We start from the raw sequence: 55,541 nt of genomic DNA, 5'->3' as shown, positions 1-55,541 counted from the left end.
CGTCGGTGCGTTACAACGCCGGGATGTCGCCTCTCGCCCAGCCTCCGGTGATATCGGCGCCGCGTGCCTCGAAGCTGCCCGCGTCGATCGCGGCCCGGATATCCTGCATCAGCTTCTGGTAGTAGGAAAGGTTGTTCCAGGTCAGCAGCATCGCCCCGAGCGCCTCCTGCGAGCGCACCAGATGGTGCAGATAGGCGCGCGAATAGGCGCGCGCCGCGGGGCAATCGCTCTCGTCGTCGAGCGGGCGCGGATCGTCGGCGTGGCGGGCGTTGCGCAGATTGACCTTGCCGCGCCTGGTATAGGCAAGACCATGCCGGCCGGCCCTCGTCGGCATCACGCAGTCGAACATGTCGATGCCGCGCGCCACCGATTTCAGGATATCGTCCGGCGTTCCCACGCCCATGAGATAGCGCGGCTTGTTGTCGGGCAGTTCCGGGCACGTGATGTCGAGCATGTCGAGCATCACTGCTTGCGGCTCGCCGACAGCCAGGCCGCCGACGGCATAGCCCTTCAGGTTCATCGCGCTCAGTGCCTGCGCCGAGCGCACCCTGAGCGCCGCGTTGTCACCACCCTGCACGATGCCGAACATCGCCTTGCCCGGCTGGTCGCCGAACGCCGCCTTACAGCGCTCCGCCCAGCGCAGCGACAATTCCATGGCGCGCTCGATCTCTTTCATCTCGGCGGGCAGCGCCGTGCATTCGTCGAGCTGCATCTGGATGTCGGAATCGAGCAATCCTTGAATTTCTATGGAGCGCTCCGGTGACATTTCATAAGCCGCGCCATCGATGTGCGAACGGAAGGTGACGCCTTTCTCGGTCAGCTTCCTCAGCTTCGACAGCGACATCACCTGGAATCCGCCGCTGTCGGTCAGGATCGGGTGCGGCCAGCGGGCGAATTCGTGCAGACCGCCGAGCCGCGCCACGCGCTCGGCCCCGGGCCGCAGCATTAGGTGATAGGTGTTGCCAAGGATGATGTCGGCGCCGACGCCGCGCACTTGGTCCATGTACATGGCCTTGACCGTGCCACCGGTGCCGACCGGCATGAAGGCCGGTGTGCGGATTTCGCCGCGCGGCATGTCGATCAAGCCGCGCCGCGCCTTGCCATCGGTCGCCAGCACCTTGAAGGTGAACGTCTCAGCCATTGAATTCCTTGTCGTGGACCGGCGCATCCGGCGCCTGCCTGTCGAGCGATTGGCGATATCGGATGCAGCCGCGCATGAATTTGGGCCAGGGGGGCACAGCGATCGACGGCTCGGTCTTCTCAGGCAGCAGGTCCCACAGATCGGGGTGATGCCAGCACAGATCGTGGCCTGTGGTGTCGCGGTGTGCGCGAATGCCGGCGCGCAGCTTTTTCACTTCCGCGATCAGGCTTTCGCGATCGAGGGTTTGCAGATCATCGTCCATCGCTCATCTCCGCTCGGTAAAGCAGGCTTGCGTCGCCATAGGAGTAGAACCTGTAGCGGTTCGTTATGGCATGCGCATAGGCGGCACGCATCGTGTCGAGGCCGCTGAAGGCCGAAACCAGCATGAACAGCGTCGAGCGCGGCAGATGGAAATTGGTCATCAGCATGTCGGCGGTGCGAAAGTGGTAGCCGGGCGTGATGAAGATGTCGGTCGGGCCTGACCATGGCGCCAGCGTGCCGTCTTTACGCGCCGCGCTCTCGAGCAGGCGCAGCGAAGTCGTACCCACGGCAATGATGCGCCCGCCCCTTGCCTTCGCGGCGTTGAGCGCATCGGCGGTCGCAGGGCTGACCGAGCCGATCTCGGCATGCATCTTGTGGTCGGCGGTGTCGTCCGCCTTCACAGGAAGGAACGTACCGGCGCCCACATGTAAGGTGACGAAGCGTCGCTCGACCCCCTTGGCGTCCAGCGCCGCAAAAAGCTCCGGCGTGAAATGCAGGCCAGCGGTGGGCGCGGCAACGGCACCTTCTTCCCGGGCATAGATGGTCTGGTAGTCGGCACGGTCGCGCTCGTCGTCATCGCGCTTCGAGGCGATGTAGGGCGGCAGCGGAATGTGGCCGACCGCGTGCAGCGCCTCGTCGAGGAAGGGACCGGATAGATCAAAGCCGAGCAGCGCTTCGCCGCCCTCGCCCTTCTCGATCACCGTGGCGTCGAGCTGGCCGAGGAAACAGGAATTGCCGTCATGACCGAAATGGATGCGGTCGCCGGCGGCGATGCGCTTTCCCGGCCGCATGAACGCCAGCCAACGGTCTGGAGCCATGCGCATGTGCAGCGTGGCCTCGACCTGCGCCACCGCCTCGCCGCGCCGCCTGATCCCTTTCAGCTGCGCTGGAATGACCTTGGTGTCGTTGAAGACCAGCACGTCGCCGGTGCGGAGCAAGGAGGGCAGATCGCCAACCGTGCGGTCCTCCAGCCCCTTGCCCGGATCGATGACGAGCATTTTGGCGCTGTCGCGCGGCTCCGCCGGGCGAAGCGCGATGCGCTCCTCCGGCAGGTCGAAATCAAAGAGGTCGACGCGCATCAGTACAGCCGAACGAGCAGCGCTCCGGCCAGCAGAAGCACGGCGCCGGTGATCCGGCCGAGCGAGATTTCGCGCACAGCGACGCCAAGGAAGCCGACGCGATCGATGAGCATGCCGGCGATCAACTGACCGGCCACCAGGAACGCCATCAGGGCGGCCGCACCAATGCGCGGCGTCAGGATAGTTGAAAGCGTGACGTAGAAGCCGCCGAGCATGCCGCCGGCGACGAACAACCAGGGTGCCGGCGTCTTCCAGTCGAGCGAAATCTCTTGCAGCTTCACCACCGTGACGGAGATGATGCCGAGTACGATCGCACCCGACAGGAACGAAAACGCCGCGGCCGCGACCGGGAGACCCAGGCCGCGCGCAAGCTGTGAGTTGATCGGCGCCTGAATGGCAATGAAGGCGCCGGACAGGATGCCGAGAAGCGACCAGACGACGCCCATCATTGTCGTTTCGCCTTACTTGACGTCGGCCGCGACCTTCAGCGACACGATCTTGTCGGGATCCTGCACCGGCTCGCCGCGCTTGATCTTGTCGACATTGTCCATGCCTTCGATGACCTGGCCCCAGACCGTGTACTGGCGGTTGAGGAACGCGGCATCGTCGAAGCAGATGAAGAACTGCGAGTTGGCCGAATTCGGGTTCTGCGAACGGGCCATTGAGCAGGTGCCGCGGCCGTGGTTCGCGTTGGAGAATTCAGCCTTCAGGTCAGGCTTTTCAGAGCCGCCCATGCCGGCGCGCGATGGCGCAAACGAAGGCTTGCTCGAATTGCCGAACTTGACGTCGCCGGTCTGCGCCATGAAACCTTCGATGACGCGATGGAAGACGACGCCGTCATAGGCGCCTTCGCGGGCCAGTTCCTTGATGCGGGCGACATGGCCGGGGGCCAAATCAGGAAACAGTTCGATGACGACCTTGCCCTTGGTCGTTTCCATGATGAGCGCGTTCTCGCGGTCCTTGATCTCGGCCATGTCAGATATCCTTTTGAAAAATTGAATTATTTGTCGGCGGCGATGCGCACTTTGATCATGCGGTCGGGATCGGTGACCGTGCCATTGTCCGCCTCGTCGCCCTTCTTGATCTTGTCCACCAGCTCCATGCCGCTGACGACATTGCCGATGATTGTGTACTGGCCATCGAGCGGCGGTGCCGGTGCGAACATGATGAAGAACTGCGAATTGGCGGAATTCGGATCCTGCGAACGGGCCATGCCGACCACGCCACGCTTGTAATGCTCGGTCTGCGAGAATTCGGCCGGCAAGTCGGGCAGGTCCGAGCCGCCGGTGCCGACGGCCTGGGCATTGAAACCCTTATTCATGTTGCCGAACTTGACGTCGCCGGTCTGCGCCATGAAGCCGTCGATGACACGGTGGAAAGCGACATTGTCATAGGCATGATCGCGCACCAGCTTCTTGATCTGCGCGACATGCTTGGGCGCCAGGTCGGGGCGCAGGGCGACAGTCACGTCGCCATCTTTCAGGGTGATGATCATGGTGTTTTCCGGATCGGCGGCATAGGCGGAAACGGACGCGGTCAAGAGACCGGCGAGCACAACAAAGAATGAGGCGAGCCTTTTGAGCTGCATGAGGATTTTCTCCGGGCTTATTTCGCGAATTTTGCGGTGAGCGCACCGGCCACGGCCTCCGGCACGAAGGGGCGGATGTCGCCACCCATCGAGGCTATCTGGCGCACAAGTGTGGCGGTAATGGTGCGCACCGATGGGCTGGCGGGCAGGAAAACCGTCTGCAACTCAGGCGCCATGGTTTCGTTCATGCCGGCCATCTGCATTTCGTAGTCGAGATCGGTGCCGTCGCGCAGACCGCGGATCATGATCGAGGCGCCTTCTCTTCTGGCGGCATCGATCACCAGCCCATCGAAAGCAACCACTTTGATGCGGACGCCGTCACGGCCGAATTCGGCTTTCGTGGCGGCTTCGATCAACCGCACCCGCTCTTCGAAGGAAAACAGCGGCTTCTTGCCCGGATGAATGCCGATCGCGGCATAAACGATATCGGCAACCGCCAGCGACGCTTTCAGCACATCGAGATGGCCGTTGGTCAGCGGGTCGAAGGAGCCGGCATAAAGGGCGATGCGTTCGGTCATGCGGGAGCTTCTAGCGAGCCTCTCTCACAAAGGCAAATCCGATTGGCAGGTGGCCCGTGAACCTTTTCCGGCACATGAACGACAGATGAATACGCTGATCACGCAGCCTTCACGCAGCGTTCACTAGGTTCCACCCTTAATAAGATGAAACCAAAGTCCCATATATCCGTTTGTAAGGCGCAGGAGAACACGCACATGCTGATCTACATGCTCGCCACCGCGATGACCGTCGCCATGCTGATCGCCACAGTATTCGGGCTGCACCAGGAGGCACAGCGCATCCGCGTCAAGGCAACCACCAAGCGCTTCGAAGGCTTTGGCTCGCGCAAGCCGTATCGTCACTACTAAACCAGTCTCGACTTGCTGCCACGCCGGCTATCGGCCGGCGTATGTCAAGCCTGCTCCAGGGACTATTCGGCGCTATCCGGACCGCTGTCAGTCGTCGAATCCGACTCCGCGCCACCCTCCACGGCCTCTTCCGTTTCCTCGTCCGATTGCGGCTCCGAAATCCGCTCGACCGAAACCACCTTTTCACCTTCAGCCGTGTTGAAGATGGTCACGCCCTTGGTGGCGCGGCTGGCGAAACGGATGCCGTTGACTGGCACCCGAATGACGGTGCCGCCGTCCGACACCAGCATGATCTGATCGTCGTTGCCGACCGGGAAGGTTGCCACCAACTGGCCGATTTCGGTTGTTTTCGAGACGTCGGTGGCTCGGATGCCCTTGCCGCCACGACCAGTCAGGCGGAAATCGTAGGACGACGAACGCTTGCCGTAACCATATTCGGTCACCGTCAGCACGTACTGCTCGTGCGCCTTGAGGAATTCGTAGCGATCGTCTGGAAGCTCGGTCTCCTCGCCGATCTCCTCATTGGTGAGCGCGATCTCTTCTTCCTCTCCAGCCGTCTCGGCGGCAAGCCGCCGCTCCGACGCCGCCCGCTTGAGGTAAGCGGCGCGTTCCGCCGGTGATGCATCGACATGCTCTATCACCGACATGGAGATGATGCGGTCGGTCCCGGCCATGGTTATGCCGCGCACGCCGACGGAGTTCCGGCTCTGGAAGACGCGCACGTCGCCGACCGAGAAGCGAATGCACTGACCCGAATTCGCCGTCAGAAGCACGTCGTCATTATCGGTGCAGGTCTCGACGCCGAGGATTTCGTCGCCCTCCTCCTCCAGCTTCATGGCGATCTTGCCGTTGCGGTTGACCTGTACGAAGTCGGACAGTTTGTTGCGGCGCACGGTGCCGCGCGTGGTGGCGAACATCACGTCGAGTTCGCCCCAGCTCGTCTCGTCCTCGGGCAGCGGCATGATCGTGGTGATGCGCTCGCCCTGCTCCAGCGGCAGCATATTGATCAGTGCCTTGCCGCGTGACTGCGGGTTGCCGATCGGCAGGCGCCAGACCTTTTCCTTGTAGACGATGCCGCGCGAGGAGAAGAACAGCACCGGCGTGTGCGTGTTGGCGACGAACAGCCGGGTGACGAAATCCTCTTCCTTGGTCGACATGCCGGAGCGGCCCTTGCCGCCGCGGCGCTGCGCCCGATACAGCGAAAGCGGCACGCGCTTGATGTAGCCGGAATGGCTCACCGTCACGACCATGTCCTCGCGCTGGATCAGGTCCTCGTCTTCCATGTCCGCGCCGCCGTCGGTGAGTTCGGTGCGGCGTGGCGTGCCGAACTCGTCGCGCACGGCGGCGAGTTCGTCCTTGACGATCTGCTGGATACGCGCGCGAGACGACAGGATGTCGAGGTAGTCCTTGATCTCGTCGCCGATCGTGTTCAACTCATCGGCGATTTCGTCGCGGCCGAGCGCGGTCAGGCGCTGCAGGCGCAGTTCGAGGATGGCGCGCGCCTGTTCCTCGGACAGATTGTAGGTGCCGTCCTCGTTGATGCGGTGGCGCGGATCGTCGATCAGAAGGATCAGCGATTCAACGTCACCTGAAGGCCAGCGCCGCTCCATCAACTGCTCGCGCGCCGTCTGCGGATCCGGCGCGGTACGTATAAGCTTGATCACTTCATCGATGTTGGCAACGGCGATGGCCAGACCAACCAGCACATGGGCGCGGTCGCGCGCCTTGCGGAGCAGGAACTTTGTCCGCCGGCTGATCACCTCCTCGCGAAAGGTGACGAAGGCCGTCAGCATGTCGGTCAGGTTCAGCAGCTCCGGCTTGCCGCCGTTTAGCGCCACCATGTTGGCGCCGAAGGACGTCTGCAGCGGCGTGAACCGGTAGAGCTGGTTGAGGACAACGTCGGCAACGGCGTCGCGCTTGAGCTCGATAACGACGCGATAACCCTGACGGTCGCTTTCGTCGCGGATGTCCGAAATGCCCTCGACGCGCTTGTCGCGCACCAGTTCGGCCATCTTCTCGATCATCGAGGCCTTGTTCACCTGGTAGGGAACCTCGGTGATGATGATCGATTCGCGGTCGTTGCCGCGCTGTTCGATGTTGACCTTGCCGCGCATGACGATGGAGCCGCGGCCGGTGGAATAGGCGCTATAGATGCCGGAGCGGCCAAGCACGATGCCGCCGGTCGGGAAATCGGGACCTGGAATGATCTCCATCAGCGCCGGCAGGTCGATCGCCGGATTGTCGATGACGGCAATGGCGGCGTTGCAGACTTCACCGAGATTGTGCGGTGGGATGTTGGTGGCCATGCCGACGGCAATACCGCCCGAGCCGTTGACCAGCAGATTGGGAAAGCGCGCTGGCAGAACCTTCGGCTCGGTGTCCGAAGCATCGTAAGTGTCCTGGAAATCGACGGTGTCTTTGTCGATATCCTCCAGAAGCTCGTGCGCGACCTTGGTTAGGCGCGATTCGGTATAGCGCATCGCCGCCGGCGGATCGCCATCGATCGAGCCGAAATTGCCTTGCCCGTCGATCAGCGGCACGCGCAGCGACCAATCCTGCGCCATGCGCACCAAGGCGTCATAGATCGAGGCATCGCCATGCGGATGGTATTTACCCATCACGTCGGCTACCGGACGCGCCGATTTCACATATTTGCGGTTCCAGTGGTAGCCGCTCTCATGCGCAGCATAGAGAATGCGGCGGTGCACCGGCTTCAGGCCATCGCGCACATCGGGCAACGCACGGCTGACGATCACGCTCATGGCGTAAGAGAGATAAGAACTCTGCATCTCCTCGATGATGGAGATGGGTTCGATGCCGGTGGGCCCGCCGTCGGCGCCGCGCGGTGTCTTTTGGTCGGTCAAATCGTATCACAATCTAATCAGGAATCACTGCCCGCTTATATAGGAAGCACGGCCGAAACTCCAACGTTCACGGCACTTTTCCAGTGTCATTTTCGGTGGTAATTTCAAAAGGATACCGCTAATTGCGACGATATGGCCATTATGCTTTTCGCCACCACCAAGGCAAAAGCCGGCAATGGACCAACTCCCCAAGCAAAAGCCGCGATCACCATGAATTGGAGCCTATAGCTGCCTTTCCGGGCGCTGAGCGGCTGGCAGGCCCGGGATCTCAATGGTGACCTGATCGCTGGCGTGACACTGGCCGCGATCGCTATTCCCGACAGCCAGGCTCGGCGGTTTTGCTCCAGAGCTCGGCTTTTTCGCCTTTGTCGCCGGTTCGGTGGCGTTTGCCCTGTTCGGCGCCAATCGCCACCTTTCGGCGGGCGCGGATTCGACGATCACGCCACTGTTTGCCGGCGGCCTCGCCATGCGGGCCGATTATGGACTGATGCCGCGGGTGTAACGCGACTTTTCAGCCGCGGCCCGCGCGCCTGGCGCGATAGCGGCCCGGCGTCTCGCCCATGAGACGCCGAAACCGGCGATTGAACGTCGACAGATCGTTGAAGCCTGCCTCGAAAGCAATTGCCGAGATGGCATCGTTGGACGTGCGCAATCGCACCGCCGCGCGATGCAACCGGGTCCTGAGCAGGTACTGATAGGGCGTCATGCCGGCGACCTGCCGGAAGGTGCGCAGGAAATGATAGGGACTGGTCGCGGTCTCGTCCGCCAACGCCGGAAGCGAGATCGGCCCGTCGGCATCCAGTTCGATCCGCCGAACCGCCTCGGCAACCCTTTTCTGGTCGCGGCGGCTTGGGTCGCACCCGCCATGCGTGGCGCCGGAGAGCGTTGCCACGGCGGCACCCGCGACCCGCAGGGCGAGTTCCTCGAATGCGTCCGTGTCTGCCATGTCGCGCGCGGCTTCCGCCTCGGCCAGCAGCGGCGCCAAGGCCGGCAATGGCGGCAGGCGCGGCGCCGCGAAGCTGAGCGTCCTGGCGCCCGGCACGTCGGCCACGATCCGGTCCATATAGGCCGACCCGAAATGGAAGGAGAGGCAACGGTCGCCATTGCCATGCTCGTGCCCGCATTCGTAGCATGTGCCGGAATTGCCGAGCAGGAGGCTGCCTGGCGCGAGCACTGCCGTGCCTTGCTGCGCGCGGTAGCGGAACGAGCCGCTGGTGACGGCCGCAACGCAGAAATCCCGATGCGCTTCCTCGAATGGCCGATCGCCGGCGCTGGCCGTGCAGATTACATCCGCCACGTGCCAACCGGGTCCGGATGCAAGGGTATCCGCGGTCGCCGTCATGGCCGAAATATAGCAATTTTTCCCAAGCCCAGAACCCTGCCAGCACTTATTCTTGGCGGTCTCCTGACAAGAAGAGGCCGCTGCCATGTTCGACCAATCCTCATTTGCCGAAGCCTTGCACAGTCCCGGACCGATGGAAGGTCTCGCCGAAAAACTGAACCTTTACGGCCGCTTCGTCGGTGCCTGGACGTTTGACGCCTCGCGCCATCTCGAGGACGGCACGGTGCTGACCGGACGCGGCGAGGTGCATTTCGGCTGGGTGCTGGAAGGCCGGGCGATCCAGGATGTCTGGATCCTGCCCGCGCGTGACGCCGGTTCCTCGCCGTCGCTCGGCAAATGGACTTTTTATGGCACGACGCTGCGGGTCTATGACCCCGGCGTCGACGCCTGGCACATTTTCTGGAGCGACCCGCGCAACCAGTATTTCAGCCGCCAGCTCGGCCGCGCCGAAGGCGACACCATCGTGCAGGTCGGCGCCGACGGCACCGGCTCCTCCGTGCGCTGGAGCTTTTCGCGGATCACGAAGAATTCCTTCCGATGGCTTGGCGAGCGCTCGCACGACAAGGGTGCGACATGGCGGCTGGAAGTCGAGTTCCTGGCACGGCGGACGGCGACAAGATGAGGCTGTAATACATTGTAAGAATGGAGGAAAACATGTCCGATCATGTCTCGATCGGTATCCGCGACACCCAATGTGCCAGATGCGAAAGGGCCTCGTGACTATGGCGATTTCTTCGTTTCTCACTGCTCTCGTATCCGAAGCTCCCACAGCCGACCGAGCGAAAGACATGGACCTCTATGGATGGCTGATCGGAAGCTGGGAAATGGACACGGTCTGCCACCTTGACGACGGCACGATCCAGAAATGGACCGGAGAATGCCATTTCGGCTGGGTGCTCGAAGGCCGCGCGATTCAGGACATCTGGATCAGGCCCAGGCGCCCTGCGCGGCCCACCATGTATGGCACGACTTTGCGCATCTTCGATCCTGGGATCGGTGGCTGGCACATCATCTGGAATGATCCGCTCAACCAAGATTACTCGCGCCAGATCGGGCGGGCCGAGGGTAAGGACATTGTCCAGATCGGCGATGACTCGCGCGGTCTGCAAACTCGATGGCGTTTCACCGGGATCACTGCCAACAGCTTCCATTGGATCGGCGAGGAAAGACCTTCCGAGAGCGACCCTTGGCAAATCACCTATGAACATTTAGCCCACCGGGCAAAGCGCGTCGCCTGAATCCGTTTCGACGTGCGCCATACCGCGTCGAAATCTCCGGCCCTCCGACAGTTCCCACCGACCGGGCTTTGCTCTACCAATGCGGGTACGGGCCTGGCCCGGTGGGAGGGTCAGCGATGCCGAGTTTCGACAGCCTGTTCAATGCCTTCGTCACCATTCTGGTGACCATCGATCCGCCCGGCCTGGCGCCTCTGTTCCTGGCCGTCACACGCGGCATGAATCGCGAGGAGCGCAGCCAAGTTTCCGTCCGCGCCTCGATCATCGGTTTTCTGGTGATGGCGTTGTTTGCGCTGGCCGGCGCCTCTATCCTGTCGGTGTTCGGCATCACCCTGCCGGCGTTCCGCGTCGCCGGCGGGTTCCTGCTGTTCTTCATCGCCTTCGAAATGGTTTTCGAGCGCCGGCAGGACCGCAAGGAGAAGATCGGCGACGTCGCCATCACCAAGGACATGATCCACAACATCGCCGCCTTCCCGCTGGCGATCCCACTGATCGCCGGGCCCGGCGCGATGTCAGCGACGGTGCTGCTCTCCGGCTCGTTTCAGGGCTTTGCCGCGCAGGCGGCCCTGGTCGGCATCATTTTCGTCTGCCTCGTCATAACCTATCTGGTGTTCGTGCTGTCGGAACGCATCGACCGCATCCTCGGCCAGACCGGCCGCTCGATCCTGACCCGCCTGCTCGGCGTCATCCTGGCGGCCCTGGCGGTACAGTTCGTGGCCGATGGCATCAAGGCGCTGATGGCCGGCTGAGCGGTATAACGCTCATCCTACTTCGCCGCCGTATCGACGATCTCGAAATCATGCGTAAGCGCGGCCGTCTTGGCCATCATGGCGGAAGCCGAGCAATATTTGTCGATGGAAAGATCGATCGCGCGCTTGACCTTGTCGCGCGACAGTGCCCGGCCCTTGACGATGAAATGCATATGGACGCGAGTGAACACCTTCGGGTCGGTCTCGGCCCGGTCGGCGTCGAGTTCGACCACGCAGTCCTCGACCGCCTCGCGGCCTTTTTCGAGGATATGGACGACATCATAGGCCGAGCAGCCGCCGGTGCCGATCAGCACCAGCTCCATCGGGCTCGGTCCCGGCGTCTTGCCTTCCGGGCTGGACGCCGTGCCCAGCACGACCTTGTGGCCGCTGCCGGATTCGCCGACAAAGGTGCGTTCCTCGACCCATTTGACCCGTGCTTTCATCGCTCCGTCCTTTCAGTCGTTGATCGTGCCGACTGTCGGCTCAAAATCAACAATGCAAAACCCCGAAAGTCCGTGCAGGACCCTCGGGGCATCTCAAGCAACAAGCATTCGCCGTTTGGTACGGCTTCGATCAGAACGGGATCTCGTCGTCCAGCTCGCGCGACGAGCCACCGCCACCGCCCCCTTTGGAGCCGCCACCGCCGCCACGGCTAAAACCTTCGTTCGGGCTCGACTGGCCGAAATCCGAGCCACGGCTGCTGCCGCCACCGCTGTAGCCGCCGACCTGGCCGCCCTCACCCTGGCCGCGCGCGTCGAGCATCTGCAGTTCGCCACGGAATTTCTGCAGCACGACTTCGGTCGTGTATTTGTCGGCACCGGTCTGGTCCTGCCATTTGCGCGTCTGCAACTGGCCCTCGACATAAACCTTCATGCCCTTCTTCAGATATTGCTCGGCCACCTTGGCAATGCCCTCATTGAAGATCACGACATTGTGCCACTCGGTCTTTTCCTTGCGCTCGCCGGAATTCTTGTCGCGCCAGCTTTCCGAGGTGGCGATGCGGATGTTGACGACCGGCTCGCCCGAATTCAGGCGGCGGATTTCAGGGTCCGCGCCGAGATTGCCGACCAGAATGACCTTATTGACGCTACCCGCCATGATATTTCTCCGCGCTCATCCGAAACAAATTTTTGTCGCAGCACCTTACAGGCTACCGACGTCGGTCGCCTGCCAAGGCTGGCTTTTCCCACAAGGTTTTTGTTCCCTTTTCGTTCCTATATGCACCGCCGCTGATTGTCAAGGAATGGCAGCAATGCCCGAACGAAGCATATGGGTCTCAAAACACCGCTTGCCAAATCGATAAGTATCGACTTATGCTTTCGTCATGATCGAAGCAGAGATTTTCCGCGCCCTGGCCGACCCGACGCGCCGCGCCGTCTTCGAGCGTCTCGCCACCAGCGAGATGAGCGTGTCGGAACTGCGCAGCGGCCTCACGGTATCGCAGCCGGCCGTCTCCCAGCATCTGGCGGTGTTGCGCGGCGCTGGCCTGGTGGTGGAGCGGCGGGCCGGCCGCAACGCTTACTATCGCGCCGATCCGCAGGGGCTTGCCCCGCTGCTCTCCTGGATTGAACGCTATCGGACGTTCTGGCCGGAACGCATCGAAAAACTGAAGGCCGTTTTGAAGGACATGGACCAATGAAAAACGGCGGATCAATGAAAGACGCAAATCACCTCGAAATCGCTCCAGATGCGCTCGAATTCGAATACGACCTTGCCGAGCCGCCGGAAAAGGTTTGGCGGGCGCTGACCGTGCCGGAATTGCTCGCCGCCTGGATGATGCCGAACGACATCAGGCCGCGGCCCGGCAGCCGCTTCGCCTTCGCCGGGCCTGACGCGCCGATCGAATGCGAGATCCTCGACGCCGAGCCCGAGCGCCTGCTGCGCTATTCCTGGCGGGAGCAGTCCGACGATGCGGCGCACCCGCTCGACAGCACCGTCACCTTCACGCTCGCCCGTACCGTTTCCGGCGGCACGCATCTGCGCATCGTCCATGACGGCTTTGCTCGCAAGGCAATGCCCGCTGTTGCGATGGCGGGGGCCGGCTGCCGGCTTTCGCTGCTCGGGGCCGGAACGCCTATCGCCGCGAACACACCACGCCTTCTGCTGCCACGCGCGGCCTGAACACGGAAAATCGGAGAACTGAAATGAGTGGTGTTGCCAGCCTTGTGCCGATGGTGATCGAGCAATCGAGCCGCGGCGAACGTGCCTTCGACATTTTTTCGCGACTGCTGCGCGAGCGCATCGTCTTCATCAACGGCGAGATCAACGACGACGTCTCGGCGCTGGTCTGCGCGCAGCTTTTGTCGCTGGAATCGGACAATCCCGAGAAGGAGATCTCGCTCTACATCAACTCGCCTGGTGGCATGGTGACCAGCGGCTTCGCCATCTACGACACGATGCAATATATCAGCTGCCCGGTCTCGACCGTGTGCATGGGCTTTGCCGCATCGATGGGATCGTTCCTGCTGATGGCAGGCACGGCCGGGCGCCGCATCGCGCTGCCAAACGCCACCATCCTGCTGCATCAGCCGCTGGGCGGCTTCCAGGGCCAGGCTTCCGACATCCAGCGGCACGCCGAACGCATCGGCCAGACCAAACGCAATATGACCGAACTCTACGCCCAGCATTGCGGCCGCAGCTATGAAGAGGTCGAACGCACGCTCGACCGCGACCATTTCATGACGGCCCGCGAGGCCCAGGCATGGGGCATTGTCGACCATGTTTTCGACACCCGCAAAAAGGCGGCGTGAGGCAGAGCCCAGATCAAATCCTGCTAGGTGTCGAAGATTTGACGATATCGGTCTGGTTCCGGTGGCGGCAGGTCCCTATAAAAGGGGATGGACACTCATCGATCCAGAACATCGCACCGTGTCACCGGCGCCATGGTGCTCGCAATCGTCGGTCTTGCGTCCAGTTCGGCACTTGCCGACGACGCTTCATCGTCAGCGCAAAGAAGCGCCCTGCCCGGCGTGGCCGGCGACTATCGCATCGCCAAGCCGGCCCCGGTGCCCGAACCCGACGACGCGTTCCCCAGCAGCGGCAATGGGCAGTTCAAGATCGGCAATACGGATGTCAGGATTTCCGGCAGCATCACGGTCGATGTCGGAGTTGGCGGGATCAAGCCGCCCAGGTAGGCCGAGGTCGGAGGCCTGCGAACTCAAGCCCAGGCCCAAAATAAGCCCCGCCGTGCCTTGGGCAAACGGACGGGGCTTTTTTTGGATTTTTAATCCATGCTTGCCGGGAGCGTACTGCCGGCGTTGATTTCGGATGCTTCGCGGCATTCAGCCGACGATCCGACCAATAGTCTCTGATTTTGACGGATACGGCAGGTCACGGTTTGTCGGGTGGCGCAAACGCCCGCCTCTGGCACTTATGCCTGCCGCGGCTCCAGTGACGACTGAAGCCCTGGGGGACTATCCGGTGGCGTCATGCTCCGCTCCTGTGTCCGTTGCGACATCGTCGTGGCGAAGCGCAAATCGCAGATGCCTGCGGCGTCTCGCAGGCCGCCTTGGGGCGGCGAGGCCATCGAAAGACGGCCGGCTTCGCTGACTTCCGAAGACTGCTCCCGTGAGTTGGCCGCGTCAACCATCAATAGCCGGTTACGGAAAAATGTGATCACCGGGAGCTTACGTTCAGGTCAGTTTCCGCACAGCTTTGTCAGGAGCGTGTTCGGCCTTTGTTCTTTCCGCTTGCCCCTTCGCGCGAAAGACGGTTAAACGACTTCTGTCGGGAGTTGTGGCGTCTCTCGACGTGGCGGCAAAAAGACCTACATAGGGGATGGCTGGGAAAACCCGCCAATCCCACGAATTCCAGATCTGAGGCGGCGACCGGCGATGGCCGACCATAAATTCCTATCCATTCGCGGGGCGCGCGAACACAATCTGAAGAACGTCGATCTCGACCTGCCGCGTGACAGCCTGATCGTCATGACCGGCCTGTCGGGCTCCGGCAAATCGTCGCTGGCCTTCGACACCATCTATGCCGAAGGCCAGCGCCGCTATGTCGAGAGCCTCTCGGCCTATGCACGGCAATTCCTCGAAATGATGCAGAAGCCCGACGTCGACCAGATCGACGGCCTGTCGCCGGCCATTTCCATCGAGCAGAAGACCACGTCGAAGAACCCGCGTTCGACGGTCGGCACCGTCACCGAAATCTACGACTATATGCGGCTTCTCTTTGCCCGTGTCGGCGTGCCCTATTCGCCGGCCACCGGCCTGCCGATCGAGAGCCAGACGGTCAGCCAGATGGTCGACCGGGTACTGGCGGTCGAGGAAGGCACGCGCCTGTTCCTGCTGGCGCCCATCGTGCGCGGCCGCAAGGGCGAGTACCGCAAGGAACTGCTGGAGCTGCAGAAGAAAGGGTTCCAGCGCGTCAAGGTCGACGGCGTCTTCTACGAAATCGCCGATGTGCCGGCGCTGGACAAGAAATACAAGCACGACATCGACGTTGTCGTCGACCGCATCGTCGTGCGCGGCGACCTTGCCACGCGTCTCGCCGACTCCATCGAGACGGCGCTGAAGCTGGCCGAAGGGCTGGCGGTGGCCGAGTTCGCCGACAAGCCGCTCGACGCCAGCCAGACCGGCGAGGATTCGGTCAACAAGTCGAAGAACGAGACGCATGAGCGCATCCTGTTCTCGGAAAAGTTCGCTTGCCCGGTGTCCGGCTTCACCATTCCGGAAATCGAGCCCAGGCTGTTCTCCTTCAACAACCCGTTCGGCGCCTGCCCGACCTGTGACGGTCTCGGCAGCCAGCGCGCCATCGACCCCAACCTCGTGGTGCCCGACGAGAACGTGTCGCTGCGCGACGGCGCCGTCAGCCCATGGGCGAAATCGACCTCGCCCTATTACTCGCAGACGCTCGAGGCGTTGGGCAAGGCGTACGACTTCAAGCTCGGCGACAAGTTCAAGGATCTTTCCGCGCAAGCGCAGGAGGCGATCCTGCGCGGCACCGGCGAGCGAGAGATCACCTTCCAGTATGATGACGGCCTGCGTTCCTACAAGACGACCAAGACTTTTGAAGGCGTCATCCCCAATCTCGAACGGCGTTGGAAAGAGACCGAGTCCGCCTGGATGCGCGAAGAAATCGAGCGCTTCATGTCGGCGACGCCCTGCCCGGTCTGCAAGGGCTACCGGCTGAAGCCGGAAGCGTTGGCGGTGAAGATTGCCGGCAAGCATATTGGCGAGGTGACGGAACAGTCGATCCGCAACGCCGACAAATGGTTCACCGACCTGCCGGCGCAGCTCAACGACAAGCAGAACGAGATCGCTGTCCGCGTCTTGAAGGAAATCCGCGAACGCCTGCGTTTCCTCAACGATGTCGGGCTCGATTATCTCACTTTGTCGCGCAATTCCGGCACGCTGTCGGGCGGCGAAAGCCAACGCATCCGGCTGGCCTCGCAGATCGGCTCTGGGCTGACCGGCGTGCTCTATGTGCTGGACGAGCCGTCGATCGGCCTGCACCAGCGCGACAACACGCGCCTGCTCGACACGCTCAAGCATCTGCGCGACATCGGCAACACGGTGATCGTCGTCGAGCATGACGAGGACGCCATCCTGCATGCCGACTATGTCGTCGATATGGGCCCCGCCGCCGGCATCCATGGCGGCGAGATCATCGCCCAAGGCACGCCGCAGCAGGTGATGGCCAACCCCAATTCGATCACCGGCAAATATCTGTCGGGCGCACTTGAAGTGGCAACGCCTGGCATGCGCCGCGAAGCCAAGAAGAACCGGCGGCTGAAGATCGTCGGCGCGCGCGGCAACAATCTGAAGAACGTCACCGCCGAAATCCCGCTCGGCACGTTCACCGCCGTCACCGGCGTGTCCGGCGGCGGCAAGTCGACCTTCCTGATCGAGACACTGTTCAAGGCGGCCTCGCGCCGCATCATGGGCTCGCGCGAGCATCCGGCCGAGCATGACCGCATCGAGGGGCTGGAATTCCTCGACAAGGTCATCGACATAGACCAGTCGCCGATTGGGCGGACCCCGCGTTCGAACCCCGCCACCTACACCGGCGCCTTCACGCCGATCCGTGACTGGTTCGCGGGTCTTCCCGAAGCGAAGGCGCGCGGCTATCAGCCGGGCCGTTTCTCCTTCAACGTCAAGGGCGGCCGCTGCGAGGCCTGCCAGGGCGACGGCGTCATCAAGATCGAGATGCATTTTTTGCCCGACGTCTACGTCACCTGCGACGTCTGCCACGGCAAGCGCTACAACAGAGAGACGCTCGACGTCCTGTTCAAGGGCAAGTCGATCGCCGACGTGCTCGACATGACGGTCGAGGAAGGCGTCGACTTCTTCGCCGCCGTGCCTGGCGTGCGCGACAAGCTGGAGACGCTGAAGCAGGTCGGGCTGGGCTACATCCACATCGGCCAGCAGGCGACGACGCTGTCCGGCGGCGAGGCGCAGCGCATCAAGCTGGCCAAGGAACTGTCGCGCAAGGCAACCGGCAAGACGCTCTACATCCTCGATGAGCCGACCACCGGCCTGCACTTCCACGACGTCGCCAAATTGTTGGAAGTGCTGCACGAACTGGTCGACCAGGGTAACACCGTGGTCGTCATTGAGCACAATCTCGAAGTGATAAAAACCGCCGACTGGGTGCTCGACCTCGGGCCCGAAGGCGGTGATGGCGGCGGCGAACTGGTCGCCTCCGGCACTCCGGAAGCCATCGTGCGCGAGAAGCGCAGCTACACCGGCCAGTTCCTCAAGGAGCTTCTGGAGCGGCGCCCTGGAGGCAAGCGCGAAGCGGCGGAGTGATGACAGAGGATGGTCTCATCACGGTCCAGAGCCGCTTTGGCGTGACCGAAACCATCGACCGCCTGGCTGAGGTGGTCAAGCGCGCGGAACTGCTTGTGTTCGCGCGCATCGATCACCAGGCCGGCGCGCGCGATGTCGGCACCGCGCTGCGGCCGACGGAGCTTCTGATTTTCGGCAACCCGAAGGGCGGCACACCGCTGATGCAGGACCAACAGCTTGCCGGCATCGACCTGCCGGTGAAGGCGCTGGCCTGGGAGGACGAGCACGGCAAGGTCTGGCTTTCCTACAATGACGCCCATTGGATCGCCGAACGCCACGATCTCCGTGACGCCAGCCGCGATGCCGTCGCCGCAATTGCCGCTGGCATGGAAAAGGTGATAACGGCCGCTGCCGGAATGGATCAATCATGAGGCTCGCTGGCCCAGAAGATCTCGCCGCGATCGTGGCGCTGACGCAAGCGGCCTATGCTTCCTACAACGCCATACTCGACGCGCCACCGATCCCCGTTACCGAGGATTATGCGCCGCGTATCCAGCGCGGCGAGGTCTGGCTACTTGAGAGCGGCAATGATCCCGCCGGGCTTATTGTCCTTGAACGACACGAAGACCACGCCATGATCTTCAGCGTCGCCGTCTCCCCTGCTTTTCAGGGCAAAAAACTCGGCATAGCACTGCTCAATCACGCGGATGAACAGGCGCGTCTGTGGGGTTTGCTGGAGGTACGGCTCTACACCAACGCCAAGATGGAACGGAACATCGCGCTCTACGCCGCCTATGGCTACCGTGAAACGGGTCGCCGGCCCAATCCCTATCGGCCAGGGTGGATACTGGTCGAGATGGCCAAACCTATCGACAGGCCTACCGCGGTCTGATCGCTTTTAGAAATCGGGGAGGACGACAATGAGCACATCGGGAACAATCCGCGCCGGCATGGGCGGCTGGACCTTCGAGCCCTGGGACACGTCCTTCTATCCCGAAAAACTGTCGAAGGCGAAGCAACTGCAATATGCCACCCGGCAGGTGCCGAGCATCGAGGTCAACGGCACCTATTATTCGAGCTTCAAGGAGCCGACCTTCGTCAAATGGGCCAACGAGGCGCCGGACGGTTTCGTCTACTCGCTGAAAGGCAACCGCTTCGTCACCAACAGGCGCGTGCTCGGCGAAGCCGGTGAATCGATGATGCGTTTCCTGGGTTCCGGCGTTGCCGCGCTCGGCGACAAGCTCGGGCCGATCCTGTGGCAGTTCGCGCCGACCAAGAAGTTCGATCAGGACGATTTTGAAACATTTCTGAAGCTGCTGCCGGAAAAGCAGGACGGCGTCGCGCTGCGCCACGCGCTCGAAGTCCGCAACGACAGCTTCATCGTGCCGGAATTCGCCGCGCTCGCGCGCAAATACAAGGCAGCGATCGTCTATGCCGACCATGCCAAATATCCTGACATCGCCGATATCACCGGCGATTTCGTCTATGCGCGGCTGCAGACCGGCAGCGACGACAATCCCGATTGCTACACGCCAAAGGGCCTCGACGAATGGGCAGCGCGGGCAAAGATTTGGGCGGAAGGCAAGCAGCCGGCCGATCTGCGGCGCGCCGACCCCGCCACCGACGCCCCGGTTCAGCCGCGCGACGTGTTCGTCTACTTTATCACCGAAGGCAAGGTGCGTGCGCCGTTCGGGGCGATGGCGCTGATGAGGCGTGTGGCCGACTAAATAGCAAGCTTGCATCGCGGCCATGTCTTTTGTCGAGGCTTCGAGGTGGGGTGTTGCTGCGTGTTCGGAACCCGCGGGGCATCTTGACCGTTTTGGCTATCTAGCCGAGAGCCTGCTTCCATGGCGCCCGGGCGTTGGGCAAAAGCGAGGAGAGATGGCTATCATCCTCATCGGAGCGTTGCTGACCATAGCCGGCCTTGTGTACATGGCGGGCGCAGCCATCAAGCGCGGCCAGTTGAGCGGCGGCTCGGCGCCTGCGGGCTCGACAGGTCCGACGCTTGAGCCACCCCGGCGTGGCCTTCGTTTCCTAGGCCTCTCGCAAGATTGGCCGGGCTTGCTGATGATGGGGGTCGGCATCCTCATGCTGTTGTCGGTGGCAATTCTCTGACACGGAGAAATCCTGGCATTCTCGGCCCGTCGTAACCTTATTGACACTTCCTTGCCGCATGAATGCGCCGACGCCAGGCCGCAGAGCTGGAACCGCCGCCGGCAGGGAAAGAGGGGCATGTCGCTCGACTACACTTCGCTTCTGCTGGCCGTCGGGTTCTCCGCCGCCTGCCTCAGCCTGACATTGTTCGGCATGTGGCTGACCGCCCGCTCGGAAAAATTCCTGCTGACATGGGCGATCAGCCTGGTGTTCGTGGTCGGCGATATTTTCATCTATGACGCCTATATCGACATGCCCGGGCGTCTGCTCGGCATCGCCACTTCAGCGTTCCTGCTGATCGGCTTTTCGGCCATGCTGGGTGCTGCCTATCAGTTCCGAACCGGCGGCTCGCCGTTGCCGCGGGCGTTGTGGGGTTGCGTTTCGTTGGCGATTGCGTTGCCTCCCATGGCTTTGGGCTATGATGGCCTCGGCTTCATGTTCGAGAACATGTTCGCCGCCTTGCTGCTGTTCGCCACGGCATTCGAATATTGGCGAGGCCGCGATGAGGCACCCGCCCTGACGATCGGCATCACCGCACTCTATTCGGCCACGGCCACATCCTTCGCGCTCTGCGCCATGGTTCTTGCCTGGGATGGCAAACTGGTTCTGGGACACGCACCAAGCAACTGGGCCGAGGAGCTGAGCCTCATCGTGGTTATCGCCAGCATGACAGGTATCGGCGCGCTTTCGCTTGCCCTTAACCAGGGGCGCCTGGCGAGGTACCACCACCGCAACGCCCTGACGGATCCCTTGACCGGCCTGCTCAACCGGCGCGCTCTGTTCGACATGCACGGCGACGTCCCGGTCGGTGCCTTTACCGCGGTGGTCGTCTTCGACCTCGACAACTTCAAGGCCATCAACGACGAATTCGGTCACGCGGCAGGCGATGAGGTGCTGAGGGTGTTCGCCAGGGAACTCGCCGGCAATCTTCGCCGGACCGACGTCGCCGCGCGCATGGGCGGCGAAGAATTCGCACTGGTGCTGAAACGCACTCTGCCGGAAACGGTCGAGCAATCGGCAGAGCGAATCAGGGCCGTATTCGCGACGCGGCTGATAGAAACCGAAAGCGGTTCGCTCACCTGCACGGTCAGCGCCGGGTTTGCCTTTGGCAGCAAGGAAGGGCTCAGCTTCGACAAGGTGCTCAACGCCGCCGACAAGGCGCTCTACGATGCCAAGCGCGGAGGCCGCAACCGCGTGACCGCCTCTCCCTTCCGACGCGTGAGCTGATCACGCGTATCATGGCGAAGCTGTGATTGTTGGATAGCGAAGGCTGCCCTTAGGCCGCCATGACGATTTCATTGAAGGCATCGAGGTCGACATAGAAGACCTTGGTGATCTCCTCGATCAGATCGTCGTAATCGCAGCCTTGTGACCTCAAGATGTTGATGGCGGCGATGATGTCGACGCGTTCGGTAAGCCGCCGCTTCTGGTAGTCCTCGACGTAACGTTCCATGGCTGTCCCTTAGCCTGTGTGCCCAAACGCGTTTGAACGACAATCAGATCGGGAAGCTAGGAAGTCTTGCTTGCGTGGAACTTGCAGAACCTTCGCCGCGCCTCGATCTGCGATAACCAGACTGATACGGAAGCGGCCGACTCACAAAGCCTAGAAAAGACTAGCATGCGATATTGCGTGTGCCAGAGACGCAGATGATGGACGGAAGAAATATTGGACTTGCCAAGGACTTCAAATCTTCAAATGAAGTTCAGCGCCGATTCTAGACCGTAAGGAATTTGCGAACATCAGCCCGGTCCAAATCTTCCGCTGGGCCGGTGTGGACGATCTGGCCGCGGTCCATGATGTTGACCTCGTCGGCGAGTTCTCGGCAGAAGTCCAGATACTGTTCGACCAGAAGCACCGCGATGCCGGCCTGGTCGCGCAGGTAGCGTATGGCGCGGCCGATATCCTTGATAACAGAGGGCTGGATGCCTTCGGTCGGCTCGTCGAGCACCAGCAGCTTCGGCCGCATTACCAGCGCCCTGCCGATGGCCAACTGCTGCTGTTGACCGCCGGAAAGATCGCCACCACGACGGCCAAGCATCTGCTTCAGCACCGGAAACAGTTCGAAGACGTGCGCCGGCACGTTGCGGTCGGCGCGCCTCAAGGGCGCGAAACCGGATTCGAGATTTTCCCGCACGCTGAGCAGCGGAAAGATCTCCCTGCCCTGCGGCACGAATGCGATGCCCGACCGGGCGCGGTCATACGCCGCGCTCCGGTCGAGCGCCTTCCCCTCGAAGGCAACACTTCCGCTCGTCAGCCGGTGATGGCCGACGATCGATCTCATCAAACTTGTCTTGCCGACGCCGTTGCGGCCGAGCACGCAGGTGATCTTACCCGCACCCGCCTTCAGCGACACGCCGCGCAGCGCCTGGGCGGCGCCGTAATGGAGCGTGGCATTGGAAACTTCGAGCATGTCAGCGCCTTCTCCAGAAGCGAAGAAACGACATGTCGAAGTGATGGAATTGCACCCGCCAGACCATATTCATCTCCCCAGATAGACTTCGACGACGCGCTCGTCGGCCGAGACGAAATCGAGCGTCCCTTCCGAGAGCACCGAGCCTTCATGCAGGCAGGTGACCTTCACGCCGAGCTCGCGGACGAAATGCATGTCGTGCTCGACGACAATGACCGAGTGGTCGCGGGCGATATCCCTGAGCAGCCGTGCGGTTTCCTCGGTTTCGGCATCGGTCATGCCGGCGACCGGCTCGTCGACCAGAAGCAGTTTCGGGTCTTGCGCCAGCAGCATGCCGATCTCGAGCCACTGCTTCTGGCCGTGGCTGAGATTGGCGGCGAGCTCGCGGCGCTTGTCGCCTAACCGAATAATGCCAAGGATGTCATCGATCTGCCGCGCCTCGGCGGCCGATTGGCGGTGGAACAGCGCCGGGAAGATCGAACGCGGCCCCTTTAGCGCCAGCATCAGGTTTTCTTCGATCGTGTGGCTTTCGAAGACGGTCGGCTTCTGGAATTTGCGGCCGATGCCCATCATGGCGATCTCGGCTTCGTCATGCCTGGTGAGGTCCACCTGGCCGTCGAAGAACACTTCGCCTTCATCCGGCCTCGTCTTGCCGGTGACGATGTCCATCATCGTCGTCTTTCCGGCGCCGTTGGGGCCGATGATGGCGCGCATCTCGCCCTTGTCGAGCACCAGCGACAGATTGTTGATGGCGCGAAAGCCGTCGAAGGAGACCGAGACGCCGTCGAGATAGAGGATGGTGTTGGATTTGCTCATGGTCGCTTACTCCGCCGCCTGCGGTTCGGGGTCGGACCAGGACCATTCGCCCGGATTTCGCGCCGGCGAGCGAGCGGGCTTCGACGTCGCGGACGCGATCCCAACCTCGGTGCCGGCTTCTTCAGCGAGGGAAGCCGCGCGCAACGCCCTGGCATTGCCGCGCCAACTGTCCCACATGCCGATGATGCCCTTGGGCAAGAGCAAGGTGACGGCGACGAACAGGCCGCCGAGCGCGAACAACCAGAATTCCGGCAGCACGCCGGTGAACCAGGATTTCCCGGCATTGACCAGCAGCGCGCCGATGATCGGCCCGACAATTGTGCCGCGCCCGCCGACGGCCGCCCAGATTACGACCTCGATCGAATTGGACGGCTCGAACTCGCCGGGATTGATGATGCCTACCTGCGGCACATAGAGCGCGCCGGCAATGCCGGCCATGACGGCCGAGACGGTGAAGGCAAACAGTTTTACGTTCTCCGCCCGCCAGCCGAGGAAGCGCGTGCGGCTTTCAGCGTCGCGCACGGCCATCAGGAGCTTGCCATATTTGGAGCCGACGATCGCCCAGGTGATGAAGACGGCGAGTGCGAGCATGATGGCGCTGGCCGCGAACAGTGCCGAACGGGTCGCATCGGCTTGCACGTTGAAGCCGAGAATATCCTTGAAATCGGTCAGGCCGTTGTTGCCGCCGAAACCCATATCATTGCGGAAGAAGGCGAGCAGGAGCGCATAGGTCATCGCCTGAGTGATGATCGAGAGATAGACGCCGGTGACACGGCTTCGGAAGGCGAACCAGCCGAAGATGAAGGCAAGCAGACCGGGCACTGCCAGGACCATGAGGCCGGCGAACCAGAAATGGTCGAAGCCGGTCCAGAACCAGGGCAGCTCCTTGTAGTTCAGGAACACCATGAAATCGGGCAGGATCGGATTGCCGTAGACGCCGCGCGAGCCGATTTGACGCATCAGATACATCCCCATCGCATAGCCGCCGAGCGCGAAGAAGGCGCCGTGGCCGAGCGAAAGGATGCCGCAATAGCCCCAGACCAGGTCGAGCGAGAGCGCTAGCAGCGCGTAGCAGAGATATTTGCCGGTCAGCGCCACGATGTAGGACGGCACGTAGAAAGCGCTGGTCGGCGAAACAGCCAGATTGAGCAGCGGCACGATGGCGGCCACCGCCAGCAGGACGAAAATGGTGATGGCAATGCGGCGGTCGGCACCCGGGGCGAAGAAGCGTCCTGACATCATGCTTCCACCGCCCTGCCCTTGAGCGCGAACAGGCCGCGCGGGCGCTTCTGGATGAACAGGATGATCAGCACCAGCACGACAATCTTTCCGAGGACGGCGCCGGCATAAGGCTCGAGAACCTTGTTGACGATGCCGAGCGAAAAGGCGCCGACCAGCGTGCCCCAAAGATTGCCGACACCGCCGAAGACGACGACCATGAAGCTGTCGATGATGTAGCCGCGGCCGAGATTGGGCGAGACATTGTCGATCTGGCTGAGCGCGACGCCGGCAATGCCGGCAATTCCCGATCCTAGCGCGAAAGTCAAAGCGTCGACCCACGGCGTCCTGATTCCCATCGAGGCGGCCATGCGCCGGTTGGCGGTGACGGCGCGCATCTGCAGGCCCCAGGGCGTGCGCTTCATCACGTAGAGCAACATGCCGAACACCGTGAGCGCGAACACTAGAATCCACAGACGGTTCCAGGTGATGGCCAGTTGCCCGATGTCGAAGGAGCCGGACATCCAGGACGGATTGCCGACCTCCTGGTTGGTCGGCCCGAAGATCGAGCGCACCGCCTGCTGCAGGATAAGCGAGACGCCCCAGGTCGCCAGCAGCGTCTCCAGCGGCCGCCCGTAGAGGAAGCGGATCACACCGCGCTCGATGATGAGACCGACGAACGCCGCGACCAGAAAGGCAAGCGGCAGCGCGATCACCAGCGACCAGTCGAACAATCCGGGAAAGGATGTCCGGATCACCTGCTGGACGACGAAGGTCGTGTAGGCGCCAAGCATCACCATCTCGCCATGCGCCATGTTGATGACACCCATGACACCGAAGGTGATGGCAAGCCCGATCGCCGCCAGCAGCAGGACCGAACCCAGCGAAATCCCGTACCAGATGTTCTGGCCGGCATCCCATAAGGCCAGCGTCGAATTGATGCTGGCGATCGCCGCCGTCGCCGCGTCCTTGACCGCGCCCGACGCACTGGCTTCGATCGAGGTGAGCAGCGAAACCGCATCGCGGTCACCACGCGTACCGATCAAGGCGACTGCGGCGAGTTTGTCGGCCTCAGGCCTATCGGAAACAAGCACCGAGGCCGCACGAGCCTGTCCGAGCAGGGCCTTGACGCCAGCCACGGTCTCTTTGGCGATCGCCGCGTCGAGTGGCTCTATGTTCGAGGCATCGGGTGTTTTGAACATCGTGTCGGCCGCAGCCAGTCGTGCGGCCGAATCCTTGGCGCCAAGCGTCAACGTGCCCAGCGCGTCGCGGATGACGCGACGCAGCGTGTTGTTGACCTTGATCTTGGTGACGTCGTCCTTGGCAGCCTCGCCTGATGCTTCGCTGCCGAGCGGGTCGAAAAGCTGGACGCTTTCGCCGGCTTCCTTGCCGACGAAAAGCAGGGAATCGGCCTTGCGGATATAGAGGTTGCCGTCGGCGAGTGCCGAGAGCGGCCTTTCGACCGTTGGATCGCCTGTGGCGGTTAGTTCATGCACCACTGCTCCGATATCCGAAAAACCCTTGGCGGTAGCGAACTTGGCGATGGTGGCGCGCAGATCGGCTTCGCCTGCCCCCGACGACGACAGCATCGCCAGCAGGAACAACAGCGTCAGGCCAATCGTGCGGATCAAGGTCATCGGCTTTTGTGGACCCTTGGAGGCTTGGAATTAGGCGTCCGGACTGTGGAGGAAACCGCCCGGACGCGCGCGGTCCTGGGGATGGGCCTGAAGGCCCAGCCCGGCAGACCTGGGAGGATCAGTTCGTCCCCTTGCCGCCGCACTTGCCCGTGGCAACGTTGAAGTTGCCGCAGGACAGAGGCTTGCGCCAATCGGAAATCAGGTCCTTGGAGTCCGGCAGATAGTCGGACCATTCGTCGCCCATCACCAGGCCCGGTGTGCGCGAAACCGTTTCGAACTGGCCGTCGGCCTGGATTTCGCCGATCAGCACCGGCTTGGTGATGTGGTGGTTCGGCATCATCGTCGCATAGCCGCCGGTCAGGTTGGGCACCGAAACGCCGACCATGGCGTCGATGACCTTGTCCGGATCGGTGGTGCCGGCCTTCTCGACCGCCTTCACCCACATGTTGAAGCCGATATAATGGGCTTCCATCGGGTCGTTGGTGGTGCGCTTGTCGTTCTTGATGAACTTGTGCCAGTCGGCGATGAACTTCTTGTTCTCGGGCGTATCGATGCTCTCGAAATAGTTCCAGGCGGCGAGATGGCCGACCAAGGGTGCGGTGTCGAGACCGGCCAGCTCTTCCTCGCCGACCGAGAAGGCCATGACCGGAATGTCCTCGGCCTTGATGCCCTGGTTACCGAGTTCCTTGTAGAATGGCACGTTGGCGTCGCCATTGACGGTCGAGACAACGGCCGTCTTCTTGCCGGCCGAGCCGAACTTCTTGATCGCCGAAACCTCGGTCTGCCAGTCGGCGAAGCCGAACGGCGTATAGTTGACCATGATGTCTTCGGCAGCGACGCCCTTCGACTTCAGGTAGGCTTCGAGGATCTTGTTGGTGGTGCGTGGATAGACGTAGTCGGTTCCTTCGAGCACCCAGCGCTTCACCGAGCCGCCATCCTCGCTCATCAGGTAGTCGACAGCTGGAATCGCCTGCTGGTTCGGCGCGGCACCCGTGTAGAACACGTTGCGCTCGCTCTCCTCACCCTCATACTGGACGGGATAGAACAGGATGTTGTCCAGTTCCGAAAACACTGGCAGCACCGATTTGCGCGACACCGAGGTCCAGCAGCCAAACACCGCCGCGACCTTGTCCTTCGAGATGAGCTCGCGCGCCTTTTCGGCGAACAGGGGCCAGTTGGATGCCGGATCGACGACGACAGCTTCGAGCTTCTTGCCGAGCAGGCCGCCCTTGGCGTTCTGCTCGTCGATGAGCATCAGCATGGCGTCCTTCAGCGTCGTTTCCGAGATCGCCATCGTGCCCGACAGCGAATGGAGAATGCCGACCTTGATCGTGTCGTCGGCAGCCCTGGCCGGAGCGGTCATCAGACCGGCGGCAACCACGCTCGCCGAGAACATTTTTGCTATTGTCGAGAAATTACCCCTCATTACGGAAGACTCCCAAGCTGGTTGATTGCACCGCCACAATGCAATGCAACCCCCATGCCAACCGCTGACGGTATGCCGAAAATAGGGAAATATCACAACATTATCAGATGGTTGTTATATTAGAATGAACAAATAGAAGAGAGCCGGTTAAAAATTGATTGAGGGAAAATTGCGCAGTGTAGAGCGCGTTTGCCTAATTTTAGCCCATTTTTTCCAAATGCCTATATTTTGGCCGTAGCACACGCGTCGTGGGCAACAAATGTTGCGGCGCGGCGCAAAAAATAGGACAAGCTTGTCGTTCAAGCGGACGGCATCATGACATCAGGCATCGCACGCATATTTATCGGCATCTTGTCTCTGGCGGCGGCAACCGGAGCGGCGCGGGCCGACTTCAGCGACGGCAAGATGCCCGATGGCACCTATCACTGCGAAGTCTACCTGCTCGGCCTGTTCCTCAATCTCGGCGACATCACCATCAAGGGAAATGTCTACACGGGGCCCGTCACCTTCGGTACCGCCAAACAGGCTTACAATTACCAGATGGACGCAAACGGTGTGATCTCGTGGCTGGGCCCGCTGGGCGGCTACACCACTGGCGGCAACGCGCTCTCGATGACCCAGGCAACGCTCGACGGCCAGAGCCCGCCCTCCTTCGACATCATCATGAAGCAGCCCGATGGCGCCTTCACCGCCTCGACCTGCACCCGGGGAGGCAACCAGTAGGCCCTCGCCGCCATTGGGGGCCCCGGCGGTCTGCACCTCTTCGCGGCCACCGGTCATCCATGGCGGAGGTGCTGAAGCGCGAGGCCGCCTAGCGCCCTTGCGTGGCAATTTCGAGCGCCAGGCGGCTCATGTCGGTGAAAAGCTCCTGGCGTTCGGAATAGTCGGCCTGTTCGCCTGTGATAAGATTGTCGACGACGGTCAGCAGCGACAATGCCCTCGCACCGAAATGCGCCGAGATGCGATAGAGAGCGCTGGTTTCCATGTCTACGGCCAGCGCTCCGAGCGCCTTTGCATCGGCATAGCGGGCGGGCGCTTCAGGATGGTAGAATATGTCGGTGCAGGCTGTCAGGCCGGCGTGGTGGTCGATGCCGAGTTCGGTTGCCTTGGCCAATGCGCAAGCGAGCAGCGCTGGATCCGGGCCGACATCAGCTTCGTAAAGACCAAAGACCCCACCGCTCTCGGTGTCTTCAGGCCGTGCCGATTGCGAGATCACAAGGCTGCGCAGCTTTGCCTCGGCGCTCAGGGTACCGCAGGTACCGGTACGGATCAGTGTTCGGGCACCATAATAGTCAAGCAATTCATGCGCATAGATCAGGAACGACGAAACACCAATACCCGTCGCCTGAATGCTGACAGGCTTGCCGCGAAACAGGCCGGTAAAACCAAGCGCGCCGCGTCGACGATTGACGCAGCGCGGCGCGTCCAGGAAAGTCTGCGCCATCCACTCCGCGCGCTGCGGGTCGCCCGGCAACAAAACCGTGTCGGCGTAGTCGCCCTTGCCTGCCTCGATGTGTGGCGTCAACAGCTGCTCCCCCAAGCCCGCCTGCCATATTGTCAATAATCATGGCGTTGTTACGGCGTTGCGCAAGGGCGCGGCATCAGGAATACCTAGGATTCAAGCACATCCTTCACGATCGTGGCCAGTTGCTTGAGCGAGAACGGCTTTGGCAGGAAGCCGAAATGCGCCTCCGCCGGCAGGTTCCTGGCGAATGCGTCCTCGGCATAGCCAGAGACGAAGACGAACTTGATGTCCGGCTGGCGTTTGCGCAATTCACCGAGCAGCGTCGGCCCGTCCATTTCCGGCATCACCACGTCGGAAACGACGATGTCGACCTTGCCGCCGAGCGCTTCGAACACTTCCAGCGCCTCGACGCCCGAGGACGCCTCGTGAACGGTGTAGCCGCGCGAGGTCAGTGCCCGCATGCCGCCCATGCGCACCGCGTCCTCGTCCTCGACCAGCAGCACCGTGGCCGACCCGGACAGGTCCTTGGCATTGTCGACCGGTTTGGCCGGTGCCGTGGCCGGCGCTTCGCCGGGTTCAGCTGCGTTTTTCGCTTCAGCGATGTGACGTGGCAGGAAGATGCGGAAAGTCGACCCCTTGCCGAGTTCGGAATCACAGAAAATGAAGCCGCCGGTCTGCTTGATGATGCCGTAGACCATAGACAGGCCAAGGCCCGTGCCCTTGCCGACCTCCTTGGTGGTGAAGAACGGCTCGAAGATCTTCTTCAGCACGTCGGGGGCGATGCCGCTGCCGGTATCCTCGACTTCGACCACCACATAGTCGGCCACGGTGAGTTCGCGATAGGCAAAGGTCTTGCACTCCTCGGCGGTCACGTTGCGGGTGCGCACCGTGAGATCGCCGCCGGCCGGCATCGCGTCGCGCGCGTTGACCGCCAGGTTAACCACTACTTGCTCGAACTGGCCGATATCGACCTTGACCGGCCACAGGTCGCGGCCGTGGTCGACCTTGAGCTTGATGTCGTTGCCGACCAGCCGGGCAAGCAGCATCCTGAGATCAGCGAGTACGTCGGTGAGGTTCAGCACTTCCGGCCGCAGCGTCTGCTTGCGCGAGAAGGCCAGCAACTGTCTCACCAGGGAGGCCGCGCGATTGGCGTTCTGCTTGATGTTCATGATGTCCGGGAAGGACGGATCCGACGGCCGGTGATTGGTCAACAGCAGGTCCGATGCCATGATGATGGCGGTCAGCACATTGTTGAAGTCGTGTGCGATGCCACCGGCGAGCTGGCCGACGGCCTGCATCTTCTGGCTTTGCGCCATCTGCCCTTCGAGCGCCTTCTGCTCGGTCGTCTCGACGGCGTAGACGATGGCCGATTCCTCGGCTCCTTCGCCGCCGGTGCCGTCGGCGACGGCGTTGACGTAGAAACGGATGTGCCGCTCTTCATTGCCGGGCAGCACGGTGTCGATCGGCTCGATGTCGGCCTGCCGCTGCCGGGCTTTCTCGAACGCGGCAGCGAAGGCCGGCCGGTCGCGGTCATGGATCACCGTGTCGAGCCGCACGCGGCGATCCACGGCATCGCGGTCGACGACCGAGGAAAACAGCGAAAGAAAAGGTGCGTTGGTGCGCAGGATGCGCCCGCTGGCATCGACACCGGCGATGGCCATCGGTGTCGAATTGAAGAAGCGGGTGAAGCGCACTTCCGAAGCGCGCAGATCGGCCGAGGCATCCTCGCCTTGCGTGCGGTTGAGCACGATGGTGCGTGTCGGGCCGCCGACGCCCTCCCGGCTGGCCGAAACGCGATGCATGAAGCGTACCGGCAACGCCTCGCCGGTCATCGTCGTCAAGTCGAGATCGATGACCGCATTGCGCGTCGTGCCGGGATCCGCCTTGACGGAGCGCACCAGCGCCATGCCGTCGCCGGCAACGATATCTGGCAAGGTGACGGCGCCGGGCGTGAAGCTGGCAAGGTCGATGCCCAGCCATCCGGCGAGCGTGGCGTTGATGTAGGTGACGCGGCCGTCCTGGTCGGCCGAAAAGAAACCGGCCGGTGCGTGGTCGAGGTGATCTATGGCCTTCTGCAGATCGAGGAAGAAACGCTCCTGCTCGGCCCGCTCCTGCGAAATATCGGCGAGCTGCCAGGCCAGCATCGGCAGCCGCTGGCCCGGAACGCTGAACGTGCGGGCGCGTGCCCGGTACCAGCGGGCGCCCGGTTCAGCGCCGGGCCGGATCGATTGCGCGAGCCGGAACTCGCCGTCGCCCGGCTGCCCGTCACGCAGGCCGGACGCCAGCCGGTAGATGGTCACCGAGGCTTCGGGGATATCGGAGAGCAATCCTTCGACCGTCTTCAGGTCTGCGGCCGAGGAAGCCCCGGTCATATCGGCATAGGCCCGGTTGGCGTAGACGACGCGGCCCTTGGTGTCCGTGACCAGCAGGCCCTGTGACATCGAGTCGACGAAAGCCTTGGACAGTTCGTCGCCCGTCGAGCGCGGTGTGATCTGCACGAAGCCGATCGCGGTCGCGAACAGGAAGCCGACGCCGATCATCGCCAGCACGCCGAGCATGCCGAGCAGGAAGGGATCGCCGAGGCGCTCCCGGAAAAGGCCGAAGACGATTGCCGCTCCCGTCAAAACGACGATGAAGATGATAAGCCGGGTGACCGCGCCCGGTCGCGTATTCTGGTCGACGATCGGTACCGGATAGAAATCGCCGCGCGCTTCCTTGGCCATATGCCCCCTGCTCGTGAAATCCGAGTTTCCGACACCCGCCCCTAATGCATGTCGCCCAAAAGTGACTTCGGTTTCGCGAAAACGACATGCATGAAAAACAAGGACCTAAAGCGCGTCGCATGAATCTGCTTCAGCGCGACGCGCTTTAGCCGGTTGAATCACATTCTCCTAGTCCGGAAAAGGCCCGGGCGGCAAATGTCAGATAAAAATGATGTCGGCCGGCCTTCCCTGTGTTTCAAGCTGTTCACGATGCGTGAAAGGCAACTTGCGGTGGCCAGTCGCAACGGTCTAGTGTCGCGTCACTTTCCAAAACCGATCAGGGGAAACCAATGCAGTGGCTGGATAGCGTGGCGGGTCCCGGTTATGCGGCGGCACTCCTGTGGACCTTCGCGGCGCTGATCCTGCTGGTCATCGTTCTCATCATCGTCAGGCTCGTGCGCAACCTGACCTTCGGCACGTTTGTCGCGGGGGGCCGCAACCGCAAGACGCGGCTCGCTGTCATGGACGCCACCGCCGTCGACAGCCATCGCCGACTGGTGCTGGTGCGACGCGACGACATCGAACATCTGCTCCTGATCGGCGGCCCGACCGACGTTGTTGTCGAACGCGACATCCGCCTCGCCGCGCCGCGTCGTCCTGCGTTGACCGGAGATGGCGGCCTGCAGCCTGTCCCGGCGGCCGCGAAGCCGCGGCCGCCGCAGCCCGCTCCCGCGCCTCCCAGACAAGCACCCGCTCCGCAGCCGATGGCAGGACCCGCCCGCCAGCGCCCGGCAGCGCCGCCACCGGCCCCGGCTCCCACACCGAAACCAGCGGCGCAACCCTATCAGTCGACCAATGTCACGCCGCTGCCTGCCTATGGCTCCGCCAACGCCAATGCCGTCAGGCAGGCGCCACCGCCCCCGCCGAGGCAGGACAGCATCGACGACACGCTGATGAAGGAACTCGAAGTTTCGCTGGACCAGCCCCAGTCCGGCGGGCCGGCCGACAAACCGGCAGCCAAGGCACCGCCGTCGCTCGACGACGAAATGACCAGGCTTTTGGGCGAACTCTCGAGCCAGAAGAGATGATTTGCGCCCGGGCCGCCTGCCAGTGAACTGAACCAGTCGACGTTCAAGCGCGCTTGGCCAGTTGAAGTGCGCGCCGACATCGAACAAAAATGGCCGGAGAACCGGCCATTTGGCAATCAATGCAGAGGCGATCTATCAGTCGTCGCGATAGACTTTTTCACGGCGCTCATGCCGCTCCTGCGCTTCGATCGACAAGGTAGCGATCGGGCGCGCGTCGAGCCGCTTCAACGCGATCGGCTCACCGGTCTCCTCGCAATAGCCATAAGTGCCTTCGTCGATGCGCTGCAGCGCCGAATCGATCTTTGAGATGAGCTTCCGCTGACGGTCGCGGGCCCTGAGCTCGATGGCGCGATCAGTTTCCGAAGAGGCGCGGTCGGCGAGGTCGGGATGGTTGGCGTTTTCCTGCTGCAGGATTTCGAGGGTTTCGCGCGCTTCGCGCAAGATGTCATTTTTCCAAGTGACGAGCTTCGAGCGGAAGTAGGATTTCTGCCGTTCGTTCATGAACGGCTCGTCTTCGGAGGGTACGTAATCGGCGGTAACGATGTCGTTCATTCGACTCACCCAACAGCCCCAAATTTGGCGCTTATATATTCGCCGCCAGACGCCTGCACAAGCGCAATCAACCGCCGACTCACGCAATTGTTAAAGTGTGTCTCCGGCCTTCGCCGGAGCGGGATAAATCTGTTTTGATGGCGAAAGTACGACGGTCCTCGCCGATCGCCCTGCAAGTGATTCGCCGTGCCGAAGAACGCGCACCATTGTGCGCGAAGCTTTTCTCGTGGCTAATCGCGGCAGGACTTCGGCTTTTCGGGCGTCATTGGAGGTTGTGTGAGCAGGCTTTATCTGTTGCGACACGCCAAGGCCGGCTGGGCCTTGCCAGGCATGCGTGATTTCGATCGCCCACTTGACGCATCCGGCCGCGCCGATGCCGAAAAGATGGGGACCGCGATGCGATCCCGCTCCTATGTTCCGGACCTGACGCTGTGCTCCAACGCCAAACGCGCCAGGGAAACGCTCGAGGGACTGGCTGGCCAGACAGACACAGGCAAGGTGCTGTTTTTCGACACGCTCTACAGCGAAGACGCGGCCGGCTATCTCCGGCTCGTACGGGATCATGGCGGACCCGGTTCATTGCTGGTCATAGGCCACAACCCGATGACTGAGGATCTCGCCATGGCGGTCTCGGGCGATGGAGGCGAGACGGAGCGGGCAATGCTCAATCATGGCTTTCCGACCTCGGGTCTCGCCGTCGTCCGTTTCCCCGGCAATCTGGCGAAAGCGGCCCAGGGAGCGGGTTATCTCGAAGCGTTCCTGACACCTGCCGATCTCTGATGCCGATTTCCAGCACCATTTCAAAGCCTGGTTCCAGCGCCTATATCGGACGGACGCAAGTCCAAGAGAGCACATTTTGGGATCATCGCTGACCACCTTCACCGACGAGGCAAGAATTGCCCTCGACACTTTGTCGGGACGTGCCACCGGACTTTTTTCTCCATCGCTGCGTCTGGGTGTCACGGGTCTCTCCCGCGCGGGCAAGACCGTCTTCATCTCGGCCTTCGTGCACAATCTGATCCACGGCGGACGCCTGCCGCTCTTCGAGGCGCAAAAATCGGGGCGGATTGCGCGCGCCTTCCTCGAACAGCAGCCCGACGATGCCGTGCCGCGTTTTCAGTACGAGGACCACATCGCCGCTCTGGTCAACGATCGCGTCTGGCCGGACTCGACCCGCGCCATTTCGGAACTGCGGCTGACGATCGAATATGAATCGGCCTCCGGCTGGAACCGCATGTTTTCGTCAGGCAAACTGTCGGTCGACATTGTCGATTACCCCGGCGAATGGCTGCTCGACCTGCCGCTGCTCGGCAAATCCTTCGCCGATTTTTCGCGCGAAGCCCTCGAAATGGCCACGCTGCCGGTGCGCGAGGACCTTTCGCGGGCCTGGCGAGCGATCTCGGCGGAAATCGACCCGAATGCCGACGCCGACGAAATGACGGCACGCCGGCTGGCTGAAAGCTTCGCCGCCTATCTCAAGGCATGCAAGCTCGACGAGCGGGCGCTTTCCACCCTGCCGCCCGGTCGTTTCCTGATGCCCGGCGACCTCGAAGGCTCACCCGCGCTGACCTTCGCGCCGCAGGCAGGCCTCGGCGACAGGCGCGCGCGCAACGGCTCGCTGCACGCCATGATGGAACGCCGCTACGAGGCCTACAAGACGCATGTCGTCAAACCGTTCTTCCGCGAGCATATCACGCGTCTGGACCGCCAGATCGTGCTCATCGACGCCATGCAGGCGCTGAACGCCGGGCCTGGTGCCATGGCCGACCTGGAGCGCGCCGTCACCGAGATCCTGAGCTGTTTCCGTCCTGGCCGGGGCAGCTTCCTCACCGACCTTTTCTCCCGGCGTATCGACCGCATCCTGGTCGCAGCGACCAAGGCCGATCATCTGCACCACGAAAGTCATGAGCGGCTGCAGGCCATCGTGCGGCGCCTGGCTGACCGCGCCGTGGCGCGGGCGAATTTCACCGGCGCCGATGTCGACGTGGTCGCCATGGCGGCGGTGCGCGCAACCCGCGAGGGCACCGTAAAACAAGGCCGCGAGACATTGCCTGTTATTATCGGCACGCCGATCGCCGGCGAGAAGATCAATGGCGAAACATTCGATGGAAAGACGGAAACAGCTATATTTCCTGGTGATTTACCGGAAAACATTGATGCTGTTTTCGACCTTTCGGGGTCGGACCACAGGCAGGACTCCTCGGACCCGGCAATCCGCTTCGTCCGGTTCCGTCCGCCGAAACTCGAACGCACGGCCGAAGGTGTCACGCTGTCGCTGCCGCATATCAGGCTCGACCGCGCCTTGCAGTTCCTGATCGGAGACCATCTGGCATGACCGCGCCCCGCAAACCGGCGGCATTCCGCATCGAGCCGGAAGCAGCGCCGAAACAAGACGCGCCGCAAGCGCGCCAGGCCGAACCGCCGCGCAAACCGCGCCCGATGAAGGCCGATGTGGCGCTGGTCATCCCGGCGGAGGTCGACGTTTTCGACGAACCGGACATTATTGCCGCCGAGCCACCGCCGGCGGTCGCCCCCAGAAAGCGCTCGGTTCTCGGCAGCATCTTTTTCGGCGCCTTCGGCGTGCTGGTTTCGCTGGCTGTCGGCCTGTGGACCGACCAGTTGATACACGATCTCTTTGCCCGCGCCGAATGGCTGGGCTGGCTGGCCGCCGGCATGGCGGCGATTGCGCTGCTGGCGCTTCTTATGATTCTGATTCGCGAATTCCTGGCGATCGCCCGCCTCGCCGAGGTCGAAAAGCTGCAGAAGCGCGCGCTCGATGCCATCGCGCGCGACGATCCGAAGACGGCACGCGCGGTGGTCGATGAACTGTCGGCCTTTGTCGCGGCCAAACCCGAGACCGCGGCCGGCCGGCGCGCGCTGGCCGAATTACGCGGCGAGATCATCGACGGCGCCAATCTGGTGCGCCTGGCGGAAGCGGAAATCCTCGGTCCCCTCGATGTCAGGGCAAAGGTGATGATTCTCGAGGCCGCCAAGCGGGTCTCATTGGTGACGGCGGTGAGCCCGCGCGCGCTCGTCGACGTCGCCTATGTCGTCTTCGAGGCCGGGCGCCTCATCCGCCGGCTGTCGGAACTCTATGGCGGACGGCCCGGAACGCTGGGTTTCTTCCACCTGGCGCGCAGCGTGCTGGCGCATCTGGCGGTCACCGGCTCGATTGCCATCGGCGACAGCTTTGTCCAGCAGATCGTCGGCCACGGCCTGGCGGCGCGCCTCTCGGCAAAGCTCGGCGAGGGCGTCGTCAACGGCATGATGACGGCGCGCATCGGCATCGCGGCGATGGAGACGGTGCGCCCCCTGCCCTTCAGCGCCGCCAAGCGTCCGGGACTGGGCGATTTTCTCGCCGCCTTGACATCGTTCGCGACCAAGAAAGACGCCGAAACAGCCGGCTCCGCCAAATAGCGTCCAGCTCTTTGGGACAGTGCTCGGATTGCGGTTTCGAAGGCTCCCGGTGACGAAGCATTAACCAATCTTCTTCATGGTCAAACCGGTTTCAAACAGTCTCGTTGTTGCCGGGTGTCGTCGATGAAAAGCGTAATTCTGTCCAGCATCCTGCCCCTGGCGGCGGCGATCACAGCGGTCGCCGGTATTGCCTCCGGGGCCTGCGCCGGAGAGCCGGACAAGCAGTTTTTCCAGTCGGCCGAAGGCAAATGGATCGGCCCCGGCGAAATCGTCGCCGGCAAGTACAAGGGCACGAAATTCAACTGCAGCTTCACCGGCGCCACCCCCGACGGCAAGATGGGCATGACGCTTGACGGCGGTTGCCGGGTCGGCATGTTCACCCAGCCGATGTCGGCCAAGATCGAGCGCAAGGGCCGCGACTACAAGGGTTCCTTCATGGGTGGCGCGGCCGGTGCCGGCCTCGATATCATCGGCGGCAATGTCGTCGACGCCCGCAAGGTCGTCTTCACCATCAACCGCAACCAACTGCGCGGCGTCATGCAGGCACGCATTCCCGACGACAATTCGATGACGGTGACGATCGCCGTGCGCGTTCAGGACCAGCTGGTGCCGGTCATCGGCATGAGTCTTAAGCGGGTCGATGCCGTCGAAGTCGGCTCCATCGCGCCGAACTGAGCGACGAAAATCGCTTCACACTTTCCTGGAATTGCTCGAATACACCCCAAAAAACCAAAGAGGCGGCAGCCCATCGCCACCGCCTCCTTTGAAACAGTCGGGCGTCAGCCCTTGATCGCGGCGGTCACCTCGTCATACGCCTTGCAGGCGTCGGCCAGGGTCGTGGAGCCCTGATATTTGGTCGTCACCGCCTGGACCTTGGCGGTCAGGTCAGCCGCCTTGGAGGGGTCCTTGGTGATCGCCTCCTGCAGCGCGGCGGCCATGTCCTGCGCCTTCTTGGTCGCCATCTCGGTCGTGCATTCCGGCGCCTTCGAACAGGCGGAACCGGCAAGCACCGCCAGCCCGACGGCAACGAGCAAAAACTTCTTCATGTCAGTCATCTCCTCAAAAGGGTGGGACATGATCGCCGCGCACCCCCAATGGCCGAAGCCGAGCGTGCTTAGCCTTCGATTGCGGCAACAAGCAACGCGTTACCGACGTCAACTTGTGTAACGCGCCTGCAACATTGCCAACGGCCGGATTCAGGCTGCTGTGTCGGTGGCGGCAAAGTTCAGCTGCGCGGTTGTAGCAGCGCCAAGACGGCCGTCGATGCGGCAAGGATGGCAGTCGCAGTCAAAGGCGCTGTCGGGCCATAAGTGTCCACAACATAACCGCCGACAACCGCGCCGATGGTGATGGCGACTTGAAAGGACGCGACCATCAGGCTGCCCGCTGCTTCCAGCGCGTCCGGCGCCGCGCGAGACAGATTTGTCGGCAGCACCACCGGCGCCATGCCGAAGGCGAAGCCCCATAGCGTGGCGAAGCCAAAGGCAACGCCGATGTGCACGCCCCAAAGCACCAATGCCAGCGCCGCGAACGCCATCAATGCGGCCGTAACCACGAGAGCCACGTGGATATTGGCGTCGGCCATGCGGCCACCGGCAATATTGCCGATCACAGCCGCGATGCCAAATCCGAGCAACGCCAGGGCAATAGGCCCGGTCGCAAGGAGCGTCACGTGTTCGAGAAACGGACGTACATAGACCGAGCCGGCAAAATGCCCCGTCATCAGCAAAAGGATAGCAAGCATACCGAGTTGAATGCCACGCCGCCGTGTCAGCCGAAGGACGTCTGCAAGACTATTGCTTGCCGTTGCAGGCAAGGTCGGCAGGCTGAGTAACTGCAGCAGCATGGCGATCAAGGCCAACCCCGCCGTCATGGCCATGGCGCTGCGCCAACCCAGCCAGTCGCTGATCAACGCGCCCATCGACGGTGCGGCAATTGTTGCGAGCGAGACGCCGAGGGTGACGATAGCCATGCCCCGCCCCGTCGCATTGGCACCCACCAGCCTCGCCACGACGGCTACCGAAAGGGCCCAGAAAGCGCTGAGAGCGATCCCCAGCCCGGCCCGGCCCAACAATAACAGCCAGAAATTGGGCGCCAGCGCCGCAAGAATGTTGGAACCGACCGCCAAGGCCATGAGGCCGACAAGCACCGTCTTGCGGTTCAATCGGCCGATGAGGACATTGCTCAACATGGCCGTCACGGCGCCGACGGAAGCGGTGGCGGTGACCACCTGCCCGGCCGTCCCCTCGCTGATGCCGAGATCGCGCGCCATCGGCGTCAGCAGACCTGCCGGGAGGAATTCGGCGGATACCAGCGCAAAGCTGGTGGCCGCCAAGGAAAGGACCGCGAACCATGTGGTTGCGCTCCACGTGGTCGGCGCGACGGCATCAAGGTCAATCGCCGCGTCTTCAAGCTGTAATGTTGTGTCAGTCACGGAAGGATCTCCAAAGTTTGGAGATCTTCATAAACAAGTCTTTTCGGATGATATGTATCTTAAAATCCGAAATTCACGTCTATTCGTCCGGGAATTGTGCGGCGCACAACGCCCGGCGAGACATTGGTGATGCGCTTGAAGGCGCGAGCGAAGGATGCCTCGGAATCATAGCCCAAGCGGGTAGCAACCTCGGCCACCGACAAGCCGTTTTGCCCCAACAACTCGCGGGCAAGCTGCATGCGCAGACGGGCGAGATAGCGTGCCGCGCCTTCTCCCAATACGGCACTGAAGCGCTCAGCGAAAATCGAGCGCGATTGGCCTGCCAGGCCGGCGAGGCTTTCGAGCGTCCAGTTGTGACCGGGGTCCCTGTGCATGGCTGCCAGAGCGCGGCCAATATGGGGATCGCGGATGGCCGCGAGCCATCCGGTGGTCGAAGCCCCCGTGCAATTGACCCAGCAGCGAATGAGCCGGGCTGTCAGCAAGTCCGCCATACGAGACAAGATGGTGGCGCTGCCCGTCTGCGGTTGCGCGGCTTCCGCGGTCATAGCCGCCAGCAAAGGACCAACGATCGGGTCATTGCCGGCCACGTCGCAACCCTTGATGATAGGCGGCATCAATGTAATCAGTGGGTTCAGCGCACAGGCACCCAAGGCCATGGAGCCGCAGAAAAGGGTGCTTGCCGCGCCCGTGCCTTCCCGCACCACTTCGCAGACGTTGCCCCCCAACTTGGTCACCTGGCAATCCTCGAGCGAGTCGCCCACGACGTCCGGCGCACTCGCCAGCCGATGGGCGATACCTTGCGGCAGCAGCACCAGATCGCCATCGCGCAACTCCTGCCAGCCTTGCGCTTCGGTATGAATCCAGCATGGACCCTGACCAACAAAGTGAAAACGAAGCAGCGATTGTTGCGGAAATTCTATGCTCCAAGGATGTCGGAGCTCGCAGCGGCCATAATTGACTCCACTCAAGCGAAAGTCCTGTAGAACTTCGCTGAGCGCATCCATCGGGATGTGAGGCGGGGGACCCGGCCGGGACGAATAGTCAAGCATCGGGCCCATATTGACACCAATCGTCCGACAGGCAAGCGGAGACCGTTGTTCCACCAGGGGAATCGCTTCAACGGCACCCTACCCGTCCTGGCAGGCTCCCCGCCCTTGCCTCCCGCTCCAACTGCATGCAAGGAGTGATGTCGGACACAGGGACAAGAGGCATGGCAGCGGAAGCATCAGGCAGCGATCTCATTCAGGTGGTGGCACTGCTGGCGGCGGGTGTGGTGGCCGTCCCGATCTTCAAGCGCATGGGTCTCGGTTCGATTCTCGGTTACCTGGCCGCCGGCGTGGTGATCGGCCCATTCGGCATCGGTGTCTTTTCTGAATCGGGAGCCATCCTCCATGTCGCCGAACTCGGCGTCGTCATGTTCCTGTTCATCATCGGCCTGGAAATGCAGCCGTCGCGGCTCTGGGGCCTGCGCCGCGAGATCTTTGGGCTTGGCGCGCTTCAAGTCGGGGTATGCGCCGTGCTGCTGACCGGTGTCGGCATGGCCGGAGGGTTTCCGATCGCGCAATCCTTCGTCGCCGGCGCCGGTTTCGTGCTGACCTCGACGGCCATCGTCATGCAGCTTCTTGAGGAACGCGGCGAAATCGCCTCGCCCAAGGGCCAACGCATCGTTTCCATCCTGCTGCTGGAGGATCTGGCGATCGTGCCTCTGCTCGCCCTGATCGCTTTCCTGGCGCCCGGCGGCGCCGATACCAGCCTGTCGGAGCGGCTGACCGAGGTCGGCATCGGCCTCGCCGCGATCGTGGGACTGGTGGTGGCGGGACGCTACCTGCTCAACCCCTTCTTCCGCATCCTGGCGGATGCCCGTGCGCGCGAAGTGATGACGGCCGCGGCTCTTCTGGTCGTACTCGGGTCGGCGCTCGCCATGCAGCTCAGCGGCCTGTCGATGGCGATGGGCGCGTTCCTGGCCGGCGTGCTGCTCTCGGAATCGACCTTCCGCCATCAACTCGAAGCCGACATCGAGCCGTTCCGCGGCATCCTGCTCGGCCTGTTCTTCCTTGCGGTCGGCATGTCGCTCGATCTTCATGTAGTGGCCGCGAACTGGAAGCTGATCGCCATCTATGTCGTCGCCTACATGGTGATGAAGGCTTTCGGCATCTACATCGTCGCCCGCATCCTGAAATCAGGCCACCGCGAGGCACTGGAACGCGCGGTTTTCATGGCGCAAGGCGGTGAGTTCGCTTTCGTGCTCTATTCCGCGGCCGCCGCCGTCGGCATCATCGATGGCCAGGCAAACGCGACGCTGACGGCGATCGTCATCATCTCCATGGTGCTGACGCCGCTGGCGATCATTGCCTTGCGCTATTTCACGCCGCGCGACGAGCAGTCGCTGGACGGCGTCGAAGTCGCCGATGGCCTGACCGGCAGCGTGCTGGTCATCGGCTTCGGCCGCTTCGGCCAGATCGCGAGCCAACCCCTGCTCTTGCGCGGCATCGACGTCTCGATCATCGACAACGATGTCGAGATGATCCAGGCGGCCGCCGATTTCGGCTTCAAGGTCTATTATGGCGACGGCACGCGGCTGGACATCCTGCACGCGGCCGGGGCCGGCCGCGCGCGAGCCGTGCTCATCTGTGTCGACAAGCCCGACGCCGCCATCCGGATCGCCGAACTCGTCAAGGCGGAGTTCCCTTTGCTTACGGTGCTGGCACGTGCGTTCGACCGCGGCACGGCACTGCAGCTCATCCGCGCCGGCGTCGACTATCAGCTGCGCGAAACCTTCGAATCGGCGCTCGTCTTTGGTGGCTCGACCCTCGAGGCGCTGGGCGTCGATCCCGAAGACGTCGCCGAAACGATCGAGGACGTCAGGCGCCGCGACACGGCCCGGTTCGAGACCCAGCTCGCCGAAGGCATCCGCTCGGGACAGCGTTTCCTGAAAGGCAATATCGGCACGCCGATCCCGGCCCCGCTTTCCACGCCCCGCCGTCCCGGTCAGGCGCTCAACGAGGAAACGGCCGGCGTCCTGCATAAATCCGAACCGGCGAATTGAATTGGGGAATCAGGCAATGGAACTGGACAGCAGAGCCCTGTCGGTCACCAAATTCTGGCGCGACGCCGGCGAGGATGCGTGGTTCGAGAAGAACAACGCTTTCGATGCCGATTTCCGCGACGGCTTCCTCGACCTCCATTACGCCGCCGCGCGCCGTGAATACGACGACTGGTCAGGATATGCCGAAGGCTCGCTGGCGCTGATGATCCTGCTTGATCAGTTTCCGCGCAATTGCTTTCGCGGCACCGGCCATATGTTTGCCACCGACCCGTTGGCGAAGCATTTTGCGCAAAAGGCGGTCGCTGGCGGCCATGATATCGTGCTGGAACCGGAAGTCCGCGTGTTCCTTTATTTGCCGTTCGAACATTCGGAAAACCTTGCCGACCAGGATCTGTCCGTCGAACTTCACACCGCCAGGGCCGAGTTCAATCTGAAATACGCGCTGGAACATCGTGACATCATCCAGCGCTTCGGCCGTTTCCCGCACCGCAACAGAATGCTCGGCCGCGAGACCACGGCTGAGGAAAAAGCGTTCCTGGATGACGGCGGTTTCTCCGGCTGATACCGCCGGTCTAGCGCAGCCACCAGTCGCGGCCGGACGGCAGCCGCTCGATGCCGGCCGCGTCGACCGCGCCCAGGCGATCGACAACGCGTTTGCCGTCTACGGTAAGGTCCGGCGCGATCTCGGCCAGCGGCGCCAGCACGAAGGCGCGCTCCAGCATGCGCGGATGCGGCACTTCGAGGCCCGTTTCATGGATGATGCGGTCGCCGAACACCAGGATGTCGATGTCGATGAGGCGCGGCCCCCACCTCTCCTCGCGCACACGTTTGAGCTTTCGCTCGGCATCGAGGCAGAGGTCGAGCAATGTCCGCGGCGACAGCCGTGTCGACAATTCGGCGGCCGCGTTGAGGAAGTCCGGCTGGTCGAGCTTGCCCCAGGGCGGCGTCCGGTAGAGCGAAGAAACGGCGGCCACGTCAGTATCGGTATCGGCATCGAGCAGGCGCAACGCGGCCCCCATCGACTTGGCCGGATCACCGAGATTGCCGCCGAGGCTCAGATAGACGGTGTTACTCGGGCCAGACAACGGTCACCTCGACGTAATCGAGCACGCCAGGCACTGGGGCATTCGGCTTGCGAACGGTAACCTCGGCTTTGCGGATCTGGGGAAAGCGCCCGGTGAGAGCCTTTGCGACTTCCAGGGCCAAGGCCTCGATCAGGAAACGCCTGTGTCCAGTGATGATTTCCTCAATGACGGTGAAGGCGACGCCGTAATTGACGGTTTCCCCGATGGCGTCATCGACGAGCGCGCGGCCGGGCTCGACAGTGAGCGAGGCATCGACATAGAAGCGCTGACCGAGCGCTTCTTCCTCATCCAGCACGCCGTGCCGGGCAAAGAAGGCGCAATTCTTCATGCGGATGACATACATGGCTCAGCGTTCCGATCCGGTTTCCCGCGCCAGCATAGCATCCGCCACGGCCAGCGCGTCCACGTTGATTGCGACATCATGGACGCGAAACAGATGCGCGCCCTTGAGCCGGAGAATGACGCTGGTCGCCGCCGTCCCGGCTGCCCGGTCGGCTGCATCGCGACCGGTGACGGTGCCGATGAAGCGCTTCCGCGACGTACCGGCCATCAGTGGGAAGCCGAGTGCATCAAGCTCGGAAAACCGTGCCATCAGGTCGAGGTTTTCCTCCGCCGTCTCCTTGGCGAAACCAAAGCCGGGGTCGAGCACGATCTGGTCGTCGGCGACACCTTGCCCGCGCCCGATCTCCAGCGATTTCCCCAGGAACGCCAGCTGGTCCGCGATCACGTCGGGAAGCTTCTCGCGATCCCGGCCGGTATGCATGATGACGAGCCCGGCGCCGGTTTCGGCCGCCACTCGCGCAATGTCGGGCTCGCGCTGCAGACCCCAGACATCATTGACGATGTGCGCGCCGGCAGCCACGGCGAGCCGCGCGGTGTCCGCACGATAGGTGTCGACCGAGATCAGCACCTCGCCCGCACGCGCCAGCGCCTCGATCACCGGCAGGATACGGGCCTGCTCCTCGGTGGCCGAAATCGCGGCGGCGCCCGGCCGGGTGGATTCTCCGCCGACATCGATGATTGCGGCGCCTTCCCCGATCATGCGGCGCGCCTGGACCAGCGCGGTTTCGGGAGCATCAAACAGGCCGCCATCGGAGAAGCTGTCGGGCGTGACATTGAGGATGCCGACCACCACGGCCTTGCCGCCAAGCCCGAGATGGCGCCCATGCGCCAGCTGCCATCGCCCCGCCGTCATTGCGCATCAACCATGGGCTCATCAACCAAGAGGTCATCAACGATGTGTGATCCGCATCGGATCAGTTCCGTTGCGCCGGCAAAGGCCGTAAAGCAAGGTGACAGAAGAGGCAACATGATGACACGATCCCTGCTCTGCGCACTGCTGCTTACCGCCGCCGTTCCGGCGGATGCGGCCAATCTGGTGAAGACATACAGCTATTTCGCCATCGGCGGCAGAACGCTGGAGGATATCGAGCAGCAACTCGCCAAACACGGGCCGCAAGTCAAAAGCACGGGATCGCGCCACCCTGGCGCCACCCAGATGGCTTTCACGACACGCATCAGCTACGCCAGCCAGTCCGGCTCCTGCCGGATCGCCGACGCGGTCGTGACCGTCAAGGTCAAGGTGATCCTCCCCGAATGGCGCCGGCCGCGCAAAGCCGATGCCGACGTGCGGCTGTTCTGGGATACATTGTCGGCCGACATCAAGCGCCATGAAGACCGCCATGTCGAGATCGCCAAGAACCACGGCCGTGCACTCGAAGACGCGTTGAAGGCAAGCTATCCGCAGAAGGATTGCGATGCGGCAAAGGCCAAGGCCGCCGAGATCACGGCGGTCCAGCTAGCCAGACACGATAAGGATCAGGTGCGGTTTGACCTTGTCGAAGGCGCCAATTTCGAAAGCCGCATCCTGCGGCTGATGCGCTACAGGATGGAGCGCATCGGAAGTGGCCGATTGCCGCCGCCGACCTGAATTTCCTCACCGCTTCCGTTGGCCTGGATGCAAGCCAACCGGGCGGAAGCGTAGTGCCAGTTTCGATTTTTTTTCGAGCACTAGTCGAAATAGGCCTATACGGAACGACATATCCAGGGTTGCTACGCGCACAAGCTGGAAACACGAGCATCACGATCGATCGCACCGCGGATGCACCAGACAGACCCGATGCGGCAGCGCAAAGCGCATGGACGAGAATTATGGACCAGGCTGTCGACAAGCAGGCCGTGGCGGCGGCGAGCGCGCCGCTGACCGAAAGCGAAAAGAACGCCATCATCGGCGGCGTCCTCCTGTCGATGCTGCTGGCAGCCCTCGACCAGACCATCGTCGCACCCGCCATGCCGACCATCGGGCGCTCTCTCGGCCATGCCGAATATCTGCCATGGATCGTCACCGGCTATCTCCTGACCGCAACCGCCGTGGCACCGCTCTACGGCAAGATTTCCGACGTCCATGGACGGCGGCCGACCGTCTATGCGGCAATCCTCATCTTTCTCGCCGGATCGCTGGTCAGCGCACTGGCCCCCAACATGTTCGTCCTTATCCTGGGGCGCGCGATCCAGGGGGCCGGTGGCGGCGGCCTTTTCGCGCTGACGCAGACCGTGGTCGGAGACCTTGTCCCGCCGCGCGAACGGGCGCGCTATGCGGCGTGGTTTTCGGGCACGTGGGCCGTTGCCAGCGTCGCCGGGCCGCTGCTGGGCGGCACTTTTGCTGAACATCTGCACTGGTCCCTCATCTTCTGGATCAACATCCCGCTGGGCTTTGTTGCGATGGCGATCATCAACAAGCCGCTCAAGAAGCTGCCGATCGCGGCCAAGAATCACAGCATCGATGGTCTCGGCGCATTGCTGCTCATCGTCGCCACGGCGCTGTTGCTGCTGGCGCTGAACTGGGGCGGCAGCGCCTATCCCTGGTTATCGCCGGAAGTCATTGGCGTCCTGGCGTGCTCCGCGCTTTTCTGGGGCGCCTTTGCCCTGCGGCTGACGCGGGCGGGCGAACCGCTCATTTCGCTTGAGGTACTGGGCAACCCGATCGTCCTGGCCGGCACTCTGTCGATGTTCCTGCTCCAGGCCGCGAGCGTCGGCCTTGCCGTCTATCTGCCTGTCTATCTGCAATCGATACTTGGCCTGACGGCGAGCGAGTCGGGCATTGCAATGCTTGGCCTACTGCTTGGAACCGTGGGCGGCGCCGCGTCCAGCGGCCGCCTGATACCGCGCTTCACCCACTACAAGCGCATCGCCATGGTCGGCGTCATCTTCGCAATCCTGTGCATGGGCCTGCTGGCCTTTGTCGCCGGCCATTCATCGCTGCTTGTCGTCGAAGTCCTGACCATCTGTATCGGGCTGGGAACCGGTACGACGTTTCCGGTAACCACCGTATCCGTGCAGAACGCCGTCGACCGAATGCATCTTGGCGTAGCGACTGGGGTGCTTACCTTTCTGCGTTCGCTGGGCAGTGCATTGGGGGTCGCGATGCTCGGCGCCGTCGCTCTGGGCTTCGGATTGCCGCTGGCCGGTGAAGGCGTTGAGATGGCCGGACATGTCGTATCGGCCGAACCCTTCGCGATGATCTTCCTCGTCGCGGCCGGCACTCTGGGACTGGGCCTCATCGCGCTGACCCTGATGCCCGAGAAAGAACTTCGAGGCCACGTCGACGATCCGGCGCCGATCCTGGCGGAATAATTAGCCCGAGACGCCGAGCTTCTTCTGCAGGCTGGTCGACGAAGTCGTGTACTGGAACACGATCCGTTCGCCGGGGCTGATGACGCGCTTGGCGGCCTGCGCCATAAGCGCCACCTCGTGGAAACCCGATAGGATCAGCTTCAGCTTGCCCGGGTACCAGTTGATGTCGCCCACCGCGAAGATGCCGGGCACCGATGTCTGGAATTTCTCGGTATCGACCGGAATCAGGTTCTCGTGGAGATTGAGCCCCCATTCCGCGATCGGGCCGAGCTTCATGGTCAGCCCGAAGAACGGCAGCATGCGCGTACAAGACACCTCGATGTCGCCATCCGGACCGCCCTTGATCGTGGCCGATGCCAGTTGGCCATCGGCCCCGGTAAGTCCGGCCACCTGGCCGACCCTGAATTCCAGCTGCTTCATCTCCTGCATGGCGTACATCTTGTTGACGCTGTCGGGCGCCGCGCGAAACTCCGGCCGCCGATGAACGAGCGTCACACTCCTTGCCACCGGCTGCAGGTTCAGCGTCCAGTCCAGCGCCGAGTCGCCGCCGCCCACGATGACCAGGTCATGGCCGCGAAAATCCTCCATCCGGCGGACCGAATAGAAGACGCTCGTGCCTTCAAAGGCTTCGATGCCGGGAATTGGCGGGCGCTTCGGCTGGAATGAGCCGCCGCCGGCGGCAATCACCAGCACCTTGGCCTCGAACACCTCGTTCTCGTCCGTGGTCACGCGAAAGCCGCCGTCGTCCAACTTTTCGAGACTGGAGACCATGCGGTTGTAGGTGAAGTCGGGCTTGAACGGCGCAACCTGCTCGAGCAGCTTGTCAACGAGCCCTTGCGCCGAGATTGAGGGCCAGCCGGGAATGTCGTAGATCGGCTTTTCCGGATAGAGTTCCGCGCATTGGCCGCCGGGCTTGTCGAGAATGTCGATCAGATGGCACTTCAGGTCCAACAGGCCGAGCTCGAATACGGCGAACAGGCCGACCGGCCCTGCCCCGACAATGAGGACGTCTGTGCTGATGATGCCGGTCATGATGCGCCTCGCTGCGAAAGTCCAGGCGAGACTGCATGACCGTTGGCCCGCTGCCAAGCGTCAGCGGGAAAAATCGCCGATGTTGGATTTCAGCCCTGACGTTCGGGAACCCGCACGATCAGGCCGTCGAGAGCGTCGCGCACCTTGATCTGGCACGACAGGCGCGAGTTCGGCTGGACCTCATAGGCGAAGTCCAGCATGTCTTCTTCCATCGCCTCGGGCTCGCCGACTTCGGCCGTCCATGCCTCGTCGACATAGACATGGCAGGTCGCGCAGGCGCAGGCGCCGCCGCACTCCGCCTCGATGCCCGGCACGGCGTTGCGGATGGCGTTTTCCATGACCGTCGAACCGTTTTCGGCATCCACGTCGAAATGTGTGCCGTCATGGGCGATGAAGGTCAGTTTGGTCATTTGTCACCTGAAGGGAGTTTCGCCCGGGACGAAGGGGAGGTTCGCCCGGGACGAAAGGGAATTTCGCCCGAGATAATCACTCCGGCAAACAAGTCAACTGCCGCGCGAAAGCGGCGCTCCGTGACGTTTTTGTCGCAAACCGGAATCAGCGACTGATGGCGGCGATGAAGTCGCGCACTTCGTCGATCAGCCCGCCGAGCCGCTTGAGGGTCTGGACATCCTCCGGCCGGTGCTCGATATCGGTGGCGCAATCGGCGATGGCGAAGGCGCCCACCCCGCGGGCCGACCCTTTCAAGCCGTGAGCCAGCAGAAGCCGGTCCTTGATGTCGGCATCGACTATTTTGTCGCGCACCGATAATGCCTGCTGTACAAATAGCGCCAGCACCTCTTGCTCGAGGGCGCGGTCGCCCATCGTTTGCCGGGCAAGGTGTGCCAAATCGACCGGCCGGGACTGCCTCGTTCCCGATACGTCGCCCCCGGGCATTGAGAAGGCAATGCCGCTTTCGCCACGCATGAACTCGAACTCCATTTTCTTCGGCCGCCCTGAAAAACTAGGCGATTCCAGTGGACAACGGGTTAATGAATGGCCGGGAAAAATGTTGCGAAAGCGGCGCCCCAATCACGGTTGCGTTAACCTTATATTTAAAGTTTTACGTATCCCGCGGAATGCATGTTTTCTTTACCCCCCTGTGTCATTACGATACGAGGGTCCATTTTCAGCCTCCTGCGCGGGGGTAAGACAAACAGAATTATAAGCCCCCGCGGCAGCTAGTACAGGGTAGCGAAGGCATGGCGAAGAAACCAACGACGACCAGAAATCTCGACAGCGACGTAGCCAGGGAACTCGAAAAAGCACTCGATCTCGACTTGAGCGGCGATGCCGACGGCGGCGACCTCGATATCGCCGCTTCGATGGAAGATCTGGAAGCGCAGATATCCCAGGCCGCCGACGAGCTGGCACGCGAGGGACGCAATCAGCAGCCGGCGGCGCCCGTCGTCAATCAGGCTCAAGGCGCCAAGCCCGCGCCAATGGCTCAGGGCGCCAGGCCCGCGCCAATGGCCAAGCCAGCCGAACTTCGCCCGGTGGAGACGCGCAATGGTGGCCAGCCCGCCGGCTTCGCCCCAGCCAACGATGATCGCCAGAAAGATTACAAGACCCTTCTGCACAGCCTGAACAGGCGCGCCTCCAACACCATCTACTGGGTCATCGCCTTTGTCTCGCTCGCCTGGATCGCCGGCGCCGGCGGATTGGCCAACCTGCTTTTTGGACCGAGCATCTGGCGGATACGCACGCTGGACCAGTTCTTTGCCCGCCCCGAACTGATCGGCCTCGCCGTCGCGGCAATCGTGCCCGTCATCCTGTTCTGGGCCTTCGCGGCGATGATTCGCCGCGCCCAGGACATGCGCATCGCCGCGCAATCGATGACGGAAGTGGCTTTCCGCCTGACCGAGCCGGAAAACATGGCTCAGGATCGGGTCATGATGATCGGCCAGGCCGTCCGCCGCGAGGTGGCCGCAATGGGCGAAGGCATCGAACGCACCCTTGCCCGTGCCGTCGAACTGGAAACGCTGGTCCACAGCGAGGTCAACCAGATCGAGCGCTCCTATTCGGAAAACGAAACCCGGATCAGGTCGCTGGTCGACGGACTGGGCAGCGAACGCGAAGCGGTGGTCACCCATGCCGAACGCGTCCGCGCCTCGATCTCCGGCGCCCACGAGACGTTGCGCGATGAAATCGGCGCGGCAAGCGACATCATCCGCGACAGCATCCTCAATGCGTCGACCAAACTGTCGATGACGATCACCAATTCCGGCGACACGCTGATCGACCGCATCAACGAAAGCTCGATGTCGATCTTCGACTCCGTGGAGGGCCGCCTCGACAACATCACCGACCGGCTTTCAACCTCCGGCGAGGCTTTCGCCAGCCTGCTCGACACCCGTATCGCCAAGCTGACGGACACCACGGACGGCTTGACCCGTTCCTTGACCGACCTGCTCGACGACCGCACCACCGGCATGGTGTCGCTGCTCGGCGGCGCCGCACGCACCCTCAATTCCGAGTTCGAAGCCAGTCTCAACGGCATCGAGCGCACCTTGGCCGAACGGGGCCAGGCGCTGATCAGCGAGTTCCAGACCCGCGCAGAAGCGCTGGATACCGGCACCCAGAAGCTCAATGCCGCGCTTGAGGCCCGTGCCCGCCAGATCAACGAAACGCTGGTCGAGCGTGCGCGTGAAATCGCCCACACCTTCGCCGAGAGCAAGGACACGCTGTCGGCCATGATCGATCAGGGCAAGACCCAGATCGGCGCCGACATGGCCGACATCGTCACCTCGACCTCATCCATGCTCGAAGCGCGCGCCAGCGATTTCGCCGGCCGCATGGAGGCAGCCCGCCACGTCGTGTCGCGCTCCTTCGACGCCGACATTCAGCGGCTTGCCGATGCGCGCGTCGGTATCGAGGAAGCCGTCGAAAACCACAGCCGCAAGCTCTCCGAGAGCCGCGAGCGCATGGCGGCCGCCATGCAGGCGGACCTGGAGAAATTCGCCGAGGGCCGCGCCGGCATCGATGCCGCCGTGACCAACCAGGTGCAGAAGCTGGCCGAAGGCCGCGGCCTGATAGCGCGTGCGCTCGAAGAAGACCTGCGCAAGGTCAACGAATCGCGCGCCGCTATCGATGCGTCGCTCGGCAGTCATCTCGAACGATTGGAAGAAGGCCGCAACCGGCTCTCTCTGGCTCTCAACGAAGACTCTGGTAAATTGGTGCAAGCTCGTACGATCATTGATGAAATGGTCGCCGGACATGTCGGAAAGCTGGCTGAAGGCCGCAACATCCTGTCGCGCGCCCTGGAAGCTGATCTTGGCAAACTGTCCGACAGCCGCGCCGACATAGACGGCCTTGTCGCCGGCCAGGTCGAGAAGATCGCCGAGGGCCGCGCGGTGCTCGCCAAGGCGCTGGAAAACGATATTGCCGGCATCAAGAACCTCATCGAGGCGCATTCGGCAAAACTGGCCGAAGACCGCTCGCAGCTCGGCCGTTCGCTCGAAAACGACCTGTCGGGCATACGCGGCCTGATCGACAGCCATTCCGGGCGCCTGGCAGAAGACCGCAGCCTGCTGTCGCAGACGCTTGAAGCCGACCTCGCCAAGCTGGCCGAAAGCCGTTCCAGCATCGACGGGCTGGTCGCCGGCCAGGTCGAGAAGCTGGCCGAGGGCCGCGACATCCTCAAGCGTGCGCTGGAATCCGACCTCAACACGATCAAGAGCGTCATATCGAGCCAGTCGGACAAACTGGCCGAGGATCGCGGACAGCTCTCGCGCGTTCTGGAAGCCGATCTGCAGAATGTGAACAGCGTCATCGCCGATCACATGAACAGGCTGGTTCAGGATCGCTCGACCTTGTCGAAAGCGCTGGAGGACGATCTCGCCAAGCTGGCCGAAAGCCGCTCCAGCATCGACGGGCTGGTCGCCGGCCAGGTCGAGAAGCTGGCCGAAGGTCGCGACATCCTGCGCCGCGCATTGGAGGCCGACCTCAACACGGTCAGAAACACCGTTGCCGACCAGTCCCAGAAACTGGTCGACGATCGCTCCCAGTTCGCCCGTGCACTGGAGGCCGATCTCGAAACCGTCAACAGCCTTGTCAACAGCCATTCGGACCGGCTTGTCCAGGAGCGTTCGACACTGTCGAAGGCGCTTGAGGCCGACCTGCTGACCGTTAGCGGGCACGTCAACAATCACGCGGAACGGCTTGTCGAGGAGCGTTCGACCTTGTCGAAGGCGCTGGAGGACGATCTCGCCAAGCTGGCCGAGAGCCGATCCAGCATCGACGGTCTGGTCGCCGGCCAGGTCGAGAAGCTCGCTGAAGGCCGCGATGTCCTCAAGCGCGCGCTGGAGGCCGACCTTGCCAAGCTGGCCGAGAGCCGCTCCAGCATCGACGGTCTGGTCGCCGGCCAGGTCGAGAAGCTCGCCGAGGGCCGCGACATTCTCAAGCGCGCTCTCGAAGCCGACCTGCAGAGGCTGGCCGAAAGCCGCGGCGATATCGATGAGATCATCGCTGGACATGTCGGCAAGTTGTCCGAAGGCCGCAATATGCTCAGCCGCGCGCTGGAAGACGATCTCGGCAAGCTCGCCGAGACCCGCAAGGACGTCGATCGCTCGCTGTCCGGCCACATCGACCAGATCGCGGCCAGGAGCACGGACATTTCCGCCGCGATTGCTGCCGATGTCGACAAGATCGAGCAGGCGTTCAGCCGCCAGACCGGCATCATCGAGGAACGCGCCGGCACCATGGAGCGCGCGCTCTCGACTGGCGTCGATAACGTCCGCAGCGTGCTCGAGAAGAGCGCGGTCTTCGTCGCCGGCGCCTTGCGCGAAAAGGTCCTGGAAGTCACCAGCACGCTGCACGAGCAGGCGGGTGCCGCCTTCAGTGACGCCGATCGCAAGATCGCCGAGCGTGCCGAACAGACGTCCGCCGCCCTGCTGGCACGGGCCGAAGACATCGCCCGCACCTTCGAGGAGGCCGATCGGCGCCTCCACGCCCGTGCGGAAGATACGTCGAACGCCTTGCTCGCCCGCGCCGACGACACCTCCAGCTCGCTGCTGGCCCGCGCCCATGAAACCGCCGATCAGCTTGCCGCTCGCGCTGGCGAGATCGCCGGGACCTTCGACATGGCGGACCAGAAGCTCGCCGCCCGGGCCCAGGAGACCGCCGATCAGCTGGCCGCCCGCGCAAGCGAGATTGCCGGCACGTTCGACGCGGCCGACCAGAAGCTCGTCGCCCGGGCCGTGGAGACGGCGCAGTCGCTGGCCGCCCGCGCCGGCGACATCCTGCGCAACTTCGAAAGCGCCGACCAGCGGCTCGGCATGCGCATCGGCGAATCCGCCGAGGCGCTCGCCGCCCGTGCGTCGGACCTCGGCCGCATCTTCGACGCCGCCGACCAGCATTTGGTCTCGCGCATCGCAGAGGGTTCAGGCGCGCTGTCCAGCCGGGCGTCCGAAATCGCCCGCATCTTCGACGACGCCGACCAGCGCCTGGTTTCGCGCATCGCCGACAGCACCTCGACGATCGGCGAGCATGCGCAGACCATCGTCGGCGCCTTCGCAAGCACCGAGCAGAGGGTTGCCGATCGCGCGCGCCAGACCGGCCAGGAACTGGCCGTGCATGCCCGCGAAATCGAGCAGGCGCTCGCCGGCGCCGACGAGCGTCTCGCGTCGAGCGCGGCGGCCGCCGCCGCCCGAGTCGAAGAGCAGATCGCCGGCGTCGAAAACCGGCTCGCCAACACTGCCGAGACGATGGGCCAGAGGCTCAACGAGCAGGTGTCGACCGCCGAGGCGCAACTCGTATCGCGTGCCAACGTGATCGCGGAAACCTTCACCGCGGTCGGCCAGCATATCGGCCAGAGCACCAATGATGCCGCCAAGACGATCGGTGCCAACACCCGCGAACTCAACACCATGCTCGCGGCGCGGTCCGCCGAGATGTCGAAGATCCTCGACGAAACCGCGCGGCCATTGGTCGAGCGCTTCGCCCAGGGCGGCTCGGAACTGCAAAAGAGCATGGAAGAAGTCACCGAACGCGCGACCGAGAAGCTGCGTAGCGAGAATGCGACCCTGGTCAACGCGCTCGCCAGCCGTACCGCCGAAACCTTGTCGGCGGTCGAAGGCGCCCGTTCTTCGCTGTCCGACAGCGTCGCCGATCTCATCGGCCGCATGACCAAATCCAGCTCGCAGCTCGGTCAGTTGATCGAGCAGGCCGCGGTCAACCTCGGCGAGGTCGACCAACGTCTGACCGGCAGTACGCAAAGCTTCGCTGCGACCACCGAAAAGGCGGCACAGACCTTTGCCAGCTCGGCGCGTCTGGTCGATTCGAACACGACAAGGCTGACGGAACTGTCGTCGTCGACCTTGCGCGAAGTCGCCTCGATCGCCACCAAGTTCGACGAACACAGCCGTCTGCTCGCCGGCGCTTCCGACCTCCTGAGCTCGGCCCAGAGCAACCTCGAACACACGCTGGAAAGACAGTCGTCGCTCGAGGATCTCGCCGTCGGCCTCGTCAAGAAGTCGGAAGATCTCGAAAGGGTCATGCGTTCTTTCGAAAGCCTCGTGGGCCAGACGCTGCAGAACGCCGAAGGCAAGACGCTGGAATCGGCCGACAAGATCCGCAACGCCATCACCGATGTCGTCGAGTCGGCAACCAAGCGCTTCGCCGATGCGACCGAGGAAATGCGGCGCACGGCGGGCTCGATCAAGAGCGAACTCGACCTCACCCGCGCCGAGCTCAAGAAAGGCGTCATCGAGATGCCGGAAGAGGCCAAGGAATCGACCTCGGCTATCCGCCGCGCCGTTTCCGAGCAGATCAACGCCTTGAAGGAGCTTTCGGATATCGTTGCGAAATCCGGTCGTGGTGGCGACTCCTCGGAACCGCGCCCCTTGCGCCCGGCGCCGCAGGCACCGGCCGCACGCGCCGCCGAGCCGCCCCGTCGTGCCCCGGCACAGCCGCAGGCGGATCTGCGCCCGCCACAGGCACCGCTGGGCGGCGCGGGACTGCGTGGCACGCTCGATCTGGAGCGTCCTGCGGAGGCGGCACCGCGCCAGCGTGCCGCCGACGCCACTGCCCGCGCGCCGCAAGGCGGTTGGGTGCGCGATCTGCTGACCGCCGCGTCGAACGATGCCGAGCTCAGGCCGGCGGCCCCCCAGGCGCCCGCGGAAGCACCGCGCCCGGCCCCTGCCCAGCGTTCGCCGCTGCATGTCGTGGAATCGCTGAACTCGCTGTCCGTCGATATCGCCCGGGCCATCGACCACGATGCCTCGATCGAACTGTGGAACCGCTATCGGCGTGGCGAGCGTGACGTGTTCACGCGCAGGCTCTACACGCTGAAAGGCCAGCAGACGTTCGACGAAATCCGCCGCAAATACCAGGCGGAGGCCGAATTCCGCGCTGCCGTCGACCGCTATTGCGACGATTTCGAGAAGCTGCTCAAGGATGTCTCGCGCAATGACCGCGACAACATCATGGCGCAGACCTATCTCACGTCGGATACCGGCAAGGTCTACACCATGCTGGCCCATGCCAGCGGCCGCCTGCACTAGGGCGTAGTGACGATTTAACTACCTGAGCCAGATAGCGATAGCGGCAAGTTTGACAAAGCCCATGAAG

At 62.9% G+C, this 55,541-nt stretch carries 54 protein-coding genes and 1 pseudogene; 26 read left to right on the top strand and 29 right to left on the bottom strand.

Features of this window, described 5'->3' with window-relative positions; genetic code table 11:
* Positions 1-10: 10 nt before the first annotated feature.
* From tgt to coaD, 7 genes are read right to left on the bottom strand one after another with little or no spacing between them, the layout of a single operon-like run.
* Complete coding sequence (tgt, locus tag O7A60_RS13945) at positions 11-1,141, bottom strand: tRNA guanosine(34) transglycosylase Tgt (RefSeq protein ID WP_337106806.1); 1,131 nt, start codon at positions 1,139-1,141, stop codon at positions 11-13.
* Entirely contained in the window at positions 1,134-1,403 is a 270-nt protein-coding gene (locus tag O7A60_RS13940) for a hypothetical protein (RefSeq protein WP_027144957.1), read from the bottom strand. The genes tgt and O7A60_RS13940 overlap by 8 nt, the downstream gene beginning before the upstream one ends.
* On the bottom strand, positions 1,393-2,481 hold the full coding sequence (gene queA, locus O7A60_RS13935) for a tRNA preQ1(34) S-adenosylmethionine ribosyltransferase-isomerase QueA (RefSeq protein WP_337106805.1): 1,089 nt from the start codon (positions 2,479-2,481) through the stop codon (positions 1,393-1,395). The genes O7A60_RS13940 and queA overlap by 11 nt, the downstream gene beginning before the upstream one ends.
* Entirely contained in the window at positions 2,481-2,930 is a 450-nt protein-coding gene (locus O7A60_RS13930) for a DMT family transporter (RefSeq protein WP_337106804.1), read from the bottom strand. Before O7A60_RS13930 ends, queA begins: the two co-directional genes overlap by 1 nt.
* A gap of 12 nt (positions 2,931-2,942) precedes the next feature.
* Complete coding sequence (locus O7A60_RS13925; RefSeq protein WP_015317720.1) at positions 2,943-3,455, bottom strand: peptidylprolyl isomerase; 513 nt, start codon at positions 3,453-3,455, stop codon at positions 2,943-2,945.
* A gap of 26 nt (positions 3,456-3,481) precedes the next feature.
* On the bottom strand, positions 3,482-4,069 hold the full coding sequence (locus O7A60_RS13920; protein ID WP_337106803.1) for a peptidylprolyl isomerase: 588 nt from the start codon (positions 4,067-4,069) through the stop codon (positions 3,482-3,484).
* 17 nt (positions 4,070-4,086) lie between these two features.
* The gene (gene coaD / locus O7A60_RS13915) at positions 4,087-4,587 is read right to left on the bottom strand and encodes a pantetheine-phosphate adenylyltransferase (protein ID WP_337106802.1); all 501 of its coding nucleotides are present in this window, start codon (positions 4,585-4,587) and stop codon (positions 4,087-4,089) included.
* A 195-nt stretch (positions 4,588-4,782) separates the two neighbouring features.
* Between coaD and O7A60_RS13910 the strand changes: the two genes are divergently transcribed.
* Positions 4,783-4,935, top strand: coding sequence for a hypothetical protein (locus O7A60_RS13910; RefSeq protein ID WP_084636784.1), 153 nt, complete (start codon positions 4,783-4,785; stop codon positions 4,933-4,935).
* A 62-nt stretch (positions 4,936-4,997) separates the two neighbouring features.
* Here the strand turns inward: O7A60_RS13910 and gyrA are convergent, their stop codons facing one another.
* Positions 4,998-7,799: a DNA gyrase subunit A gene (gene gyrA, locus O7A60_RS13905; RefSeq protein WP_337106801.1), complete on the bottom strand. Its 2,802-nt coding sequence runs from the start codon at positions 7,797-7,799 to the stop codon at positions 4,998-5,000.
* Positions 7,800-7,931: 132 nt separating this feature from the next.
* Between gyrA and O7A60_RS13900 the strand changes: the two are divergent.
* Positions 7,932-8,283 (top strand): annotated as a pseudogene (locus tag O7A60_RS13900) (SulP family inorganic anion transporter); the annotation flags it as partial.
* A 27-nt stretch (positions 8,284-8,310) separates the two neighbouring features.
* On the opposite strand, the gene O7A60_RS13895 reads toward O7A60_RS13900, so the two are convergent.
* Positions 8,311-9,141, bottom strand: a complete 831-nt coding sequence (locus O7A60_RS13895) for a helix-turn-helix transcriptional regulator (RefSeq protein WP_337106800.1) — start codon at positions 9,139-9,141, stop codon at positions 8,311-8,313.
* 85 nt (positions 9,142-9,226) lie between these two features.
* On the opposite strand from O7A60_RS13895, the gene O7A60_RS13890 reads away from it, so the two are divergent.
* From O7A60_RS13890 to O7A60_RS13880, 3 genes are all read left to right on the top strand, one after another.
* The gene (locus O7A60_RS13890; protein ID WP_337106799.1) at positions 9,227-9,763 is read left to right on the top strand and encodes a hypothetical protein; all 537 of its coding nucleotides are present in this window, start codon (positions 9,227-9,229) and stop codon (positions 9,761-9,763) included.
* A gap of 166 nt (positions 9,764-9,929) precedes the next feature.
* Positions 9,930-10,379: a hypothetical protein gene (locus tag O7A60_RS13885; protein WP_337106798.1), complete on the top strand. Its 450-nt coding sequence runs from the start codon at positions 9,930-9,932 to the stop codon at positions 10,377-10,379.
* A 116-nt stretch (positions 10,380-10,495) separates the two neighbouring features.
* A complete protein-coding gene (locus O7A60_RS13880; RefSeq protein WP_337106797.1) occupies positions 10,496-11,125 on the top strand; it encodes a MarC family protein in 630 nt (209 codons plus the stop codon).
* A 17-nt stretch (positions 11,126-11,142) separates the two neighbouring features.
* Here the strand turns inward: O7A60_RS13880 and O7A60_RS13875 are convergent, their stop codons facing one another.
* Both O7A60_RS13875 and O7A60_RS13870 read right to left on the bottom strand, forming a co-directional pair.
* On the bottom strand, positions 11,143-11,568 hold the full coding sequence (locus tag O7A60_RS13875) for an OsmC family protein (protein ID WP_337106796.1): 426 nt from the start codon (positions 11,566-11,568) through the stop codon (positions 11,143-11,145).
* A 130-nt stretch (positions 11,569-11,698) separates the two neighbouring features.
* A complete protein-coding gene (locus O7A60_RS13870; RefSeq protein WP_027144945.1) occupies positions 11,699-12,223 on the bottom strand; it encodes a single-stranded DNA-binding protein in 525 nt (174 codons plus the stop codon).
* 226 nt (positions 12,224-12,449) lie between these two features.
* On the opposite strand from O7A60_RS13870, the gene O7A60_RS13865 reads away from it, so the two are divergent.
* From O7A60_RS13865 to O7A60_RS13820, 10 genes are all read left to right on the top strand, one after another.
* The gene (locus tag O7A60_RS13865) at positions 12,450-12,764 is read left to right on the top strand and encodes an ArsR/SmtB family transcription factor (RefSeq protein ID WP_337106795.1); all 315 of its coding nucleotides are present in this window, start codon (positions 12,450-12,452) and stop codon (positions 12,762-12,764) included.
* On the top strand, positions 12,761-13,246 hold the full coding sequence (locus O7A60_RS13860; RefSeq protein WP_415926824.1) for an SRPBCC family protein: 486 nt from the start codon (positions 12,761-12,763) through the stop codon (positions 13,244-13,246). Before O7A60_RS13865 ends, O7A60_RS13860 begins: the two co-directional genes overlap by 4 nt.
* 23 nt (positions 13,247-13,269) lie before the next feature.
* Positions 13,270-13,875, top strand: coding sequence for an ATP-dependent Clp protease proteolytic subunit (locus O7A60_RS13855; protein WP_337106793.1), 606 nt, complete (start codon positions 13,270-13,272; stop codon positions 13,873-13,875).
* An 87-nt stretch (positions 13,876-13,962) separates the two neighbouring features.
* Complete coding sequence (locus tag O7A60_RS13850) at positions 13,963-14,259, top strand: hypothetical protein (protein ID WP_415926823.1); 297 nt, start codon at positions 13,963-13,965, stop codon at positions 14,257-14,259.
* Between the two features lie 699 nt (positions 14,260-14,958).
* On the top strand, positions 14,959-17,880 hold the full coding sequence (uvrA, locus tag O7A60_RS13845; protein ID WP_337106792.1) for an excinuclease ABC subunit UvrA: 2,922 nt from the start codon (positions 14,959-14,961) through the stop codon (positions 17,878-17,880).
* On the top strand, positions 17,880-18,290 hold the full coding sequence (locus O7A60_RS13840) for a DUF302 domain-containing protein (RefSeq protein WP_337106791.1): 411 nt from the start codon (positions 17,880-17,882) through the stop codon (positions 18,288-18,290). Before uvrA ends, O7A60_RS13840 begins: the two co-directional genes overlap by 1 nt.
* Positions 18,287-18,751, top strand: coding sequence for a GNAT family N-acetyltransferase (locus tag O7A60_RS13835; RefSeq protein WP_337106790.1), 465 nt, complete (start codon positions 18,287-18,289; stop codon positions 18,749-18,751). Before O7A60_RS13840 ends, O7A60_RS13835 begins: the two co-directional genes overlap by 4 nt.
* Before the next feature lie 28 nt (positions 18,752-18,779).
* On the top strand, positions 18,780-19,586 hold the full coding sequence (locus O7A60_RS13830; RefSeq protein WP_337106789.1) for a DUF72 domain-containing protein: 807 nt from the start codon (positions 18,780-18,782) through the stop codon (positions 19,584-19,586).
* 154 nt (positions 19,587-19,740) lie between these two features.
* Entirely contained in the window at positions 19,741-19,974 is a 234-nt protein-coding gene (locus tag O7A60_RS13825; protein WP_337106788.1) for a hypothetical protein, read from the top strand.
* Between the two features lie 117 nt (positions 19,975-20,091).
* Positions 20,092-21,240, top strand: a complete 1,149-nt coding sequence (locus O7A60_RS13820) for a GGDEF domain-containing protein (RefSeq protein WP_337106787.1) — start codon at positions 20,092-20,094, stop codon at positions 21,238-21,240.
* A gap of 49 nt (positions 21,241-21,289) precedes the next feature.
* Here the strand turns inward: O7A60_RS13820 and O7A60_RS13815 are convergent, their stop codons facing one another.
* The 6 genes from O7A60_RS13815 to urtA all read right to left on the bottom strand — a co-directional run bounded on the left by O7A60_RS13815 (position 21,290) and on the right by urtA (position 27,491).
* On the bottom strand, positions 21,290-21,466 hold the full coding sequence (locus O7A60_RS13815; protein WP_084636783.1) for a hypothetical protein: 177 nt from the start codon (positions 21,464-21,466) through the stop codon (positions 21,290-21,292).
* Positions 21,467-21,728: 262 nt separating this feature from the next.
* A complete protein-coding gene (gene urtE, locus O7A60_RS13810) occupies positions 21,729-22,424 on the bottom strand; it encodes an urea ABC transporter ATP-binding subunit UrtE (RefSeq protein WP_140750158.1) in 696 nt (231 codons plus the stop codon).
* Positions 22,425-22,493: 69 nt separating this feature from the next.
* Positions 22,494-23,240 (bottom strand): urea ABC transporter ATP-binding protein UrtD, encoded by a 747-nt coding sequence (gene urtD / locus O7A60_RS13805; RefSeq protein WP_027144934.1) that lies wholly within the window; start codon positions 23,238-23,240, stop codon positions 22,494-22,496.
* A gap of 6 nt (positions 23,241-23,246) precedes the next feature.
* Positions 23,247-24,482: an urea ABC transporter permease subunit UrtC gene (urtC, locus tag O7A60_RS13800; protein ID WP_337106786.1), complete on the bottom strand. Its 1,236-nt coding sequence runs from the start codon at positions 24,480-24,482 to the stop codon at positions 23,247-23,249.
* The gene (gene urtB / locus O7A60_RS13795) at positions 24,479-26,095 is read right to left on the bottom strand and encodes an urea ABC transporter permease subunit UrtB (RefSeq protein WP_337106785.1); all 1,617 of its coding nucleotides are present in this window, start codon (positions 26,093-26,095) and stop codon (positions 24,479-24,481) included. Before urtB ends, urtC begins: the two co-directional genes overlap by 4 nt.
* A gap of 118 nt (positions 26,096-26,213) precedes the next feature.
* Positions 26,214-27,491 carry an urea ABC transporter substrate-binding protein gene (gene urtA / locus O7A60_RS13790; protein WP_337106948.1) on the bottom strand — a complete coding sequence of 426 codons (1,278 nt, stop codon included), beginning with the start codon at positions 27,489-27,491 and terminating at the stop codon, positions 26,214-26,216.
* Between the two features lie 345 nt (positions 27,492-27,836).
* On the opposite strand from urtA, the gene O7A60_RS13785 reads away from it, so the two are divergent.
* A complete protein-coding gene (locus O7A60_RS13785; RefSeq protein WP_337106784.1) occupies positions 27,837-28,244 on the top strand; it encodes a hypothetical protein in 408 nt (135 codons plus the stop codon).
* A gap of 88 nt (positions 28,245-28,332) precedes the next feature.
* Here the strand turns inward: O7A60_RS13785 and O7A60_RS13780 are convergent, their stop codons facing one another.
* On the bottom strand, positions 28,333-29,046 hold the full coding sequence (locus O7A60_RS13780) for a purine-nucleoside phosphorylase (protein WP_337106783.1): 714 nt from the start codon (positions 29,044-29,046) through the stop codon (positions 28,333-28,335).
* Between the two features lie 86 nt (positions 29,047-29,132).
* On the bottom strand, positions 29,133-31,709 hold the full coding sequence (cckA, locus tag O7A60_RS13775; RefSeq protein ID WP_337106782.1) for a cell cycle histidine kinase CckA: 2,577 nt from the start codon (positions 31,707-31,709) through the stop codon (positions 29,133-29,135).
* A gap of 329 nt (positions 31,710-32,038) precedes the next feature.
* Between cckA and O7A60_RS13770 the strand changes: the two genes are divergently transcribed.
* On the top strand, positions 32,039-32,776 hold the full coding sequence (locus tag O7A60_RS13770; RefSeq protein WP_337106781.1) for a hypothetical protein: 738 nt from the start codon (positions 32,039-32,041) through the stop codon (positions 32,774-32,776).
* A gap of 135 nt (positions 32,777-32,911) precedes the next feature.
* Here the strand turns inward: O7A60_RS13770 and dksA are convergent, their stop codons facing one another.
* Positions 32,912-33,328 (bottom strand): RNA polymerase-binding protein DksA, encoded by a 417-nt coding sequence (dksA, locus tag O7A60_RS13765; protein WP_027144926.1) that lies wholly within the window; start codon positions 33,326-33,328, stop codon positions 32,912-32,914.
* A 276-nt stretch (positions 33,329-33,604) separates the two neighbouring features.
* Here dksA and O7A60_RS13760 point away from each other — a divergent pair, with 276 nt between their 5' ends.
* From O7A60_RS13760 to O7A60_RS13745, 4 genes are all read left to right on the top strand, one after another.
* Positions 33,605-34,108 (top strand): SixA phosphatase family protein, encoded by a 504-nt coding sequence (locus O7A60_RS13760; RefSeq protein ID WP_027144925.1) that lies wholly within the window; start codon positions 33,605-33,607, stop codon positions 34,106-34,108.
* Between the two features lie 76 nt (positions 34,109-34,184).
* On the top strand, positions 34,185-35,663 hold the full coding sequence (locus O7A60_RS13755; RefSeq protein ID WP_337106780.1) for a YcjX family GTP-binding protein: 1,479 nt from the start codon (positions 34,185-34,187) through the stop codon (positions 35,661-35,663).
* Positions 35,660-36,745, top strand: coding sequence for a YcjF family protein (locus O7A60_RS13750; RefSeq protein WP_337106779.1), 1,086 nt, complete (start codon positions 35,660-35,662; stop codon positions 36,743-36,745). The genes O7A60_RS13755 and O7A60_RS13750 overlap by 4 nt, the downstream gene beginning before the upstream one ends.
* Before the next feature lie 123 nt (positions 36,746-36,868).
* Positions 36,869-37,420, top strand: coding sequence for a hypothetical protein (locus tag O7A60_RS13745; protein ID WP_027144922.1), 552 nt, complete (start codon positions 36,869-36,871; stop codon positions 37,418-37,420).
* A 104-nt stretch (positions 37,421-37,524) separates the two neighbouring features.
* On the opposite strand, the gene O7A60_RS13740 is transcribed toward O7A60_RS13745, so the two are convergent.
* The 3 genes from O7A60_RS13740 to O7A60_RS13730 all read right to left on the bottom strand — a co-directional run bounded on the left by O7A60_RS13740 (position 37,525) and on the right by O7A60_RS13730 (position 40,228).
* Positions 37,525-37,791, bottom strand: a complete 267-nt coding sequence (locus tag O7A60_RS13740) for a hypothetical protein (protein ID WP_140503685.1) — start codon at positions 37,789-37,791, stop codon at positions 37,525-37,527.
* A 179-nt stretch (positions 37,792-37,970) separates the two neighbouring features.
* On the bottom strand, positions 37,971-39,179 hold the full coding sequence (locus O7A60_RS13735) for an MFS transporter (protein WP_337106778.1): 1,209 nt from the start codon (positions 39,177-39,179) through the stop codon (positions 37,971-37,973).
* 59 nt (positions 39,180-39,238) lie between these two features.
* A complete protein-coding gene (locus O7A60_RS13730; RefSeq protein ID WP_337106777.1) occupies positions 39,239-40,228 on the bottom strand; it encodes an AraC family transcriptional regulator in 990 nt (329 codons plus the stop codon).
* Positions 40,229-40,389: 161 nt separating this feature from the next.
* On the opposite strand from O7A60_RS13730, the gene O7A60_RS13725 reads away from it, so the two are divergent.
* Positions 40,390-42,225 (top strand): monovalent cation:proton antiporter-2 (CPA2) family protein, encoded by a 1,836-nt coding sequence (locus O7A60_RS13725; RefSeq protein WP_337106776.1) that lies wholly within the window; start codon positions 40,390-40,392, stop codon positions 42,223-42,225.
* Positions 42,226-42,241: 16 nt separating this feature from the next.
* Positions 42,242-42,787 (top strand): DUF924 family protein, encoded by a 546-nt coding sequence (locus tag O7A60_RS13720; RefSeq protein ID WP_337106775.1) that lies wholly within the window; start codon positions 42,242-42,244, stop codon positions 42,785-42,787.
* A gap of 10 nt (positions 42,788-42,797) precedes the next feature.
* Here the strand turns inward: O7A60_RS13720 and folK are convergent, their stop codons facing one another.
* The 3 genes from folK to folP are packed head-to-tail and all read right to left on the bottom strand — an operon-like array spanning position 42,798 to position 44,505.
* On the bottom strand, positions 42,798-43,310 hold the full coding sequence (gene folK / locus O7A60_RS13715) for a 2-amino-4-hydroxy-6-hydroxymethyldihydropteridine diphosphokinase (RefSeq protein ID WP_140503675.1): 513 nt from the start codon (positions 43,308-43,310) through the stop codon (positions 42,798-42,800).
* Positions 43,294-43,653 (bottom strand): dihydroneopterin aldolase, encoded by a 360-nt coding sequence (folB, locus tag O7A60_RS13710; protein WP_023773903.1) that lies wholly within the window; start codon positions 43,651-43,653, stop codon positions 43,294-43,296. Before folB ends, folK begins: the two co-directional genes overlap by 17 nt.
* Before the next feature lie 3 nt (positions 43,654-43,656).
* The gene (gene folP / locus O7A60_RS13705; protein ID WP_337106774.1) at positions 43,657-44,505 is read right to left on the bottom strand and encodes a dihydropteroate synthase; all 849 of its coding nucleotides are present in this window, start codon (positions 44,503-44,505) and stop codon (positions 43,657-43,659) included.
* Between the two features lie 114 nt (positions 44,506-44,619).
* Between folP and O7A60_RS13700 the strand changes: the two genes are divergently transcribed.
* Positions 44,620-45,240 carry a DUF922 domain-containing Zn-dependent protease gene (locus O7A60_RS13700; RefSeq protein WP_027144913.1) on the top strand — a complete coding sequence of 207 codons (621 nt, stop codon included), beginning with the start codon at positions 44,620-44,622 and terminating at the stop codon, positions 45,238-45,240.
* A 221-nt stretch (positions 45,241-45,461) separates the two neighbouring features.
* The gene (locus tag O7A60_RS13695) at positions 45,462-46,943 is read left to right on the top strand and encodes an MDR family MFS transporter (protein ID WP_337106773.1); all 1,482 of its coding nucleotides are present in this window, start codon (positions 45,462-45,464) and stop codon (positions 46,941-46,943) included.
* On the opposite strand, the gene O7A60_RS13690 is transcribed toward O7A60_RS13695, so the two are convergent.
* The 3 genes from O7A60_RS13690 to O7A60_RS13680 form a co-directional block, all read right to left on the bottom strand.
* Entirely contained in the window at positions 46,944-47,975 is a 1,032-nt protein-coding gene (locus tag O7A60_RS13690; protein WP_337106772.1) for an NAD(P)/FAD-dependent oxidoreductase, read from the bottom strand. It lies immediately after the preceding gene.
* 89 nt (positions 47,976-48,064) lie between these two features.
* A complete protein-coding gene (locus tag O7A60_RS13685; protein WP_027144910.1) occupies positions 48,065-48,385 on the bottom strand; it encodes a 2Fe-2S iron-sulfur cluster-binding protein in 321 nt (106 codons plus the stop codon).
* A gap of 145 nt (positions 48,386-48,530) precedes the next feature.
* Positions 48,531-48,899 (bottom strand): Hpt domain-containing protein, encoded by a 369-nt coding sequence (locus O7A60_RS13680; RefSeq protein WP_140503663.1) that lies wholly within the window; start codon positions 48,897-48,899, stop codon positions 48,531-48,533.
* Between the two features lie 275 nt (positions 48,900-49,174).
* Between O7A60_RS13680 and O7A60_RS13675 the strand changes: the two genes are divergently transcribed.
* Entirely contained in the window at positions 49,175-55,474 is a 6,300-nt protein-coding gene (locus O7A60_RS13675) for a kinesin (RefSeq protein ID WP_337106771.1), read from the top strand.
* The last annotated feature ends 67 nt before the right edge of the window (positions 55,475-55,541 follow it).

It is taken from the genome of Mesorhizobium salmacidum (SeqCode) (genome assembly GCF_037179605.1).
Classification (GTDB): domain Bacteria; phylum Pseudomonadota; class Alphaproteobacteria; order Rhizobiales; family Rhizobiaceae; genus Mesorhizobium; species Mesorhizobium salmacidum.
The sequence above is the reverse complement of the archived record's forward strand: the minus strand, read 5'-3'. Positions and strand labels throughout refer to the sequence as shown.

What these genes read in the sequence shown, in the direction of transcription:
- coaD (WP_337106802.1), bottom strand. Translation starts at nt 4,587, where the DNA reads ATGACCGAACGCATCGCCCTTTATGCCGGCTCCTTCGACCCGCTGACC.
- O7A60_RS13820 (WP_337106787.1), top strand. Translation starts at nt 20,092, where the DNA reads ATGTCGCTCGACTACACTTCGCTTCTGCTGGCCGTCGGGTTCTCCGCC.
- O7A60_RS13720 (WP_337106775.1), top strand. Translation starts at nt 42,242, where the DNA reads ATGGAACTGGACAGCAGAGCCCTGTCGGTCACCAAATTCTGGCGCGAC.
- folP (WP_337106774.1), bottom strand. Translation starts at nt 44,505, where the DNA reads ATGACGGCGGGGCGATGGCAGCTGGCGCATGGGCGCCATCTCGGGCTT.
- O7A60_RS13850 (WP_415926823.1), top strand. Translation starts at nt 13,963, where the DNA reads ATGGACACTCATCGATCCAGAACATCGCACCGTGTCACCGGCGCCATG.
- O7A60_RS13675 (WP_337106771.1), top strand. Translation starts at nt 49,175, where the DNA reads ATGGCGAAGAAACCAACGACGACCAGAAATCTCGACAGCGACGTAGCC.
- urtC (WP_337106786.1), bottom strand. Translation starts at nt 24,482, where the DNA reads ATGATGTCAGGACGCTTCTTCGCCCCGGGTGCCGACCGCCGCATTGCC.
- urtE (WP_140750158.1), bottom strand. Translation starts at nt 22,424, where the DNA reads ATGCTCGAAGTTTCCAATGCCACGCTCCATTACGGCGCCGCCCAGGCG.
- O7A60_RS13690 (WP_337106772.1), bottom strand. Translation starts at nt 47,975, where the DNA reads ATGACCGGCATCATCAGCACAGACGTCCTCATTGTCGGGGCAGGGCCG.
- urtD (WP_027144934.1), bottom strand. Translation starts at nt 23,240, where the DNA reads ATGAGCAAATCCAACACCATCCTCTATCTCGACGGCGTCTCGGTCTCC.
- O7A60_RS13920 (WP_337106803.1), bottom strand. Translation starts at nt 4,069, where the DNA reads ATGCAGCTCAAAAGGCTCGCCTCATTCTTTGTTGTGCTCGCCGGTCTC.
- O7A60_RS13830 (WP_337106789.1), top strand. Translation starts at nt 18,780, where the DNA reads ATGAGCACATCGGGAACAATCCGCGCCGGCATGGGCGGCTGGACCTTC.
- O7A60_RS13750 (WP_337106779.1), top strand. Translation starts at nt 35,660, where the DNA reads ATGACCGCGCCCCGCAAACCGGCGGCATTCCGCATCGAGCCGGAAGCA.
- O7A60_RS13835 (WP_337106790.1), top strand. Translation starts at nt 18,287, where the DNA reads ATGAGGCTCGCTGGCCCAGAAGATCTCGCCGCGATCGTGGCGCTGACG.
- O7A60_RS13730 (WP_337106777.1), bottom strand. Translation starts at nt 40,228, where the DNA reads ATGCTTGACTATTCGTCCCGGCCGGGTCCCCCGCCTCACATCCCGATG.
- O7A60_RS13700 (WP_027144913.1), top strand. Translation starts at nt 44,620, where the DNA reads ATGATGACACGATCCCTGCTCTGCGCACTGCTGCTTACCGCCGCCGTT.
- O7A60_RS13930 (WP_337106804.1), bottom strand. Translation starts at nt 2,930, where the DNA reads ATGATGGGCGTCGTCTGGTCGCTTCTCGGCATCCTGTCCGGCGCCTTC.
- O7A60_RS13740 (WP_140503685.1), bottom strand. Translation starts at nt 37,791, where the DNA reads ATGAAGAAGTTTTTGCTCGTTGCCGTCGGGCTGGCGGTGCTTGCCGGT.
- dksA (WP_027144926.1), bottom strand. Translation starts at nt 33,328, where the DNA reads ATGAACGACATCGTTACCGCCGATTACGTACCCTCCGAAGACGAGCCG.
- O7A60_RS13695 (WP_337106773.1), top strand. Translation starts at nt 45,462, where the DNA reads ATGGACCAGGCTGTCGACAAGCAGGCCGTGGCGGCGGCGAGCGCGCCG.
- O7A60_RS13745 (WP_027144922.1), top strand. Translation starts at nt 36,869, where the DNA reads ATGAAAAGCGTAATTCTGTCCAGCATCCTGCCCCTGGCGGCGGCGATC.
- O7A60_RS13685 (WP_027144910.1), bottom strand. Translation starts at nt 48,385, where the DNA reads ATGACCAAACTGACCTTCATCGCCCATGACGGCACACATTTCGACGTG.
- O7A60_RS13885 (WP_337106798.1), top strand. Translation starts at nt 9,930, where the DNA reads ATGGACCTCTATGGATGGCTGATCGGAAGCTGGGAAATGGACACGGTC.
- O7A60_RS13825 (WP_337106788.1), top strand. Translation starts at nt 19,741, where the DNA reads ATGGCTATCATCCTCATCGGAGCGTTGCTGACCATAGCCGGCCTTGTG.
- O7A60_RS13870 (WP_027144945.1), bottom strand. Translation starts at nt 12,223, where the DNA reads ATGGCGGGTAGCGTCAATAAGGTCATTCTGGTCGGCAATCTCGGCGCG.
- cckA (WP_337106782.1), bottom strand. Translation starts at nt 31,709, where the DNA reads ATGGCCAAGGAAGCGCGCGGCGATTTCTATCCGGTACCGATCGTCGAC.
- queA (WP_337106805.1), bottom strand. Translation starts at nt 2,481, where the DNA reads ATGCGCGTCGACCTCTTTGATTTCGACCTGCCGGAGGAGCGCATCGCG.
- O7A60_RS13725 (WP_337106776.1), top strand. Translation starts at nt 40,390, where the DNA reads ATGGCAGCGGAAGCATCAGGCAGCGATCTCATTCAGGTGGTGGCACTG.
- O7A60_RS13940 (WP_027144957.1), bottom strand. Translation starts at nt 1,403, where the DNA reads ATGGACGATGATCTGCAAACCCTCGATCGCGAAAGCCTGATCGCGGAA.
- O7A60_RS13895 (WP_337106800.1), bottom strand. Translation starts at nt 9,141, where the DNA reads ATGACGGCGACCGCGGATACCCTTGCATCCGGACCCGGTTGGCACGTG.
- O7A60_RS13855 (WP_337106793.1), top strand. Translation starts at nt 13,270, where the DNA reads ATGAGTGGTGTTGCCAGCCTTGTGCCGATGGTGATCGAGCAATCGAGC.
- O7A60_RS13890 (WP_337106799.1), top strand. Translation starts at nt 9,227, where the DNA reads ATGTTCGACCAATCCTCATTTGCCGAAGCCTTGCACAGTCCCGGACCG.
- O7A60_RS13875 (WP_337106796.1), bottom strand. Translation starts at nt 11,568, where the DNA reads ATGAAAGCACGGGTCAAATGGGTCGAGGAACGCACCTTTGTCGGCGAA.
- O7A60_RS13880 (WP_337106797.1), top strand. Translation starts at nt 10,496, where the DNA reads ATGCCGAGTTTCGACAGCCTGTTCAATGCCTTCGTCACCATTCTGGTG.
- O7A60_RS13925 (WP_015317720.1), bottom strand. Translation starts at nt 3,455, where the DNA reads ATGGCCGAGATCAAGGACCGCGAGAACGCGCTCATCATGGAAACGACC.
- O7A60_RS13815 (WP_084636783.1), bottom strand. Translation starts at nt 21,466, where the DNA reads ATGGAACGTTACGTCGAGGACTACCAGAAGCGGCGGCTTACCGAACGC.
- uvrA (WP_337106792.1), top strand. Translation starts at nt 14,959, where the DNA reads ATGGCCGACCATAAATTCCTATCCATTCGCGGGGCGCGCGAACACAAT.
- O7A60_RS13680 (WP_140503663.1), bottom strand. Translation starts at nt 48,899, where the DNA reads ATGCGTGGCGAAAGCGGCATTGCCTTCTCAATGCCCGGGGGCGACGTA.
- O7A60_RS13785 (WP_337106784.1), top strand. Translation starts at nt 27,837, where the DNA reads ATGACATCAGGCATCGCACGCATATTTATCGGCATCTTGTCTCTGGCG.
- O7A60_RS13865 (WP_337106795.1), top strand. Translation starts at nt 12,450, where the DNA reads ATGATCGAAGCAGAGATTTTCCGCGCCCTGGCCGACCCGACGCGCCGC.
- folB (WP_023773903.1), bottom strand. Translation starts at nt 43,653, where the DNA reads ATGTATGTCATCCGCATGAAGAATTGCGCCTTCTTTGCCCGGCACGGC.
- urtA (WP_337106948.1), bottom strand. Translation starts at nt 27,491, where the DNA reads ATGTTCTCGGCGAGCGTGGTTGCCGCCGGTCTGATGACCGCTCCGGCC.
- tgt (WP_337106806.1), bottom strand. Translation starts at nt 1,141, where the DNA reads ATGGCTGAGACGTTCACCTTCAAGGTGCTGGCGACCGATGGCAAGGCG.
- O7A60_RS13860 (WP_415926824.1), top strand. Translation starts at nt 12,761, where the DNA reads ATGAAAAACGGCGGATCAATGAAAGACGCAAATCACCTCGAAATCGCT.
- urtB (WP_337106785.1), bottom strand. Translation starts at nt 26,095, where the DNA reads ATGACCTTGATCCGCACGATTGGCCTGACGCTGTTGTTCCTGCTGGCG.
- O7A60_RS13840 (WP_337106791.1), top strand. Translation starts at nt 17,880, where the DNA reads ATGACAGAGGATGGTCTCATCACGGTCCAGAGCCGCTTTGGCGTGACC.
- O7A60_RS13770 (WP_337106781.1), top strand. Translation starts at nt 32,039, where the DNA reads ATGCAGTGGCTGGATAGCGTGGCGGGTCCCGGTTATGCGGCGGCACTC.
- O7A60_RS13910 (WP_084636784.1), top strand. Translation starts at nt 4,783, where the DNA reads ATGCTGATCTACATGCTCGCCACCGCGATGACCGTCGCCATGCTGATC.